A 57671-nucleotide genomic window follows, 5' to 3' on the forward strand; every position below is an offset into this window, starting at 1 on the left:
AACTGCTGCCTAGCCAAAAGTATGAGTCGTGTGGTGTGTTACTTTGTTCTTGTAGCATCACAATGACTGTGCCGCCATAACTCAGAGCAATGGCAAGTAAACTCAGCCAGCTGAGTTTTTGTTTATAGATCAGGCTAGACGCCAATACAGTCAGAGTTGGATATAAAAAAAGAATAATCCGTTCTAATGATGCGCTAATGAACATCAACCCTAAAAAGTCTAACCAGCTAGAAAAGTAATAGCCGATCAAACCTGAAAAAATCAGCAGTAGCCAATTGCCTTTGGAAATGTTGCGGCTGTGCTGACGGTTGAACCAGCAAATCAACAGAAAAAACGGCAAGGCACTGGCCATACGTAAAGCCATGAGCACAGTGGCATCGACCAATGGCGAAAGTGCATAAGCCTGTTTAATAAAAATCGCTTTGGTGCTGAACAAAAATGCAGCGAATAGCGCAAAGATGGAACCCCATTGCGTGGCATTAAGTTTGATCATGGCAAAAGCTAAAGTGAGGGATGAATGTAAAGTACGATAAAAAGAGTTGAGTGATCCTGCATAGGATTTAAAACGGCAAGTGTGGCAGGAAAAATCAACAACTAAGCATAGCGGATTTTGTGTAAAGGGTCTGCTTTAAAACATCGAAATTAAGTGAAAAGTAAAATAGATTGTGGTTGCACGATAATAGTGCAAAAACTTTTAAAATATTACAAAACACACAAAATCCATCATCAGACAAAATGATGTTTAAAAAAATTCAAAAAAATAATAGCGGTCAACTTAGACATACACTGAATAAATTTACAGAGGGTTTAAAAGTTTTGCTGCTGCCACTTTTAGATTTTATTGATAAGGCAAAGGTTGGTATTTGTAAGGTTTTAATGGGGAGGTATAGGCTCTAAATTAGTACGTATAGCGAGCGATAAAATTTGTCAGAAAAGTCAATTTGGCATTGAAGTTTTAAGTTTTAGCGGTCAAATGTATAGATATATGATCTTTTGGGTCTAAGTCGGATTTTCCCAATTTAGCCAAATGCATGTCAGAATGATCAATGCAAAATTCATTTAAATGTGATGAACTGCTAACTCAAAACTGCTGTGCTGTCGTTTTGATCCTGCCAAATATGGTTGTTGCTGAATAATTAGACTTATATTAAAGAAGCAAAACCTATCAATTATATCTCGCAACAATATTTTTATGAATCATCAGTTCAAAATATGGGTATTTATTAAATAAATATTGGGTGGTAATTTAAAAATGTTGCATTAGAATCCAAAAATTCAACAAAACTTATCCTGAGGGGAAAGCATCGTTATCCACGATGTTGACTTAAGAAAAACTAGCTTGAGGGACGCTCATGCAGATCGGAATTCCAACCGAAACTGTTGTCGGTGAAAATCGTGTCGCTGCGACGCCAGAAACAGTAAAGAAGTTGATTAGCGCGGGTCATAGCGTAGTCATTGAACGTGGTGCGGGTGTTAAAGCCGCTTATATCGACAGTGCTTATGAACAAGTGGGTGCAAGCCTGACAGATGATGCTTATCGTGGCAGTCAAATGATTTTGAAAGTTCGTGCCCCGAAGGGTGATGAAATTCAGAAATTGGCACCGAATAGCACTGTCGTGGCGATGTTTGATCCTTACCGCAATACTGAATTAGATCAGTTTGCTGCGGCTCAGGTGTCTGCATTTGCGTTAGAGCTTTTGCCGCGTACTTTGTCACGTGCACAAAATATGGATGTGTTGTCATCACAAGCCAACTTGGCAGGCTATAAGTCAGTGTTGTTGGCTGCAGCAGAATACCAACGCATGTTCCCAATGTTAATGACGGCTGCGGGTACTGTAAAACCTGCACGTGTTGTGATCATGGGTGTGGGCGTTGCAGGTCTGCAAGCCATTGCAACGGCAAAACGTCTAGGTGCGGTAGTAGAAGCAACTGACTTGCGTCCAACTGCGAAAGATCAGGTAGAGTCTTTAGGCGGTAAATGGCTAGACGTGCCAATGTCTGAAGAAGAACAGCAAAAAGCTGCAGATGCTGCCAAAAATGGCTACGGCTGGATGCCAGGTGAACAATACATTAAAGATCAAGCTGTTATTGTAGATAAAGCTGTTTCTAATGCTGATATTGTGATTACCACGGCATTATTGCCTGGTCGTGATGCACCACGTTTAATCAAAGCTGAAACTGTTGCGAAGATGAAACCGGGTTCAGTCATTTTAGATATGGCAGTAGAAACAGGCGGTAACGTCGAAGGTTCACAATGTGGTGAAACTGTTGTGACTGCCAATGGTGTGAAAATTTTGGGTATCCCAAACATTCCATCTACAGTGTCGACTGAAGCCTCTGCACTTTATGCACGTAATGTATTGAATTTTATTGAAACATTATTTGATAACGACAAGAACTTTGCACTGAATCCTGAAGAAGAAATTCAGAAAGCATTGCTGGTGACCCATAACGGTCAAGTACTGTTAAAGCGTGGTTAAGGAGAACTCTCATGGTTGAAACAATTACGATTTTTGTCCTTGCCATTTTCGTAGGTTACTACGTGGTTTGGGGCGTAACGCCTGCATTGCATACGCCTCTTATGGCGGTAACCAATGCGCTGTCTTCGATCATTATCGTGGGTGCGATGATTCAAACTGTTGGCTTACCAATGGTGGGTGTAGAGGGTAGTGTAGATTTTCAAACTATTAACGTGGTGAGTGTGCTGGGTGCTATTGCTGTGTTCTTGGCAAGTATCAATATTTTTGGTGGTTTCGCAGTAACGGCACGTATGCTGGAAATGTTCAAACCAAAAGCAAAGAAAAAAGAGGGCTAATGCATGGAATTTATTCGTGAATATGCAGACTGGTTCTATTTAATCGGGGCTGTACTTTTTATCTTAACGCTTCGTGGTTTGTCTGGTCCAAAAACAGCAATTGCAGGTAACCGCTACGGCATGATCGCCATGGCAATTGCCGTATTGACCACATTCTTTGTGGCAGATAATCCAGTGGTTTGGATGATCGTAGGTGCTATGGTTTTAGGTGCAATTGTTGGTATTGCTCGCGCACGTACTGTTCCTATGACTCAAATGCCTGAAACAGTTGCACTGATGCACTCTTTGGTGGGTTTAGCAGCAGTTTTAATTGCCATTGCTGCAATTATTCATAACAACAAGTTGGTGGAATTAGGTCCAGACCTATTGGCTGCAAATGGTATTAATTTCCATGAAATGAGCAAAGTTCATTTATTTGAATTGTTTGTGGGGTGTTTCGTGGGTGCAATTACCTTTACTGCATCTGTATTTGCGTACGGCAAACTGGCTGCAAAGAAATGGGCAAAAACCATTTCAGGTGCATGGGTTAAACCTGTTCAAGCATTGATTTTCATTGCTATGTTAGGCTTTGGTATCCACTTCTTCTTGACTGGAAACATGACATCATTCTGGGCAATGACTGGTCTTGCACTTGCATTTGGTTGGGTATGGATTGCACCTGTAGGTGGTGGTGATATGCCAGTGGTGGTATCACTTCTCAACTCATTCTCAGGTTGGGCTGCAGCAGGGATTGGTTTCACACTTGAAAACAACATGCTGATTGTTGCGGGTTCACTTGTAGGTTCATCGGGTGCGATTCTGTCGTACATTATGTGTAAAGCGATGAATCGTTCAATCATCAACGTATTGTTTGGTGGTGCGATGGGTGGTGCAGCAGCACCGACTGCTGGCGCTGGTGAGCAAGTACAACGTAACTACCGCTCAGGTTCTGCAGATGATGCTGGCTTCTTGATGTCAAATGCTGACAGCGTAGTGATTGTACCAGGTTATGGTATGGCGCAAGGTCGTGCACAAAATGCAGTTAAAGAATTGGCTAACTTGCTGAAAGAACAAGGTGTAACTGTTCGCTTTGCGATTCACCCTGTGGCAGGTCGTATGCCAGGTCACATGAACGTATTACTTGCAGAAGCAGACGTACCATACGAAGACATCTTAGAAATGGATGAGATCAACTCAGATTTCCCAGCAACAGATGTAGTACTTGTTATTGGTGCGAATGACGTTGTGAACCCAGCAGCAAAAGACGATCCGAACTCGCCAATTTACGGTATGCCAATTCTTGAAGCGCATAAAGCACGTACCATTATGGTGATCAAGCGCTCAATGGCAACGGGTTATGCCGGTTTGGACAACGACTTGTTCTATAACGACAAGACCATGATGATCTTTGGTGATGCTAAGAAAGTTGTGGAAGATATGACGAAGTCAATCAACGGTACAGGTCACTAAGTGAACTGACTGATAAGAACCGCCTTCGGGCGGTTTTTTTGTTCGTTGTATAAGAGATCGTAAAAGAAAGCTAAAGATCATGCTTCGGAAAATTATCAGCGCACGGAGACCATCGTCAGTGGGTTAAGGTGGGACTTGTGTGGTGCAAATACGTAAGTTGGTTTGCATATGATTTTTTAAACACTGCACATAAAAAAGCGACTTATTTAAAGTCGCTTTTGCATATTTTCTTGGGTCTGTTTTGAAGCTTTAAAGATTAGGCAACCGATTCAGGTGTGGTACGCCATAAGCTTTCAAGGTCATAGAATTTACGTGCAGTTGGTAACATAAGATGTACCACAACAATGCCAAGATCAACCAAGATCCATTCAGCATCGCGTTCGCCTTCAATGCCGATTGGGCGGAAACCCGCTTTACGTGCTTCTTCAGCAACATTATCGGCAAGGGATTTAACATGACGCGTTGATGTGCCGCTGGCAATGACAATCGCATCTGCAACATTGCTGATGCTGCTGACATCAAGCTCAACAATTTCTTTGGCTTTTACATCGAGTAGTGCTTCATGTACAACTTGAAGGCAAGTTTGTACGTCATGCTTTGCGGTGTTCATTGCAAGATCGTGAGAATTAGAAGCGCCGGGCGATGGTTCTAAATTCATGGGGTGTATAATTTCCTAAAATTATTCATCGTCTAATATAGCCGTTTTGGCCTAAAAATTCAAATCGCACCGATTTTAACCATTTTGTTGTGCCGGAAAAAACTTGTCTTTCCACGCAAATGATTGATTTGATGTTAAACGTGGGCGATATTCGGCAGCGACATAACCTGCGTAATTACTTTGCGCTAACCATGCAAATAATGCGGTATAGTCCAAATGGCCTGTGTCAGGTTCATGGCGTCCTGGGTAGTCAGCAAATTGAATATGACCAATATCTTGCAAGTTTTCCTGTAGTGCGCTGAGCACATCTTCACCCATCATGGCCATGTGATAACAATCGAATTGCATTTTGAGTGCAGGGTGTTTGACAGCTTCTAACATTTCCTGAGCTTGGGCAATGTTCTGTACCAGAAAACGTGGCATATCTGTGCCATTGATCATTTCAAATACAGGTTGAATCTGGTGCTCAGTGAGCATGGAGCAAGCCAGTTTTAGATTTTCTGCCAGTGTGTTTAAGCAAGGTAACAAGTCTGCATCGGCAGGTTGTTTGCCTGCCAAAATATTCACACTCGGCACGTTTAGGGCTTTGGCATAGGTAATGGCTTGTTCTAAGCCACGATGAAATTCAAGTTCTTTACCGGGTACCCCCGCTAAGCCATCACCCCCTTGCATGAGGTCACCCGCAGGCACATTAATCAGACACAGGCTAAGCGCATGCAGCTGAAGTTGAGTTTGAATTTGTTCGATACTGAGCTCGTAGGGAAACTGAATTTCAACGTGCTGAAAACCATGTTGGCGAGCAAGGGCAAAGCGTTCAATTAATGGGACTTCGGTAAATATCATTGACAGATTAACCGCAAGTTTAGACATGCATAAGCTCCTTGCTCAGGAATGGTAATGAAAAAATTTAAGCTTCAACTTGGTAAATAATGCTGGCTAAATCTGCTTCGGCAAAACCTTTAGCCTGATGGGCTTGAAGCTGAGATAGAGCTTTTTGGGCAACAGGAATCTGCAGCTGAAACGCTGCGGCAAGTTGCACTGCATTATTTAAATCTTTAGACAGGGTTTGTACTTTCCATTGCACAGGTTCAAAACTGTGGGTGGCCATACGTGGGGTTAAAATCTGAAACGGTTTTGAATCGGCAAAACCACCTGCCAAAGCTGGGGCAAGTAGCTGTGTATCTACACCTGCTTGAGCAGCAAGGGCAACGGCTTCTGCAATTAAGGTACTATTTGCGGCAACAATCAATTGATTGCAAATTTTGGTGGCTTGTCCTGTTGCGGTTTCGCCCATGCGGGTCACACGTTGTGACAGCACCGCATAAATTGGGCTTAATTTTTCAATAGTGTTGGCATCGCCACCTGCAAAAATTACTAGCGTACCTTGTTCTGCTCCCGCGGTGCCACCAGATACAGGTGAGTCAATCCAAGTCACGTGTTTTTGCTTGGCTTGTTGTGCAAGGGCTTTGGTTTGTGCAACCGATAAGCTGGAAAAATCAACAATGACTTGTTGGGCAGTTAAGTACGGTTCAATTTGATCAAATACACTTTGAACTGCATGATCATCTGCTAAACAGGTCAAAATGACAGGGTATTGCCCGATCTCTTGCAGCTGAAGCAGTTTAGCACCTGCATTGATTAATGGTTCGCATGCAGCAGGACTGCGGTTCCATACTGCAACCTTATAACCTGCCTGAATTAAGCGGGTCGCCATGCGCGTGCCCATGAGTCCCATACCTAAAAAAGCGATTTGTGTGTCATGGTCAAAGTGCATAGCGAGTTCTCCTTTTTGCCTACATTACAAGCCCTTGATGAAATGTCAATCTCGCCTTTGGTCAAAGTAGGCAGCAGATTTTGCGATTAAAATTGACGTGGGGCAAAGCGTACTTCTGGATTTTTGTCCTTTTTACGCGCCAATTGGCTATTTTTACCCAATAATAATTTTAATTGCCAAATTTTTTCTAAGCGTAAAGATTTTGCAGGCGTGTGTTCCATGGCATCCAATACTTGTTTGGCTGCTGCCAAAGCATCGGGAGAGCGCTGTGCAATTTCTTCGGCAAGCACTTGTGCTTGTTGTAATGGGCTATCGGCAAGATGTGTCACTAAACCAATTTCTTTGGCATAGTTGGCATCAAAAATACGTGCGGTGAGGGTTAATTCTTTGGCAAGGTCTAAACCAATTAAACCTTTTAAAGAGCGGCTGAGTCCCATGTCTGGCACTAAGCCCCAGCGACTTTCCATGATCGACATTTGTGTATCGGGATGCGCAATACGAATGTCTGCAGCCAACGCCAGTTGCATGCCTGCGCCAAAACAGTAACCTTGCATTGATGCAATGACAGGTACAGGTAACTCCTGCCAAACCAAAAATGCTTTTTGGAATAGACTTTGCCCTGGTTTAATCAGTTCCCAAGCTGCGAAAGCACGGTTTTGTGGATTGTTGAGGTCGGCTAAATCAATGCCAGCGCTAAAAACTTGTGCTTCGCCTGTTAAAATTACACAACGTAAGCTACGGTCTTTTTTCAGTTTTTCTGCGGTACGTACCAATTCCTTGAGCAGGGCAAAGCTCATCGCATTGCGCTTGTCTGGACGGTTTAAGGAAACGATTGCAATGCCATTATTTTTTTCAATACGAAGTAAGGTCATGTTGTGAACTCTTGTTTTGACTGGGCAAAGCATAGCATGCACAGCCCCAAGATAAATGACAGCAGAGTCACGGCCAAAACGGTGGACTCTGCCTGAAATGATTCCTAAAAATCATGTGATGCTTTTTGTGAAACGTGTATTTAAAACGCTATTTTTGCTTTGACGAAATGCTATTCATCCCAGATTCACTACGAACCAGTTGCTGTGTGTTGAGCAAAAATATGTTCTGCTGCATGTTCCACTTGTTGGATGCAGGCTTTTAGCTCCTGATAACGATTCAGCACTTCCTGCACAAAGAGTTCGTCGGCTTTACGACGTTCCTTGCGCAAGGTCGATACAAACTGTTCAAATGAGCCCGTGACATCCTGCAGGTTTGGTGTGCCAACATAACGGGTTGCACCATATAGTCGATGCAATACGTGCTCGAGTTGCGGAAAATCTTCCAGTTCAATCAGTTGTTCCATTTCATTTAATTCGGTGGCAAAACTGTCGACCAGCATTTTTAGTAAATCTACTGCAAGGTCTTCTTTGTTGGCAGCGAGCATCAGACTTTGTTGCCAGTTCAGCACGTCTGGATCAAGTGCTTCAATTACAATGGCTTTATCAACCGCAGGCGGTTTATTAAAACTTTGCGTGGTCCAGTGGGTGAGAATCTGAATGATCTGCTCAATCTGAATCGGTTTGGTGACATAGTCATCCATGCCCACTTTCAGCAGTTTTTGTTTTTCATCGGCAAGTGCGTGTGCAGTCAGGGCAATAATTGGCAGACGTTTGTGATTTTCCAGTGTCGATTCTAAAGAACGGATCGCCCGGGTGGTGTCTACCCCAGACATAACAGGCATTTGAATGTCCATGAAAATCAAATCGAAAGGCTGTAATCCTTGCTCAATACGTTGTTGCAGAATATCTAAAGCCTCCTGACCACTTTGTGCTTTGGTGGTGGTGACGTTGAGTTCGCCCAATAAAGCTTCTAGAACAATCAGGTTTGGCAAGTGATCATCTACTGCCAAAATGTGCAAGCCTTTACCATCAAATGAAGTTGCATCAGGTTCGACAAAGTTGTGTTCATTGTTGAGTAATTGAATCAGCGCAGAACGACTGAGCGGTTGATACAAGGCGCGTGCACGGTACTCATTCAACACACTTGGGTCAATTGACATTTGATAGCCATAAACAGCCAAATTTCCCTGATAACGTGTGCGAATTTCTTTCAATAGCGCTTCGGTGTCACTGCTGTGATCCACAATTAACCAGGTATTGTCTTGCGTATTTGCTACATCTTTTAAGCGGCTGAATAAATCTAAAATAGAAGCTGTTTCAATGTGTTGTACTGCATAATTTTCTAGATAATGACGCAAAACATTGGCAGTGGCAGGGTGTGCCAAATATGACACCACTTGCACATCTTTAAAGCTCGGATGCTGTTGCTCATGTGCCTCATCTACAGCAAACATGGCGGTAAACCAGAAGGTTGAGCCTTTTTCTGTTGGGGCACGCTCTTGATTGTCTTCAAAGCCAATTTGACCTTGCATTAAATGCACTAATTGCTTGGAGATCGCAAGGCCTAAGCCTGTACCACCAAACTGGCGCGTGACTGAAGTATCGCCCTGAGAGAAAGATTCGAACAGCTTTTTGCGGTCTGTGCCGCTTAAACCAATGCCACTATCCTGTACGCTAAAGTGAATCAGGCATTGTCCAATATCGTCATGTTCCACGCGCGCACGTACAATAATTTCACCATCGGGTGTGAATTTAATCGCATTGGAAATCAGGTTGGTTAAAATTTGTTTAAAGCGTAAAGCATCACCCAACACATGCTGTGGTACGTTGTCGGCAAAGTAAAAAACCATGTTGATGTGCTTTTGCGCGGCCAACGGCGAGAGCATATCCATCACATCAAAAATAGCTTCTTCTAAATCAAAAGGCGCAGTATCCAGTTCCAGTTTACCGGCATCAATTTTGGAAAAATCCAAAACATCATTAATTAAAGCCAAAAGGTGCGCAGACGATTTACGAATGGTTTGTAAATACAAATTCTGCTCATTACTCAGGTTTTCCTGACGCAATAACAGGTGAATAAAGCCATCTATACTGTTCAGCGGGGTTCTGAGTTCGTGACTGATATTGGCCAAAAATACCGATTTGGATTGGTTGGCAGAAATCGCTTGGTCACGTGCTTGACGGTAGGTGATGTTCTGCACTTCTAAGGTGTCGAGGGTACGACGCAAGTCATCTTCAGTTTGTTCGGTATGTTCTTTGAGTTCCAAAAAGCTGAAATGCAGGCGTTTGACTACATTGGCAATATCACGCTGTAATAAACGCAGTTCACCCGTACTGTTAATCACCATGTGTTGATCAAGCGTATCGGCATTCAGACGTTGCAACTGCATGCGAATTTCATACATCGGTGCAATCCAGCGACGTGAATAGAAATTCAGACACAGCAATAACAGTAATAAGGTCAGTAAACCTGTGGCAATCAAGACAATCATGACCCGATAGCGGGCAATTTGTAGCGGTTGATTGTCTAGCTCAATCAATAACCATGCAGGTTGGTTGATGTCTTGCTGCACTTGCATGCCATAAACATGATTATTGTTATATAGAATTGGGCCAAAAAACTCGGCATTTTTTGGAAATTTTGGCCAGCCCGCTTGGTCTTGAAAGCCCATGCTTAAGCGTCGTGTACCTGTGGCATCAATCAGTGCAGTACGAATCAAATGCTTTTCGTTCATCATATTTTGCATATAAGAACGTGCTTCTTCGTACTTCCATGGAAAGCTAGATAATTGATGTAGGGCTGCTTCAGACGGTAATTCAAATCGGGTCAAAATCGCAATTGCCATTTGCCGCTGTTGTGCTTTGGCTGCATTAGAGGTTTCAGATAGAACCAACATGGTTCCAACACATGCCAAAATCATAATTGGCACAAAAATGAGCGCAATCAGCTGTCCATAAGCATGATTTAAGTGCAAGCGCTTAAATAACTTTTTGTTGATATTTGACATGGTTCATGCAGTTTAATCCTTATGCAAGGCAGTTTAGCATGCTTTATTTCGGCTGACTGTGTTTTCATCTGCTTCTGTGCTAGAGATGTCGATTTTCATGGATGCGTAGGTCATTTATAGAAGTTAAGTCGTGTGGATTTAAACGGTATTTGATGTGGTTGAAGCGATAAAAAATGAGTCAAAGCAATGAGGGGCCGCAACGATGTAAAGGAATGCATAAATTCTCGGCAGACTCTTGTAGATTTGATAAAAAGCCAGTGAAAAACGTGCAGGAAGGTGCATTTTTTCATACAATAAGCCCACCTTGATATTGGTACAGAGCATGCGTGATACCCAACCAGATTTCCAAAGTGATGAGTTTTTACTAGACCATTATGTGGGCAAAACCCCATTGGTGCGTTTGCAGCGTTTGGCTCAACATACGCAGGCAACGGTTTTGGCAAAACTGGAAGGGAATAACCCTGCGGGTTCGGTCAAAGACCGTCCTGCCTATAACATGATTATGCAGGCAGAAAAACGCGGTGAAATTCGACCAGGTGATACTTTAATTGAAGCAACCAGTGGTAACACAGGCATTGCTTTGGCAATGGTAGCAGCCATGCGTGGTTATAAAATGCAGCTGATCATGCCTGATAATATGAGTCAGGAGCGTAAAGATGCTATGCGGGCTTATGGGGCTGAACTGATTGAAGTGACCAAAGCACAAGGCATGGAAGGTGCACGTGATTTGGCTTTGCAAATGCAACGTGAAGGCAAAGGCTTGGTGCTGAATCAATTTGGTAATCCTGACAATGTGCAGGCACACTATCTGACCACGGGCCCTGAAATTTGGCAGCAAACGGGTGGAAAAATCACTCACTTTGTCAGTTCTATGGGTACCACAGGTACCATTATGGGCGTGTCTAAATATTTAAAAGAACAAAACCCAGATATTCAAATTATTGGTTTACAGCCTTCCGACGGTTCAAGCATTGCAGGTATCCGTCGCTGGCCTGAAGCCTATTTACCGACTATTTTTGACCGTAGCCGTGTCGATCGTATTATTGATATTCCGCAAATTGAAGCTGAAAAAACCATGCGCAAACTGGCGCAAAAAGAAGGCATCAGTGCGGGAACATCTTCAGGTGGTGCGGTTTGGGCGGCATTAAAAATTGCTGAAGAAAATCCAGATGCAGTCATCGTGTGTATTATTTGTGACCGTGGTGACCGTTATTTATCGACAGGGTTATTCTCTGTTCAAGACCCTGAATAGCCGAAAAGCATTCATTTCTTTGTAGCTGACTGAGTAAAATCGTATGCGTTTACCTGTGCTGATTTTCGATATTGAAACCGTTACCGATTTGAAATCAGGCGCGCATTTATATCAGCTGAATTTACCTGAGGCTGAACTTGAACACGCGTTGATGAAACTGCGTCGGCAAGAAGCGGGCACCGATTTTCAGCGTCTGCCTTTGCATGAAATAGTCTGCATTTCAGGCTTGTGGATTGATGAACACGGCATGAAACTGTTTTCATTTAGCCGCGAACAAGACAGTGAAGCAGCAATGCTGAAAAAGTTCTTGTCTATTTTTGATAAGCGTCATCCGACTTTGGTGAGCTGGAATGGTTCGCAGTTCGATCTGCCTGTAATTTTATTCCGTGCCATGTATCATGGGCTGTCTGCGCCGAGTTTGTTTGATCAGGGCGAGATTGATCAGCAAAAACGTTATAACAATTATCAAAACCGTTACCATCAACGTCATGTCGATTTAATGGATGTGATGGCCATGTTCAATGGTCGCCATTTTCAGAAACTGGATGATATGGCCTATTTGTTGGGCTTCCCGGGTAAGCGGGTAGACGCGGGTTATCGTGTCCCTGAATTTATGCAAACAGGTGAATGGCTCAGACTGACACGCTACTGTGAAGGCGATGTACTGAATACTTGGCTAATTTATCTGCGCTGGCTGTTGCTGAAAGGGCAGTTATTGCCTGAAGATCATACTTTATGGGTACAGCACACCATTCAATATTTGCATACTCAACCGCAACATGAAGATTTTTTGAAAGTGTGGCAGCAGAGTTCACAGCAAACTGAATTTACCCGTGCAGACTTCCCTGAGCAGGCTTCATCTACAGCACTGAATCAGGCGAGCGAAAGTTCGGCATGGTCTGCTCCTTCACCTTCTTCTGACGCCTAGGTACACATGAAACATCGCAGCAAACAACGAACGACTCAGCAGGCTGTGCATTGCTTTCAGGTCGAGTCTTTATCGCATGAAGGGCGTGGTATTGCACATTATGGTCATCAGGCAGAGCATCCTGCTGAAAAGCACGGTAAAACGGTGTTTATTGAAGGAGCTTTGCCCGGTGAAACTGTACGCGCCAAAATTACTCAAAGTAACAAGCGTTTAGAACAAGCCGAATGTTTAGAAGTACTAGGTGAGCCGTCAGCTTTGCGGGTAGCTCCGCCATGTCCGCATTATCAACAATGTGGTGGTTGCAGCATGCAGCATATTCAGGTGGATGAGCAGATTCGTTTAAAGCAACAAGTGTTGCAGTCACACTTGCAGCACTTTGCGCAGGTGCAGCCTGAAGAGTGGCTTGCGCCATTACGTTCAAAACGTGAAGATTATCGTCGTAAAGCACGTGTTGGTGTGCGTTATTTGCCCAATCAAGATAAATTGGTGGTCGGTTTTCGTGAGCGCAACAGCAACAAACTGACCAGCATTGATCGTTGCTTGGTGCTTGATCAGGCTTTTGGTTCTTTGACTCGTCTTAAGCAGCTACTCCAAAGTCTAACAGGCAAAGCCCATATTGGTCATATAGAATTGGCCATGGGAGATCAAGAGATTGCTTTGGTGGTACGGCATACAGAAAAATTATCTGCAGCCGATGTCAACCAATTACAACAATTTGCGTTACAGAAACATTGGCAATTGTATTTGCAACCTGAAGGCCCAGACAGTTTACATCGGGTTGATGATCCACACGCACCGATGCGTTTGCATTATCGTTTAGATGATTTTGATGTGGATTTTGGCTTTCATCCGCAAGACTTTACTCAGGTCAATTCAACCATTAACCCACAGATGGTGAAGCTGGCATGCGATTTGCTTGAGTTAAAATCAGGTGATCGGGTGCTTGATCTGTTTTGTGGATTGGGCAACTTTTCTTTACCACTGGCGCGCTGCGTTGGTACGACAGGATCAGTGGTTGCAGTTGAGGGTTCTGAGCAGATGGTGCAGCGTGGTGCAGAAAATGCACAGCTCAATGATTTAGATCATGTTAGGTTTTATTCACAAGATTTAACAAAAGATTTTTCGCATCATTCTTGGGCAAATCAAGGATTTGAGGCATTATTAATTGACCCTCCGCGCTCAGGTGCAGAGGAGGTGATGCATTATGTGCCCAAATTTGGTGCAGATAGAATCGTTTATGTGTCGTGTAATCCAGCCACACTCGCAAGGGATGCAGGTGTATTGGTCAAGCAGGGCTATCAATTGAAAAAAGCAGGTGTGATGGATATGTTTACCCATACGGGTCACGTTGAATCCATTGCCTTGTTTCAGAAAGAAAAGCAAATAAACGATTTATAATATGAAGTACATAGAGGTAGGAGAAGGGTATGGTCACAGTACGTGAACAACTTCCTGGACGTTTAAATGAACTGTCTGAGGAAACGACTGTAGAACATGCCGAACAAGCACGACAAGATTTGGCAGAATGGCTAGATCGAGTACGTGATATTTATGATGGGGCGGCACTTGAACAATTAGAACACGTAGCCAATTACACCCTGAAAAAAGAGTTGGAAACTACAGTCAGTCATCGTTCTAATACCTTATATACCGGTATTGAGATGGCAGATATTTTGGCGCACTTGCATGTCGATGAAGACACCTTGTCGGCAGCTATGCTGTACCGTGGTGTGCGTGAAAATGTGATTCATTTAGATGAAGTACGTGAAGAATTTGGTGAAGCGGTATATGGCTTGATCAAAGGCACTTTATCTATGGGTAAACTGTCTGAACTGATTGAAAAAAATAAACGTCTGGAAGATCACTTTAATAACAATCAGCGTGAGCATTTAACAGGCATTTATAAAATGCTGATTTCCATGACGGAAGATGTACGTGTTGTGCTGATCAAACTGGCAGAGCGTACCTATTCTTTACGTGAGTTGGCCACCGCATCAAAAGAACGTCAGGAACGTGTTGCACGTGAAATTCTAACCATCTATTCACCATTGGCACACCGTTTGGGTATTGCTCAACTGAAATGGGAACTTGAAGATTTAGCTTTCCGTTATTTAGCACCAGACCGTTATAAAGAAATTGCCACACTGCTCAATGAAAAGCGTTTAGAGCGTGAAAATTATATTCAAAGCGTGATTTCACAATTGCGTACAGAATTGGGCAACAACGGTATTCATGCAGAAATTAGTGGTCGGGTGAAACACATTTATTCGATTTATCGAAAAATGAAAAGTAAGAACCTGAGCTTTGATCAGTTATATGACATTCGTGCTGTACGGGTCTTGGTCAAAACCATTCCTGAGTGCTATCACTCATTGGGTATTGTGCATCAATTGTGGCGACATATTCCGCATCAGTTTGATGACTACATTACCAATCCGAAAGCCAATGGTTATCGCTCTTTACATACCGCAGTGATTGCAGAAAACAAATCACTGGAAGTGCAAATTCGTACCATGGATATGCACGAAGAAGCTGAGTTGGGGGTGTGTTCACACTTCAATTATAAAGAAGGCTCTAAGGCGACGGACCATTCGTTTAATCATCGTCTACATTCTTTACGTTCAGTGTTGGAACATTATCAGGAACGTAATGATGCCAGCGCACATAAAGATGATGATTCTGAAAACTTTGAGCAAATCCAAGAGTTTGAAGATTTTGAAAAAATTTATGTGTTCAGCCGTGATGGTGACATTAAAGAGTTACCACGTGGCTCGACCGTACTGGATTTTGCTTACCATGTGCATACCGAAGTGGGTAACAAATGTTATGCCGCACGGGTGAACCAGCGTTATGTGCCGCTGACCTATACCCTAAAAACAGGTGAGCAGGTCGAAATTCTGACCAAAAAAGACCGTGAGCCAAACCGTGATTGGTTGGTACACTCTTTGGGTTATATCAAAACAGCACGTGCACGAGATAAGTTACGCCACTGGTTTAGACAGCAAGACCGCAGTAAAAATCTGGAAGTTGGGCGTGAAGTACTGAATAAAGAATTATCACGTTTGGCAATTCACCCGAAAAGTATTGATTTGAATGATTACTGTAATCATTTCAATGTCAAAACAGGTGAAGACATTTTGATTGGTTTGGTGAATGGCGATATTGGTCTGCATGCCTTAATCAATCAGGTTAACCGCCATATGCACTTGGATCAGGATGAGCCTGAGCTAGTGCTGAAACCAACGTTGAATCCACGCGCCAGCCACACACTTTCTGCACATGGTATTTTGATTGATGGTTTGGATAACGTCGAGTTGCACATTGCACAATGTTGTCAGCCTGTACATGGCGAGGCCATTGCGGGATATATCACCCTGAACCGTGGCGTGAGTATTCATAAAGTGGCGTGTTCAGACTATATTCGCATGATTGGTAACGAGCCTGAGCGTGCAGTTGAAGCTGACTGGGAAATGCAGCCGACCCGTGGTCAGAGTGTGCAGATTGTGGTGGAAGCTTATGACCGCCGTGGCTTGCTCAAAGATTTAACTCAAGTGATTTTTGCCGATCAAATTAACATTCGTCAGGTCAATACCATTTCTGAAAATGATGGAATTGCCAATATGAAATTGTTGATTGAGGTGAAAGGTCTGGCACAGCTTTCTCGTTTGTTGGCACGTTTGGAGCAGCAACCGGGTATTATCAGTGCACGCCGTTTGGTGCAGGGTAGTTAATCTGAATCACTTCTAAAAAACCAGCATTGTGCTGGTTTTTTTCTATACGGCTTGGGTTGGTAATTTCAATTTGCTGTAGGTTAAAGCCAAAGGAATAGGAAGATTAAGGATGAGTCAAACAGCTAAAAAAATTCATGTAGATGTGAGCCCTATTCATAAAATTTTTGTTCCTACTACAACAGATTCACGAACAGAACAGATTCAACAGCAAAAGCAGGCGATTTACCGCTATCGGAATCAATTACTCTCAAAGTATTTAGCACAGGATATTCAAAATAGCGATATTCAGCGCAATGTACATGGCAAACCTTTTTTAAGTGAATTTCCAGAGTGGCATTTTAACCACAGCCACAGTCGTCAACATTATGCATTGGCCACTAGCAAACAAGTTCAAGATTTAGGTATTGATGTAGAGGATTTAGACCGTCATGTACGTTTCGATGCTTTGGCGCAGCATGCCTTTCATCCAAATGAATTAAGCTACTGGGCAGAATTAGAGCATGCACCTGAATATTGGTTTCGGGTTTGGACGACCAAAGAAGCTGTGCTGAAAGCTTCAGGTTTGGGTATTCGTTTAAGTCTAAATGAACTAGATACAGGGATGCACCCTGAAGCACAGGGGGGAATGTGTCATCATCCTCAAATTGGGCATTTTGCTTATCAAAACTTTAATTTGGCCAGCTGTATGTTGACTGTAGCATGGCGATCTGCACCTTCATGTGCAGGATTTCAGTTTCCTCAAATTCAAATTATTCAGCATTAACTTTTTGTTGGCACATTAAAAAAGCCTATCCGAAGATAGGCTTTTGAGTGATCTAGCTGAATTCACAATTAAGGAATTTCTTGCTCTTCACCTTCAAATTCAGGCTTCACTTGTACAATAAAGTCCTGACGGTTCAGACCACGCCAAAGGGCAAAAGCGGTACCAATATAAATGGACGAATAAGTACCTACAAATACACCTACAAACATGGCAATCGAGAACCATTTCAGGCCATCACCACCCATGACCATCATTGCTACAACAACTAAGAGTAGGGTCATAGAGGTATGAATGGTACGACGTAAGGTTTCAGTTAACGCAATGTTAATTACTTCCAGTGGAGTTGCACCACGAATTTTACGGAAGTTTTCACGAATACGGTCAGATACCACAATGTTATCGTTCAGTGAGAAACCGATAATGGCCAAAAGTGCTGCCAAGACAGTCAGGTCAAATGGCCATTGCATCATGGCAAAAATACCCAGTGTCACTACAATATCGTGGAATAAAGACAGCACTGCACCCATCGCCAGTTTAAATTCAAAGCGAATGGTCACGTAAACCAACATTAATAACAAAGCCAATGCTACAGCACCTGCTGAACGGACGTATAGCTCGTTACCGACTTGACCACCCACCACATCAACTTTAGGTACGGCAGCTGCGTTATTTGGCAACTGTACCGCAGCGGTAATCGCTTTGGTTAGGTCCTCGGCTTCTACATCTTCCTGTACAGGCATACGCACCATTAGGTCGCGGTCAGAGCCAAGGGTTTGCACCACAGGGTCATTGAAGCCAGCTTTGATTAAAGCACTTGATACATCAGTCGCTTTAACAGGGTTGCTATAGTTTAGTTCTGCCGCAATACCGCCAGTGAAGTCCAAACCTAAATTTAAACCTTTGGTGGCAATAAAGAAGATACTGGCAACCGTAAGTAGAATAGAAAGCAATGCCGCAGGCAAAGCAATCTTCATAAACGGAATCACGCGCTCATCTTCAGGGCGACCGTATTTTTTTGAAGGTAGTTGAGTATTCTCAGTCATCAGTGATCTCCTTAAATGCTCAACTTTTTCAAGTTACGTTTCTTGCCATAAATGATTTGTACAATTGCACGGGTTACTGTAATTGCAGTAAACATTGAGCAGACAATACCAATCATTAGGGTTACGGCAAAGCCTTTAATTGGGCCTGTACCAATTGCGAACAGAATGAAGGCCACCAAGAAAGTGGTCAAGTTCGAGTCGAAAATGGTGTTATAAGCTCGGTCATAACCTGCCACAATGGCTTGTTTAGGCGAGGCTCCCCACTTAATTTCTTCCCGTATTCGCTCACAAATCAGAACGTTGGCATCTACCGCCATACCAATGGTGATAACGATACCAGCAATACCTGGCAAAGTGAGTGAAGCACCAATCCAAGACATGACAGTTAAAATTATGGCAAGGTTGAAGACCAGTGCAAAGTTGGCAATCAAACCGAATAAACGGAAGAACACCACCATCCAGATTGCGACTAAAATGAAGCCGATCTGCGTGGACAATACACCTTTATCGATGTTTTCTTGACCTAAGCTTGGACCAATGACACGTTCTTCAACAAAGTACATTGGCGCAGCCAAGGCACCTGCACGGAGCATCAAGGCCAATTCTGCAGCTTCTTGCGGAGAATCCAGACCCGTAATACGGAACTGTGAACCTAAAACAGCTTGAATGGTTGCCGCATTAATAATCACAGATTCGGTATACGGGGTACGTACTTCGGTTTGTGTACCTGTTTCATCTGCCACATAGCTAATACGCTGTTTGTTCTCAATGAACAACACCGCCATACGTTTGCCAACCGCATTACGGGTAGCATCCGACATGAGTTTACCGCCAGCAGCATCTAGGGTGATGTTTACTTCAGCACCGCCTGTGTCTTGGCTAAAGCCACTAGAGGCATTCTGAACACGCTCACCTGTTAAAATACGGCTACGATTGAGAAGTAACTGACGACCGCTGTCTAAGGATTCAAAAGCAAAAGCTTCTGTGCCTGGTGGCACTGTACCTGTGGTTTGACCTGTATATGGGTCAATGTATTGATCATTCAGATCAGACACCAAGCGGAATTCGAGGTTTGCAGTACGACCAAGGACACGTTTTGCCTCGGCAGTATCTTGAACACCTGGCAATTCCACCACAATACGGTTGCTGCCTTGAGTTTGCACCAAGGCTTCGGCTACACCTAGTTCGTTAATACGGTTACGCAGTGTGGTCAAGTTTTGATTGACTGCATAAGACTGAATTTCCTGTTTGCGTACATCGGTATACGTTAGGCGTAAGCTCGAACCTTCAGTTGTCGCTACCGCTTGTTGAGTGTACTCATTGCCGTTACGGCGCAAGAAATCCATTACAGCATCACGGTCTGCATTGTTAGCAAACTGCAAGCTAATGGTGTTGTTGTTCAGTGACAGACTATTGAACTTCAGCTTGTTGTCACGTAACTGACGACGTAAATCTGTAGCTGAGGTTTCCATACGCTGGCTGATGGCCTTGTCCATATCCACTTCTAACAGGAAGTGAACACCGCCACGTAAGTCCAGACCTAACTTCATTGGTTTTGCACCAATTTTTTGTAGCCATTCTGGGGTGGTTGGTGCAAGGTTAAGCGCCACAACGTAGTCATCGCCCAAACCACGGCGCAAAGCTTCTTTGGCTTTGAGCTGTGCTTCTGAGGTGTCTAAACGCAACAATGCAGCATTGTTGGTAAAGCTGTTGTCATGACTGGCAATATTTTCTGATTGTAAAATTTGCTCTGCTTTTTGTACGATGCTTTGATCAATTTGGGTACCAGCTTTGGCACCTGAAATTTGAACAGCAGGTTCATCTGGATACAAGCTAGGCAGGGCATATAATGTACTCACCACAAGAACTACGAGGATGAGTAGATATTTCCATGCTGGGTAACGCATTTATTTTCTTCTTAAAATGAAAAAGTCGTGCGTGAGCACGACCCTTTTTTGATTAAAGATTGTTTAATGTGCCTTCAGGAAGAACTGAAATGACACTCGCGCGTTGAACTTTAACTTCTACACCACGGCTTAATTCAACTACTGCAAAATCACCTTCAATTTTCGTGATTTTACCCATCAAACCGCCTGCAAACACCACTTCACTACCAACGCCCAAGCTTTCAATCAGTGCACGGTGTTCTTTGGCACGTTTTGATTGTGGACGCCAAATCAAGAAGTAAAAGATTGCAATAAAAACAGCAATCATTAAAAGGTTGGCTACAAGGCTTGGTTGTTGTGCAGCTTCACCTGCTGCGTGAGCAGTCGAAATAAAAAGGCTCATTTCATTTTCCTAAACTAAAAACTGGCGATCAGTGATCTGATAATAAATTGGGTTTGTTCTGCAATTTACCTTGTCTTTTTACTCAGCGCAAATACTGAAAAGACTAATCTTCAGGACAAGGTGGAACTTCTAGACCACGGCGGGTATAAAAGTCCTGTACAAAATCATCAAAAGTACCGTTATCCAAGGCATTACGGATGTCTTGGGTGAAACGTTGGTAATAACGTAAATTGTGGATGGTACCCAACATAGAGCCGAGCATTTCGCCACATTTTTCTAAATGGAACAAATAGGCGCGAGTAAAGTTTTTACAGGTATAACAATCGCAATGTGGGTCGAGCGGGCGTTGATCATGGCGATATTTACTGTTGCGAATACGCACCAAGCCATCGGTCACAAAGTAATGTCCATTACGTGCATTACGGGTTGGCATCACACAGTCGAACATATCTACACCACGACGAATGGCTTCAACAATATCTTCTGGTTTGCCCACGCCCATCAAATAACGTGGTTTATCTTCTGGCATTTTCGCTGGCAAATAATCCAGCACTTTGATCATTTCTTCTTTCGGTTCACCTACCGAAAGACCACCAATGGCATAACCATCAAAACCGATATCAAGCAAGCCATTTAGAGATTCATCACGTAAATCTTCATACATGCCGCCCTGAATAATACCGAACAGGGCATTGCTGTTGTTGAGTTCATCGTGGTGATGGGTTTTACAGCGTTTGGCCCAACGTAAAGATAATTGCAGTGATTTTTGTGCTTCTTCATGTGTTGCAGGGTAAGGCGTACATTCATCAAAAATCATGACGATGTCGGAATTCAAGGTTTTCTGAATTTCCATTGAAATTTCAGGGGATAAAAATACCTTTGAGCCATCAATGGGGGAACGGAAGGTTACGCCTTCTTCTTTAATTTTACGCATAGCGCCTAGGCTGAATACCTGAAAACCGCCTGAGTCAGTCAAAATAGGCTTATCCCATTTAATAAACTCGTGTAGACCGCCGTGTTCCTGAATCACTTCTAGTCCCGGACGTAAATATAAATGGAAGGTGTTGCCTAAAATAATTTGTGCCTGAATTTCTTCAATATCACGTGGTAACATGCCTTTGACCGTACCATAGGTCCCTACAGGCATAAACACAGGGGTTTCTACAACACCATGTGCAAGGGTTAAGCGGCCACGACGGGCACGTCCCGACTGACCTAATTTTTCAAACTTCATATAAGTTCCAAATCAAGGCGAAAAAACAGTTCGCTGATTGCTAGCGCTAAAAGTGCACTATTTTCCTAGATTCTGCAGGGAATTGCCAGTTGAGATACGTTTTCATTGTTAAAAATTACGTGCAAAAAAATTCAGTCACTTTATTGGAGACTACGTGGCGTAAAATTGCTGAATCCGTTGGGTAATTTCTTCTTTATGCAAGGCAAATTCCCCCTGTTCATGGCTGTCCATCGCTGCAACATGTTGAATCAGGCGTTGTACGTACAGATTGCTGTCAATAAAACTTGGCTCTAGCGTGAGCAAATAGGCTTCATGAGCAATGCTTAAATAATCATAAGGCTCAATTTCTAAAAGCTGTGCCAAATCGGTAAGTAAATCTTTATCGACCTGTTGCAGTTTGAGTTTGTTGTGCTGTGTATTGGTGGTTTGCACAGTATGCTGCACATGATGAGCAAGTAAAAATTCATCCAGTAATGCGCTGGGTGCATTTAGAAATTGTGCAGAATAAATTTCAAAATCATGCTGTTTTGGAATATGAATCAAAAATACAATCTGACTCAAATCTAGGCCATAAGCATTGGAGAGTGCTTGTTTGGCTTGTTGGAAAATATCCAATAACAGTTCTAGATGGTTGTATTGTGGGGTGTCGGGGCTATTGAGTAGGGGGTTGCCATATATACCGCTGTTTGAAATAATCTGCAAAAATATTTTTAAATTGATGCAACCCCTGAGCACTATGCGTTTGGGTGCGATAACGCCATTTTTCCACGTTCCATTTGTCTGCTTCAGATAAGTACTCAGCAGAATCTTCCTGTTCACTAAACAGACTGCGTGTGCTTGAAACTGCCAGATAATCGATGCCTAGATATTCATTTAAAACTAATGCGCAGGCATAGAGTTGATCGGGTTCATACTGCTCATAGAGTTGAAAAAACTCTTGAATTAGGCTGTCTTTTAAATTTTGGAGATGATTTAGCATGGTGATATCGCGACTTTTTTTATTGTAGGAATGCTCATTTTTATTGAACAGTAGTTGTTTGTATTTTGTTCAGGTTTTGATTGTCTCAAAGCTGAAAAAAATGTCAAGAATGCTCAATAATTTGTAGTCAAAGTGCAGCTAAGTTGTTAAGTTGTCCTTAGAGCCAATTCATAGAGGTGGGTTATGAGTGCGTTAAAAGAAGAACGGTTTTATCAGACTTTATTAGAAAGAACCAATGCAATTCCTTGGCAAATAGATTGGAAAACCAAAGAATTTAGCTACATTGGTCCACAAATTGAAGCTTTATTGGGTTGGACACAAAAAAGTTGGCAGACTGCGCAGGATTGGATTGATCGGATGCACCCAGATGATCGGAAAAAACCGTGAATATGTGTGTCAGTTTGTCCGATCAGGGCACTGACCATGAGGCCGATTATCGAGCTTTAACGTCTACGGGTGACTATGTTTGGATTCGCGATGTGGTGCATGTGATACGCGAAAATAATGAAACTGTGGCAATTATTGGTTTCATGTTTGATATTTCTGAACGTAAGCGGATGGAGTTGGAGCTTGAAGCGCTGTATCGGAAAAATCAAGAGTTGCTACTGCAAGACCCTTTAACGCTGGTTGCGAATCGTAAAGCCTTAAGTGAGCGCATTGAAAATGAATTTAAACGCGCAACACGAAAGCAGCGTGCTTTGTCGCTTTTATTCATCGATATTGACCATTTTAAAAAATATAACGATGAACATGGTCATTTGCAGGGGGATCACTGCTTAATTAGCGTGGCGCAATTGTTGAAGCAGCATTTTTCTCGTGCATCTGATTTTGTCGCACGCTTTGGTGGTGAAGAGTTTGTGGTGCTTTTACCTGAAACCAGTTTAGAAGATGCTGTACGGCTTGCCGAAGAGTTTAGATGTGCCGTGTGTGATTTGGAAATTCCGAATTTGGCGACAGGGAAGAACACGCAAGTCACAGTCAGCATTGGCGTAAATTGTTATGCTGCTCAGCAGCAATATCACAATGTGGTCGACTTTTTAAATTCAGCCGATGAGTTGCTGTATTTAGCTAAACATAAGGGGCGAAATCAGGTGCAATATAGTGTGGAATCTTGCATTTAAAGGGCAGTGATCTAATTTTTGTACATCTTCATTGAGCGTAAAAGCAGCAGGGTTAAATCTGCTGCTTTTTTATTTGAGTTGCTTTAAATACTGCTAAGCATAGATGTATTAAAAATTTGGACGATAATCGAAACTTTGAGCTGCACTATTGTCACGAAACGCACGAACAGGTTTTTTAGCAGTAGTGGCGGTATTAATGATGTTGTTTGGAAAGACCTGAATATAATTATTAAATAATTCTACATTGCGGTTATAAATGGTAATTGCAGCGCCCACATTTTCATTTTGCTCGTCAATTTCATGCATCATTTTTAAATACAGTTGATCGGCTTTGAGTTCAGGGTAATTTTCTACCACAACATTTAAGCTGCGCATTAACTCTTTGCTTAAGGCTTCAACACGTTGTAACTGACCAACATCGGCATTATTGATATTTAAGTTCATGATGTTCTGGCGCAGTTCGGTCACTTTTTCTAAAGTTCCTTTTTCCATGCCTGCATATTGCTCAACCACAGGTGCAAGTTCTTCCAAAGTTTTTAATTTTTGACGCTCAAAACTGGTGACATCTGCCCATGCACGAATGGTGGCATTGAAATGGCGCACGATGTTGTTGCGAATCGTTATAACAATCAAGATGATAGCAATAACGACCAAAAGAAAAATTGCGATGCCCATAGTGTTGCCCCAAGACCATTTTCTTATTCAAGAAAATCAACTAAATCGGTTTGTAATTGTTCCAAATAAGGTAATTTAAAAGTGCGTAAGTGTCCACGTAATGCTGAAATATCTTGAATATTTTTTGCTTTACTGGAAATTTCAAACAGATTTTTGCTGCCTAAAAAACATAAGGTGTGTCGTTCAGGGTGAAACAATAAATCCCCTTGCTGATGCTGGAAAAAATCATCCAGTTTTAACACCAGAGCGGGGCTGAGTGTGCGCGCCATTTGAATCGCATCACTACCAAAGAAATTGAGTTTTTGATTCAGTCGGATGTCACTGGTATGCCATGGTACATGGTAGGGCGCACCAAAAGTTTTTTTATTGGTGCTAATGGCTAAACCTTGAATTTTCACATCAAAGACAAAGACACCCGATAAATAGCGCACCACTTCTTTGACTTTATAATCATTGCCATTTTTGTCTTTAATACGTATTTCACTGACATAGCGGTATTCAAAAAGCAAAACCTGATGTTGTTTGCCCTGTTGATCAAGCCAAACGGTACTGGCATAGCGGGTAATGTCATTGGAAAGATTACCCAAATGAAATAAGGGGAACATCGCTTTTAAATGGGCGATAAAGTAAATGGGTTGCAAGGTTTTGGCGAGGTGCTGCGGTGGTTGTTGCCATGCCAGTTGGTAGCGTTGAGCAATGCTTTCCTGTTCTAAAAAAGCAATGACTTCTTTAATGGGATCATCTTGTTCATAGGTAATAAATGCCCAAAAAATACAGACTACACCAATCAGCAAACAAAATTGCAGCCAAATATTACTCGGTTGAATCAAGAGTAATAAACAGAATAGCACACCTATAATGCCCAGCAGTATCGGCAAAACATTTTCAAATTTTAAGGTAATGTCATCTTGCCAAGGGTGCAAACCATCCAAAATTTCTTGATGGCTTTGGGCTTTTTTTCCAATATCCCAAAGCCGCGCGATATTGCGAAATACTCGCTTATTCTTCTTACGTCGAATGTGAATGGAGTGTTGGACAGTATCGAGCGGCATGGAGGTTCTTCACAAAGGCTTAGGCTTGCGCTTGGTCAATCAGCATGGCATCGCCATAACTAAAGAAGCGATAGTGTTCTGACACGGCATGTTGATAAGCACGCATCACGTTCTCACGACTTGATAAGGCAGAAACTAGCATCAATAGTGTCGATTCAGGCAAGTGGAAATTGGTAATAAGGCGATCTACCACTTTAAACTGATAACCAGGATAGATAAAAATTTGTGTATCGCCCGTCCATGCAGCCAATTCGCCGCCGTGAGCTTGTGCTGCACTTTCTACAGCACGGGTAGCGGTGGTACCCACTGAAATGACTTTATTGCCACGTGCTTTGGTGGCACGAATTAAATCTACAGCAGCGTCTGAGACCTCACACCATTCACTGTGCATAACATGATTGGCAATGTCATCGGTACGTACAGGTAAGAAAGTACCTGCACCTACATGTAAGGTCACGAAGGTTTTTTGAATACCTTTATCTGCTAATTGTTGCAGCAAAGCTTCATCAAAGTGCAGGCTTGCTGTAGGCGCTGCCACACTGGCAAGTTTGCTCGGGTCATTAAATACGGTCTGATAGCGTTCGGTATCAATCGCTTCTGCTTCACGGTTAAAGTAGGGGGGAATAGGCAGCTGCCCATAAGCATCTAACACGTCTAAAATGGGTTGTGAAAACTCAACAATAAACAAGTTTTCATGGCGTCCCTGCACGGTTACTTTTACCGCATCTGGCCCGATAAACAGTTCAGCCCCAGCTTTGGGTGAATTGCTGGCTTTAATATGACAATGCGCAATAAAACGATCTTGCAGGCGCTCTACCAAGACTTCTACTGCACCGCCTGTTGCGCGTTTACCCTTAAGGCGTGCTTTCATAACTTTGGTATCATTCAGTACCAATAAATCGCCCGCTTCGAGTAAATTCAGTAAATCGGTAAATTGATGGTCATGGTATTGACCTTGTGCATCAAGATGCAATAGGCGAGAAGCACTACGGCTTGCAAGTGGATAACGTGCAATAAGTTCATCGGGGAGATCAAAACTAAAGTCAGAAAGCTGCATGATAAAACAAGTCAGAAAACTAGAAAAAACTGCGCTTAGTATATGCTTTTTTAAGTTTTATAGATGAAATTGGTCGATTATAAATCAAAAAAATGACAGCTGATTTAATTTTAAACAATTGCAAAAAACTTGCGTTGACAAGCTGTCAAAAAAGTTTATTATACCCATCAACACCTACCCGAGGTGGTGAAATTGGTAGACGCGGCGGACTCAAAATCCGCTGTCAGAGATGACGTGTCGGTTCGAGTCCGACCCTCGGGACCATATAAATGAAAAGCCCTCAAGCATATTCAGACTTGGGGGCTTTTTTATTGTCTGGAAATCGGCTAATCATATTGAATATTCTCAAATTTTGAAAAGGAGGCTGTCGTTTACTTTAATTTAACTTTCTTCGTTCATGAGTCAGAATGAGCAGACAGAATAAGAAATAAAGATATATTTGAGGATATAGCTCACTTTTTTAGTCTTTATTTATTTATTTACTTACAACAAAAAAACCAGTGTTTACACACTGGTTTTTTGTAGAACAAGCACTGAATAGAATCAGTGCTGGGTCATAGCATTAAACAGTTTCAAGTGCTGCGTTGAATGTTGCGCTTGGACGCATAACAGCATTCACTTTAGCTTGGTCAACTGCATAGTAACCACCGATATCAACCGATTTGCCTTGAACTTCTGCAAGTTCCGCCACGATTTTTTCTTCGTTATCAGCTAAAGCTTTTGCAAGTGGTGCAAACTTAGCTTTTAACTCAGCATCTTGGTCTTGGTTTGCAAGTGCTTCTGCCCAGAATTTTGCAAGGTAGAAGTGGCTGCCACGGTTGTCTAGCTCGCCAGTACGACGTGATGGAGATTTATCGTTGTCTAGAAGCTTACCAGTTGCTGCATCTAAAGTCTGAGCAAGAAGTTTTGCTTTTGCATTGTCTTCTTTAATGCCCATTTCTTCTAAAGAAACAGCCAGTGCAAGGAACTCACCTAATGAATCCCAACGTAAGTGGTTTTCTTCAACCAACTGTTGTACGTGTTTCGGCGCTGAACCACCCGCACCTGTTTCGTACATACCGCCGCCTGCCATTAATGGAACAATAGAAAGCATCTTCGCAGATGTACCTAGCTCCATAATTGGGAATAAGTCAGTTAAGTAGTCACGTAAAATGTTACCAGTCACAGAAATGGTGTCTAGACCACGCGCAACACGTTCAAGCGTATAACGCATTGCACGAACTTGCGACATAATTTGAATATCTAGGCCTGTGGTGTCGTGATCTTTCAAGTATTTTTGTACTTTCTTGATCAATTCATTTTCGTGTGGACGGTATGGGTCAAGCCAGAAAATTGCAGGCATGCCTGAGTTGCGTGCACGTGTAACTGCAAGTTTAACCCAGTCGCGGATTGGTGCATCTTTCACCTGACACATACGCCAGATATCACCTTCTTCCACATTTTGTGTCATCAACACTTCACCTGTTTCTAGGTCAGTGATGTTGGCAATACCAGCTTCAGGAATTTCGAATGTCTTGTCGTGAGAACCGTATTCTTCAGCTTTTTGCGCCATCAAACCAACGTTTGGCACAGTACCCATGGTACGTGGGTCAAAGTTGCCGTTCCACTTACAGAAATTGATCATTTCTTGGTAAATACGTGCGAACGTAGATTCTGGCATTACTGCTTTACAGTCATACTGCTTACCATCAGCACCCCACATTTTACCGCCACCACGAATCATTGCAGGCATAGATGCGTCAACAATTACGTCGTTTGGTGAGTGGAAGTTGGTGATGCCTTTCGCTGAATCTACCATTGCAAGCGCAGGGCGGTGTTCTTGGCAAGCGTGTAAATCTTCAATGATTTCTTCGCGTAAAGAAGTTGGTAAGGTTGCAATCTTTTCATAAAGACCAGCCATACCGTTGTTTACGTTAATGCCAAGCTCTTCAAACAATTTACCATGTTTTTCAAACGCTTCTTTATAGTAAATTTTTACACAGTGACCAAATACGATTGGGTGAGATACCTTCATCATGGTCGCTTTTACGTGTAAAGAGAACAAAATGCCTGCTTCTTTACAATCATCTAATTCTTTTTCATAGAAGTCGCAAAGTGCTTTTTTGCTCATGAACATTGAATCGATGATTTCACCGTCAAGTAACGCAACTTTTTCTTTCAGTACAATGGCTTCACCAGACTGAGTGATGAGTTCCATTTTTACGTTACGTGCACGGTCTAAAGTCATAGATTTTTCACCGTGGTAGAAGTCGCCTTCATCCATGTGTGAAACGTGCGTTTGAGACCATTGCTTCCACTCGCTCATAGAGTGCGGGTGTTTTTTCGCATAGTTTTTCACAGCAGCAGGTGCACGACGGTCTGAGTTACCTTCACGTAATACAGGGTTTACTGCAGAACCTAAGCATTTGCCAAAACGTGCGCGAAGTGCTTGCTCTTCTTCAGTGCTTGGGTTTTCAGGATAGTCAGGAATCGCAAAACCTTTTGCCTGTAATTCTTTAATACATGCAACCAATTGCGCAACTGAAGCACTGATATTTGGGAGTTTGATGATGTTTGTATCTGGATCTTGCGTGAGACGTCCGAGCTCTGCGAGGTTGTCGGCAACCTTTTGTTCTTCGCTAAGGTAATCTGAAAATTCAGCGAGTACGCGTGCAGCAACAGAAATGTCAGTTTTGACAATTTCAACGCCCGCAGGTTTGGTAAAGGTCTCAATGATCGGCAGCAACGAGTAAGTCGCCAGTAGCGGCGCCTCATCGGTCAGTGTATAAATGATTTTTGACTTTCCACCAGCCATATATAGCCCCTTGCTTTGATTAAGTTTTTAGGAGCCAGATTTAGACTCAGCTCCTGCGAACCGATTTGCTTAATTTAACCTTGAGAGTATCGACTCTCCGTGTATTTCAGTCAACGTAGATCCTGTGATAACGACATTTCGCTACGAAATGATGTGTCGCATTTGTGCTGAGCATGTGCCGAATCTTATGCAAAGTTTGCTCAATGCCGAACATAAAACCCGTCTTCGGTATTTACGATGGAAATACGAGCCAAATCGTATAAATGATGATCAGGTCATCAAAATTAGTTGTTATTTTATTATAAATTAATAAGATGATTGTTCGACTTAAGTCGTATGTTTGAAAAATAACCGATAGAAAGAGCCTTGTTACATATTTACACAGCTTATTTTGTAAAATTATCAAGCATTTATAAGTTAAGTTTAATATTGGTGATGACGTAAAATCTTGTAACTTTGCAAAGGTGTATGAAGTTGCTATAGCTTATACACACATTAAAGGTCAGACTTATATGTAAAAAGTTTATAAAAGTTAATAAATTATGACTGTTTTATTGGAGTTGGCTCTATCTATAATCACGCACAGTCAGTTTTTAGAACACAAATACAGCACATGAACAGACTTTAAATTGTCTGAACAATAACGAAAACATTAACAACTAAATGTCTAAACTGCTTTTGTTCAATAAAATGATTTTAATACTTGTACTTTGTGTTAAAGTTTGTTAATGAAAAAAGTTAGATTGGTGATTTTTTATTTCTTTATTTCAAAATCGAATGCCTATCTTTAAGGATAATCATGCACGAGGCAAAAATGAAAATACAGCTGCTTGAAATTGGTCCTGAAACGGAACAGCTGAGTGCTTGCACACTGTCATTATTATTGGGGGTGCATACGCCAGCCAACCAAATTGATGGCTTTATGAAATTTGCCCGTCAAATGTTGCAGGTTGAGCATGCTATTTTAACCTTTCGCAATGAACCTTATATTTGGTATTCCAGTCACGAAACTTTTAAAGCTTTTCATTCCAATCCAAATGCACAGCTAGGTGCATTCTTTCAGGGTCAGCAATTGATTGAACCCAAGCATCCGCAATATGCTAACTTTGTGCAGCATATTGCAAGTTTGGGTATAGAGGCCGAACGCTTAATTGCCTTGGACTTGCTTAAAACCGATGGTGAATCGATTGGTCAGCTGTTGTTGTTTGATCATCATCATGAAGAATTCAGTTTGGGCGCAGTACCTACGGTTGCCGAGTTTGCAGCAGGTTTGGTGCGTTATATTGAATTAAAAGTTGATTATGTCGGGTTAAAAGAACTGTACGAGCAGCAGTCGGCTTTAAATTTTAGTAAAACTAAGTTTTTCCAGATTATTGCACATGACCTGCGTGCACCCTTTCATGGTTTATTGGGTTTTTCTGAAGTTTTGGCGCAAGAGCGTGAAACTTTGGATGATTCGAGTATTCAAAATATTGCGGACTATTTATTCGATACCGCGCAATCGACCTACAATTTATTGGAAAGTCTGTTGAATTGGGCAATGGCTGAGGGCGGACGGTTTGTCTACCATCCAATCAATTTTGAGTTGAAGCAGTCGACTAAAATTGTCTGTGATGTTTTAAGAAGTCTAGCCATTAAAAAGAATATTGAGCTAATTGATCAGGTGGATGAAGGCATAAAAGTCTATGCAGACATCAACATGATTACTTCGGTGATTCAAAACTTGGTGTCTAATGCATTGAAATTTACTAGTACAGATGGTACTGGCAAAGTCATTTTAAGCGTGCAGGCGACTGAAACGAGTGTAGATATTTATATTCGTGATACGGGCTTGGGTATGACCCCACAGCAGTTGGAAAACTTGTTCGAACAAAAACTCACTGTAAGCTTTAAAGGTACTGCAGGTGAAAAAGGTACAGGCTTGGGTTTAGTCTTGTGTAAGCGCTTTGTTGATTTAAACCACGGGCAAATTGTGGCGGAATCTAAAGAAGGCGAGGGTACAACCTTTAAAGTGAGTTTACCCGTGGCGACCAGTATGCATCAGGTTTTAAGCAAAGAAGCGATACTTTCAGAGAAAATTTAAGTCACAATCTATATTTGCTGAACATATTTTAAAAAGCCTGTCGGTGGCATTATACACTGATAGGCTTTTTGGTTTTTAAAGCGATGCTAAAGAATGTTTATGGCTGTTGTGGCAATTGGTGCAATGGACTGCCACCCAAGGCCTGCAACAAGGTTACATAAGCATTGTATTGATTTTGCTTAGTTTGCAATAGGTTTAAACGCGCATTCCGTGTTGTGGCTTGAGCATCCAAAAGGTTTTTTAAAGCAATCGCACCGTGGCGATAACGGACTTCAGTCAGACGTTCCGTTTTCTCTGCCAACAGTAAATTCTGCATTTGTAAATTGACCTGACGATCTAATTCAGAGCGTGCAGACAAGGCATTTTCAACATCAGCAAAGGCTTGGTACAAGGTTTGTCGATATTGCACAATGGCTTTTTCATATTCCAGCGCATTGACTTTTAAATCACGCTGCATATCGTTCCATTGTAAAAACGGCAGTGTTAGCCCTGCACCTAGAGTAGCAATTGGATTCTTGAGCGCATCACTTAAAGAAGTGTGTGCACCAGTACCAACACCTGTACTGAGTGTGCCAGTTAGGCTAATAGATGGATAGTAACTGGCTTTATTGGCATCTTTGTTGGCCAGTGCTTTGCGTAAACGAAGCTCCGCAGCGTTTAAATCTGGGCGGCGGGATAAAAGCTCCGCAGGTAATCCTGCATGAATTTTAGGTAGGCTAATGGCACCTAAGCGTTTCGGTTCTGCAATGTTCAGCATTTGCACAGTTTGATGGAGCAAGACTGCCAAAGCAGTACGTGTTGCTACTTTTTGCTGTGCTATTTGGCTGAGTGTGGCTTTTTGGCTTTGTAAGGCCTGTTCAGCCTGGGTTAAATCTAAACCAGAGACAGCGCCTGCACGGTATTGTGCATTGACCAATTGATAGGTTTTTTCAGTGCTGGCCAGATTTTGCTGTGCGACAGTTAAATGTTCATTTAAATAGCCCAATTGCCAATATAAATTGGCAGTGGTTGCAATCAAACCTTGAGCAGTCGCCTGTAAATCTTGTTCGGTCGCGAGTGCTTCCCAACGTGCTGCTTCAGTCTGATTAGCCAGTTTGCCAAACAAATCCAATTCATAGCTTAGCCCTGGGTAGTTCAATGAGATTCCACGGGTACGATCACCATCGCCGTCTAGGCTAATTTCATGCCCTGTGGAAATTCCTGCAGTGCCAATTCGGACGCCTTGCTGACTCTGGCTTTGTTTTGCTTGTAATCTCGCTTGCTGTAAATTCAGCCCTGCAACAGCGAGGTCACTGTTTTGTGCGAGTACTTGCTCAACAAGTTGATTTAAGGCGGCATCATTAAACAACGTCCACCAGCGGTCAGTGTTTAGTTGGCTATGAATTTGCTGATTACTGAGGCGTTGTTGTTCAAATTGGCTTGGAATTTCAACGGCAGGGGCTTGGTAAGGGGTTTTGACCACTGCGGCACACCCCACCAAGCTGCTGCCTAAAAGTAGTGCGGTTGCCAGTTGGCTGAATGTTCGTGCTTTGGAATTTAATTTCATGAGAGTTCCTTATTCTAAGACCGCATCATTCTCTAGAGAGTGCATCGACAGGGTTGAGTTGTGCGGCGTTACGTGCAGGAATAAAACCAAACACAATACCAATCAGGCTTGAGCAGACAAAGGCTGCAACAATAGAGGTGGTTGAATACGCCATTTGAAAAGTACCGCCTGCAAAATGGCTAATCACTTGCCCAATGCCTAAAGCCAGTAATACCCCTAAAACGCCCCCTAAAATGCAGACTAAAATTGCTTCAATTAAAAATTGCTGCAAAATATCGCTTTGTCGTGCACCTACGGCCATACGCACCCCAATCTCTTGTGTACGCTCTGTGACAGAAACCAACATAATATTCATTACACCAATTCCTCCGACCACTAAGGAAATCACAGCAATTGCAGAAACCAGCAGGGTCATGGTGGCGGTGGTTTGCTGAATGGTTTCTCTAATACTGTCAGAGTTTTGCGTAAAGACATCTTGTGCGCCATGTCGCTGAACCAATAGACTTAAAATGGCATTTTCTGCTGCAGCGCTAGGGTATTCATCTTTTACTCGTACAATAATGCTGCGTACATGGCTTTGACCTAGCATGCGGCTCATCACGGTTGAGTAGGGTAAATACACATTTAAGCTGTCAGAGCTGCCCATCATGCTTTTTTGTTCTTCTACCACCCCAATAATACGGCTTGGCACACTGCCCAATAAAATCACTTGCCCGACAGGGTTGCTGCCATCACTAAAAAATGTATTTTTTGTGTTGTGATCAATCACCACATCTTGAGCTTGTTCAATTACGCTGTGTTTATCAAACGGTTGCCCAGACTGAAAATTCATGCCACGTACATAGAAAAAGTCTTCACTTACCCCATTGACTGTGGCTGAAGCTTCCGTGTCTTTAAAACGGACTGTGACATTGCTGTTGACTGAAGGGCTGACACCATCGACATAAGGTTGTTTTGCTAAAGCATCGGCATCGGCAGGAACCAGTGTTCTGACTTGAGAGGAGCGAGAGGTGTCCCCAAAACCTCGCCCCTGAAATACGGTGATGGTATTGGTGCCTAAACTGCTGATATTTTCTAAAATCTGTTTTTGTGAACCATTGCCCAGTGCCACCACTGACACGACCGAGGCAATCCCAATAATAATGCCAAGCATGGTTAAAAAAGTACGCATGCGATGTGCATTCATGGCCAGTAATGCCATGCGGAAAGCTTCGCCTAAGCGGTCTAGTGCAGAACGCCAAGCTGAGGTCTTTTTTTGTGGTGGATGTTCCAGCGTTTGTTGAGCAATCTGTTCCTGATCGGTAGGTATGTTCGGTTGATCGGAAACGATAAGACCATCACTGATTTCAATAATCCGTGTGGCATTTTTGGCGACATTGTGGTCATGGGTGACTAAAATAATGGTGTGACCTTTAGCATTTAGTTCACGCAAAATACGCATGACTTCAATACCACTATTCTTGTCGAGTGCACCTGTTGGCTCATCGGCTAGAATCACATCACCGCCATTCATCAGGGCACGAGCAATGGACACACGTTGCTGCTGCCCGCCTGAAAGTTGACTTGGTCTGTTCTGGGTTTTATCTGCCAAGCCTAAATCACTCAGCAATGCGGTAGCACGTGCTTGGCGTTCTGCGGCATCGGCACCTGCATAAATTGCGGGAACTTCGACATTACCCGCAGCGCTTAAATCACCCAATAAATGGTAGCGCTGGAAAATAAAGCCAAAATACTCACGCCGTAGTTGTGCCAATTCATCAGCTTCGAGTTGTCGGGTTTCGCGTCCTTTAACTTTGTAGCTGCCTGTAGTGGGTTGGTCAAGGCAGCCTAGAATATTCATAAGCGTGGATTTACCAGAACCCGATTGCCCCACAATAGCAACCAATTCACCTGGGTAAATTTCCAGATCAATGCCTTTGAGAATTTGTACGGTCGATTCACCCGCAGGAAATTCTCGGGTCAGGTCTTTAACCGCTAAGAGTGGCTGTGTTTGATGCTGCGGCATGCTCATATTACATTCTCACCGAAGGGCCAACACGTCCACTACGTTTCGCTGCATCGTTCGATGTATCAGAACCATCGGCAATAATCACTTGATCACCCAGTTTTAAGCCGCGAATAACTTGTACGGTTGCGCGGTTGTTCAGCCCGAGCAATACAGGTTGCGGTTGGGCTGAACCATCGGCCTGTAAAACACGTACTGTGCCTAAAGACGCTTTGCCTTGATCTATAAGTGCTTTTTCATTGGCCGTGAGTTCTAAGCGGGCAGGGCGATTTGGCAATTTTTCATCCGTTTTGTTGCGTTCAGTACGTGCAGATGTGTCTGCATTGTTGCTACGACCACGTGAGCGATTGGAGCCTTGCACGGCAGCCGCTGGAATTGTGAGTACGTTACGTGCTTCGGCCAATACAATCGATACTTGTGCTGTCATGTTAATGCGCAGCTTGCCATCTTCATTGGGTACATCAAATAAGGCGTTGTAATACACCGCATTGCTAGATGATGAAGAGCTACTATTACTGGTTTCGGTATTAATGGATTTTGGTGCAGGTTCAACTTGGCGCAAGGCTGCGTAATGCTTTTTCTCACTGTTGCCCAAAGTGGTGAAATAAACGGTTTGACCTTCTTCGACCTTCATCACATCTGCTTCAGAAATTTCTGCTTTTACAGTCATGGTGTCTAATTTAGCCAGTTTGACAATGGTGGGTGCACTTTGGTTAGCGTTTACGGTTTGACCTTCTTCGGTCACAATCGCCACCACGGTACCATCCATTGGCGCAAGAATTTGGGTATAGCCTAAATTTTCTTTAGAAGTGTCTAAGGTTAGACGGGACTGTTCAATTTGAGCGTTAATTGCAGCAATCTCGGCTTGTGCCGTTTTATAGTTGGCTAAAGCACTTTCCAGTTCAGCGCGTGAAGTGGCGTCTTGCGCATACATGGCTTGTTGACGTTGATATTCTGCTGCGACTTTGGAGAGATTGGCCTGTCTGACAGCCAATTGCGCCTGTTGATTTTTAATACTGGCTTGAGCAGTTTTAAATTCATTTTCTTGACGTACCGAATCAATTTGGGCAATCAATTGGCCTTGTTTGACCTGATCACCCAATTCGACATACATTTTTTTGACCTGACCTGAAACCTGCGCACCGACACTGACCATTTTGGTGGCTTCAAGTACGCCTGTTGCCAAAACCGCACTTTCAATATCGCCACGGCTGACTTCAGCGGTGATGTATTGCGGCTGCTCTGTTTTTGGTTTGAAAAAATACCATGCTGCAAGTGCAACTAAACAGGCAATCACAATTCCCAGAATAAGTTTGGTCGATTTTATTTTTGGCATGAGTCAAAAAAAGCAGAAAAAGAAATTAAGGGAATTATAGAAGCGAAATAAGGATAAATCGTGAATTTTTTAAAGAAATTGCAAATGAGAATTATCATCTGATTTAGGGGGAATTAAAGTGCTTTTTAATTGCACCACATAGTGACATAAATTTGCCCTAATTTAGGTCAATTTACCCCTGCACTATTTTAGTTCATCTCTATGATATTTTTATGAATTTTAATTAAAATTTAGTTGAAACTACAACTATGGTCTAAGATGATTAAAAAACCTTATTTTCTATATGGATTTAAAAATTAAAAGCAGCTAGTATCGAATTCCATAAAATAGTTATGGCTTTAATCATTAGGATAATACGGCATCGGGATGATGCGATAAAACACGACTTTAATCAAAAAATCTGAGGGGTAAATCATGGAATGGAGTGAAAAGTTTAATATTGGAATTGATGTGATTGACAATCAGCATCGTCAAATTTTGGACTATATTAATGCGCTAGAAAAAATTCGGGCCACGGGTGCGCGTGAACAAATTAAAGAAGTTTTAGATGATTTGATTGATTACACACAATCGCATTTTAGTTTTGAAGAAAACTTATTGGCGCAGGTGAATTATCAATATTTGCCTTCGCACCGCGGTATTCATGAATTGTTTGTGAAACGTCTGAATGATTGCCGTCAGCGTTTTGCTAATGGCGAATCGGTAGAAAATGATTTGTATCGTTTATTGTCTAAATGGCTAATTAACCATATTCAGCATGATGATCAGGACTATGTCGATGCTGTGCGTGACAATATGCTGCATTATTTGCGTTCGCAAGAACAAAAGAAAGGTAAAAGTTGGTTTGCGCGTTTCTTTAGCTAGGTTTTAGTTTTCACCAACCGCCTAAATCAAAAATTGACTTAAGATATTAGGCAGGTGATGTCGCAAACAGGGTTTTACCGCACAGTTCAGTGATCGCTTGAAGCACCAGATGTTCAGGGTTTTCCTTGGACATCCCTTTAATTGCAGCATCAATGCGTAATAATAAAGCTGGCCAGTGCAAAAAACAGTTTGGGTTTAAACGCCGTAAGGCCTGTTGATAAACACTGACTCTATTTTTCCAAATCCCGAGTTGCAGGGCATTTTGCGGTTGCTCAAATAGTTGCATCAGTAGACGCATTTCTTTGCTGATGCTCCATAAAATCAAACTCATGGCTTCGCCCGAAGCGATTAAGTATTGAAAAATTTTCATGGACTGCGCCAGATTGCCTGCCAGTAAAGCATCATTTAAATCATACGTACTGTAACGGGACTGATCTTGCAGGCAAGCATGTAAATGTTCAATTTGAATCTGTTGAATTTCAGGAAAGGTATCACTCACCCGCATCAAGCTATTTTTTGCAGCCAAAAGGTTGTGTTCATGGTGCTGCTCTAACCATTGCCATGCATCATGCCCTAATTGGATACCTAATTTTTCTGCTTCTAAGGCTAAAATTTGCAGTCGATCTTTGGGGTAATTGGCGGTCAGCGCAACATTGACTCCGTTGGCATCAATTAACTGGAAAAAACTGGATTTTAAGCTGTTGCTGTCCTGTTTGGGCATGACCACCAACAGCAAATTCTGTTCATTATGCTGAATATAGCTTTTCAGTTGTTTTAGGGTGGTGGCATCGGGCTTGATGTTGCCATGTACTTCTACGGCCAGTTGACTAGAAAACAAGGACAAGCTATTTAAAGCATTAAATACATTTTTCCAGTCGCTAACGCTATTTAAATCATAGCGTTGGCGTTCGATCTCTTGTTTTTGCCAACTTGCACGAAAAGCATCCAGCAAGTTTTGCTCGAGTAAAGGTTCTTGACCATGCAAAATCCATGCGCCACGTGCTTCATCAACACGTTTTAGGGCTTGTAGATAGTCAAGTTTCATAGATTAATCTGAACTCAGTTGCTTATTTATTAGGCGTGTAAACTGGTGGGTTGACCAAAGGTAAGCGGTTAGATGAAATTTGACGCACAATTTGCTGCGCAACATCATCAATAATCACTTCTCTTAAAAATTTTTGTTCCTGATCATCAGTGTTTACAGTTGCCACATCATACTGGTAACTACGACTTGCCATGACGGTACGGGGCTCAGTCACAGGGTTGCCTTGCGCATCTTCAATGCGGAACGTCACGCTTAAACGTAATAAAGTTTCGACCAGTTTGCCGTTCAATCTTAGGCGTTGTGGGGTATATTCCAATACACGCAACACGTAGGCATTAGGGTCATTACTGAGTTGGACACCTGCTGTGCCCATGTGAATAGATAGCTTTTCTTCTAATTCTTCAGCATTGCTAGGGAGTGCCAGACTCATTTTTGAATAGGCCACAGGTGCAATGCTTGGATTGGTGCCTTTTAAATGAAAACCACAGCCGACTAAGCCAGCACTGAGTCCGCAAGTTAAAACAATGACTGCTAAACGTTGGCTAAAGTGCATGTGCTGTCCTCTGTAATATTCTTGAAGGTTTAAAAGCGGAAGTTGAGAATATCTTGATTGTAGGTGGAAAGCCCGTTGACTGACAACGGGCTTTGTTTGGAAATTGTGAAATCCTTCAGAAAGTTCCTTCTCCCTCTGGGATCAGGGATATATTCCGCAAGAGGATGAGGGGGTATATATTTACCTCTCTCTAGCCCTCTCCTAAAAGGAGATGGAACTTAAGGATTTAAACCACCAAATTCACTAACTTATTTGGTACTACAATTTCTTTCTTGGTTGGGCCAGTCAAGAAAGGTTGTACTTCTGGTAAAGCTTTGGCCAGTGCAAGGATGTCCTCTTTAGAAGCGTCCACAGCCACATCTAGCTTGCCACGTAATTTACCATTGACTTGCACCACAATCGTTTGTGTGTTGCGGGTTAAGGCAGACTCATCTACGGTTGGGAAGAGGGTTGAAGTTAACTCAATTCCGAACTGTGCCAATAGGGTTTGGCTTAAGTGTGGTGCAAAAGGTGCAAGCAAGGTTAATAAAGTCACAATCGCTTCACGCTCAACGGCAAGGTCTTGTTCATCTTGTGCTTCAAACTTGTTGCACGCATTCAAGAGTTCCATCAAGGCTGCAATTGCAGTGTTGAATGCATGACGACGCTCAATATCATCTCCCACTTTTTGAATGGTTTCATGGGTTTTGCGACGTAAGTCCTGCGCTGCTGTGGCAAGTTTGCTGCTTTCAATAGTCGTTGCATTGCTGCCTTTTTCAAGGAAGCCTGCCGCCAAACGCCATACACGTTTTAAGAAGCGGTTAGCACCTTCTACACCTGCATCTGACCATTCTAAAGACTGATCAGGTGGTGCTGCGAACATCATAAACACACGTGCAGTATCTGCACCGTATTGGTCAATAATCGCTTGCGGGTCGATACCGTTGTTTTTCGATTTCGACATTTTTTCCTGACCGCCAACAATGACCGCTTGACCATCGCCCATATATTTTGCAGAAAGCACACGGCCTTTTTCGTCTTTTTCAAGTTCGATGTCGGCAGGGTTAAACCAAGTTTTCTTACCGCTTTCTGCTTCACGGTAGAAGGTATCTGCCAGTACCATGCCTTGAGTCAGCAAGTTGGTGAATGGTTCATTGCCTTGAACTACGCCTTCATCACGCATAAGTTTGTGGAAGAAACGTGCATACAATAAGTGAAGGATCGCATGTTCTACACCACCAATATATTGGTTTACAGGCAACCAAGTTTGCGCAGCTTCTGGTTTGACCATACCGCCAGTAAAGTCTGGAGATGCATAGCGTGCGTAATACCAAGATGATTCTACAAAGGTATCTAGCGTATCGGTTTCACGACGTGCTTCGCCGCCACAGCAAGGGCAGGTGGTTTGGTAGAATTCAGGCATTTTATTCAGTGGGTTGCCTGAACCATCTGGTACAACATCAGTTGGTAAAATCACAGGCAGTTGATCTTCTGGAACTGGAACTTGGCCACATTTTTCACAGTTAATCATTGGAATTGGGCAACCCCAGTAACGTTGGCGTGAAACACCCCAGTCACGTAAGCGGAATTGTACTTTTACATTGGCTAAACCTTGTGGTTCTAATTTTGCCAATAGTGCATCAAATGCTGCTTGGAAATCTAAACCATCAAATTCGCCTGAATTGACCAATTTACCTTCTTTAGAGCCGTACCATTCTTGCCACTGAGTTGCGTCAAAGTCTGCATCTTCAGCGCCTTTGGCATCAATCACCTGAATAATTGGCAATTGGAATTTATTGGCAAATTCAAAGTCGCGTTCATCGTGTGAAGGCACGGCCATTACTGCGCCAGAACCGTAAGACATCAACACATAGTTGGCAATCCAAACTGGTAACTCTTTACCTGTCACAGGATGCTTCACAAATAAACCTGTTGCCATGCCTTTTTTCTCGGCAGTCGCAAGGTCAGCTTCTGCAACAGAACCCATACGGCATTCTTCAATAAACGCTTTCAATTGCTCATTATTTTCTGCGGCTTTTAACGCCATTGGGTGTTCTGCGGCAACAGCCACATAAGTTGCACCCATTAAGGTATCGGCACGCGTGGTAAATACAGTTAAACCATCTGCATAAATTTCAGGATTTGCCGAAGGAAAGGTAATTTCCATCCCTTGAGAGCGGCCAATCCAGTTACGCTGCATGGTCAAGACTTGTTGCGGCCAACCATCTTTTAAAGTTTCTAAATCGTCGAGTAACTCTTGGGCATAATCGGTAATGCGGAAGTAGTACATTGGAATATCACGTTTTTCTACCAATGCACCTGAACGCCAGCCACGACCATTTTCGACCTGTTCATTGGCTAAAACAGTCTGATCGACAGGATCCCAGTTTACTGTCGAGAGTTTGCGATAAATTAACCCTTTTTTATACAGTTGCACGAATAACCATTGTTCCCAGTGATAATACTCTGGGGTACAGGTGGCAAATTCACGATCCCAATCTACTGCCAAACCCAATTTTTTCAATTGGTCACGCATGTAGGCGATATTTTCAAAGGTCCATTTAGCAGGTGCAACCTGATGGGCAATAGCCGCGTTTTCAGCAGGTAAGCCAAACGCATCCCAACCCATAGGTTGTAATACGGTTTCGCCTTTTAAACGGTGGAAACGACTAATCACATCACCAATGGTGTAGTTACGCACGTGACCCATGTGCAGTTTGCCGCTTGGGTAAGGGAACATCGAGAGAATATAACGATGTGGACCTTCGACAGTGTCGGCAACTTTAAAGGCTTTGCGAGATTCCCAGTCATTCTGGACTTGAGGTTCAATCGCACTGGCTTGATATTCAGGGTCAATGTGAGTAGTCATAAGGTTAAAATCAGGAATAAACGGTTAAAAAAAGTGTGTTGCACAGCATAGCGCAAAATGCAGCAAAAAGTGAATTTTGCGCGCTGGATTGTGCAGGAAAATTTAAGTAGCCAATACTTTGCAGGCTAAAAATTAGAAAACGGCTGGATTGGCACGTTCTTGTTGTGCTTTATTCAAAGCATCATTGGCTTCACGTTGCTGCTGATCCATTACGGGAGTGGGAGCCGTATTGTTAGCATTTGCAGGCGTTGTGCTATTTGCGGGTGCTGTCGTGGCATTGGTAGTTTGATTTGGAATGTTCGGCGCAGAATTTCTCCAGCCATAGGTATCGACCTTTCCTTGTTTTTTTGCAGTTTTAGGTGGAGGTGTGGTGGTGTAATGCGTCGAACCTTTTGCATCGACCCATTTATAGTATTGTTTTGCAGATACCGCACTGGTGCCTAAAATTAACATCAAGCTTGCAGAAAGATAACTCAAGCGACGAACGTGGTTTTTCATTGTAAATGTCCTGAGTAAAGGTGCAAAAGCAGACCTGAAAAAACTAAAGATGAAATTGTCTAAATTTTAGCAAGGATGTGTCAGGATGACAGCACTTTTAGGGGCTTTTTTACACGATAACCTGCGCTATTTGATGAAGAGCGAAACGGCTTTAAAAATAGACGATGCTCAGGGTGCTGTGTTCATTAAAAATGACGTCAAATTTAAAGCCAATTCATAAATAAACAATGTCTATTTTTTTTGACTTATTCTTTATTTTTATGGTTTTGATATGAAAAATTTATAGAAAATAAGGCAAGTGTCTGAAATTATATGTTTTATATGGGAATGTTGGATTTGAGTGAAAATTGTGAAGTACAGCACAAAGCTTAAAAAATGCACTGTTTATGAATAAAGCAGAAAAACCCGATTTTTAAACTTGACTTTAGTCGATGAAACTACAAAAATGCACACTTTAGTTTTATGTGCCTTAGATCGATCACCCTTCGAATAAGTGTCATGTCATGCAATGGGCAACTTCTCTAGCCGAGAAGCTGAACAAAGCTTATAAAATGTGTTTACCCCAACACGTTTTAGATCTCATATTGCTTATACGGTAATCAGATCGGAAATTTTTCCTATTGCTATGAAAACTATGAAATATGTGTGCTATAACAGTGCAGGAATTAATGAACAAAACACTGCAGGTGTCTCCCATTTTGCAGTGATAAGACTAGGGTGAATCACGTTGGAACTTTTATCTGGTGGTGAAATGCTCGTTCGCGCATTGGCGGACGAAGGCGTTGAGCATGTTTTTGGATACCCAGGCGGCGCAGTACTTCATATTTACGATGCGTTCTTTCAACAAGACAAAATTAATCATTACCTCGTGCGTCATGAGCAAGCTGCTGGTCATATGGCAGATGCCTACTCGCGCGTAACAGGTAAAACTGGTGTGGTGCTAGTGACTTCAGGTCCTGGTGCAACCAACACAGTAACTCCAATTGCAACTGCGTATATGGACTCAATCCCAATGGTGATTTTGTCTGGTCAGGTTGCAACACACTTAATTGGTGAAGATGCCTTCCAAGAAACCGATATGGTGGGTATTTCACGTCCGATTGTAAAACACAGTTTCCAAGTGCGTCATGCAAGTGAAATTCCTTCAGTGATTAAGAAGGCTTTCTATATTGCATCTTCAGGCCGTCCAGGTCCTGTTGTGGTTGATATTCCAAAGGATGCAACCAACCCAGCGGAAAAATTTGCTTACGAATATCCTGAAAAAGTGAAGATGCGTTCTTATCAGCCACCGCATCGTGGTCACTCAGGTCAAATTCGTAAAGCAATTGATGAATTGTTGAATGCAAAACGCCCTGTGATTTATTCAGGCGGTGGTGTGGTTCAAGGTAATGCATCGGAGCAATTGACTGAACTTGCACACATTTTAGGTTTCCCTGTAACCAATACATTGATGGGCTTGGGCGCGTTCCCGGGCAATGATCCACAATTTATTGGTATGTTGGGGATGCATGGTACGTATGAAGCCAATATGACCATGCACAATGCCGATGTGATTTTGTGTATTGGTGCGCGTTTTGATGACCGTGTAACTAATAACCCTGCGAAATTCTGTCCAAATGCCAAAGTAATTCATATTGATATCGACCCTGCGACGATTTCAAAAACCATCATGGCACATATTCCAATTGTGGGTGCAGTTGAACCTGTACTTCAGGAAATGCTAGTGCAGTTGAAACAGTTAAATGTTTCTAAGCCAAACCCAGAAGCAATTGCTGCGTGGTGGAATCAGATCAATGAATGGCGCAAAGTTCATGGTCTGAAATATGACAAGCCAACTGATGGCAGCATGAAGCCACAACAAGTAGTTGAAGCATTGGATAAAGTGACCAATGGTGATGCGATCATTACTTCTGACGTAGGTCAGCACCAAATGTTTGGCGCGAACTACTACAAGTACAAGCGTCCACGTCAATGGTTGAACTCTGGTGGTTTGGGTACGATGGGCGTAGGTTTGCCATATGCAATGGCGGCTAAACTAGCTTATCCAGATCAACAAGTTGTTTGTATTACAGGTGAAGCATCAATTCAGATGTGTATCCAAGAGCTTTCAACTTGTAAGCAATATGGCTTGAACGTAAAAATCTTGTGCTTAAATAACCAAGCTTTAGGTATGGTTAAACAATGGCAAGACATGAACTATGAAGGTCGTCACTCTAGTTCTTATGTTGACTCATTGCCAGACTTCCCTAAATTGATGGAAGCTTATGGTCATGTGGGTATTCAGATTAACCATGCCGATGAGCTTGAGTCTAAGCTTACAGAAGCAATGGCGATTAATGATAAATGTGTATTCATTAACGTAATGGTTGACCGTACAGAGCACGTTTATCCGATGCAAATTGCGGGTCAATCTATGAAAGATATGTGGTTAGGTAAAGGGGAGCGTACAGAATGAGACACATTATTTCCGTTCTCGTTGAAAACGAATCAGGTGCGCTTTCTCGTTTAGTCGGTTTATTTTCTCAGCGTGGTTATAACATTGAGACTTTAAACGTTGCACCAACCGAAGACCCAACGCTTTCACGTTTAACACTGACCACGTATGGTGATGATCATAAAATTGAGCAGATCACCAAGCAATTAAACAAATTGGTTGAAGTGGTAAAAGTGGTCGACTTGTCAGAAGGTCCACATATTGAGCGTGAATTAATGCTGATTAAAGTAAAAGCATCGGGCGCTGCACGTGCTGAAATTAAACGCACAGCAGACATCTTCCGTGGACAAATTGTAGATGTAACACCGACCACTTATACTGTACAGCTTGCGGGTACAACTGAAAAACTTGACGGTTTTATTGATGCGATTGCAGAAAATACGATCTTAGAAGTTGTGCGTTCAGGTGTGTCTGGTATTGCACGTGGCGAAAAAGTTTTAACCATTTAACTGAATTTAGTTAATTTTATTCATCGAATTCATTCCATCTCAAAGGATGGAGAGCTTGCTCAAATGCTGAATAGACCTGCATTTGAGCAAGATAGGAATCCAAAGCATTTTAGCGGAGACAGCAATGCAAATTTTTTACGATAAAGACTGCGACTTATCTATCATCCAGTCTAAGAAAGTAGCAATCATTGGTTACGGTTCACAAGGTCACGCACACGCGCTTAACCTTAAAGATTCTGGTGTAGACGTAACTGTAGGTTTACGTGCTGGTTCTACTTCTTGGAAAAAAGCTGAGAATTCGGGTCTTAAAGTTGCTGAAGTTCCTGCTGCTGTAGCTCAAGCTGACGTTGTTATGATCTTGACTCCAGATGAGTTTCAATCACAACTTTATCGCGACGTAATCGAGCCAAACATCAAACAAGGCGCGACACTTGCATTTGCACACGGTTTCTCGGTTCTTTACAACCAAGTTGTTCCACGTGCTGACTTAGACGTAATCATGGTTGCACCTAAAGCACCTGGTCACACAGTACGTTCAGAATACCAACGTGGTTCAGGTGTTCCAGACCTGATCGCGATTCACCAAGATGCTTCTGGTAACGCGCGTAATGTTGCACTTTCTTACGCTTCAGGCGTGGGTGGTGGTCGTACTGGTATCATCGAAACTTCTTTCCGTGAAGAAACTGAAACTGACTTATTTGGTGAGCAAGCAGTTCTTTGTGGTGGTGCTGTTGAATTGGTTAAAATGGGCTTCGAAACTTTGGTTGAAGCTGGTTATGCACCAGAAATGGCTTACTTCGAGTGCTTACACGAACTTAAATTGATCGTTGACTTGATGTTCGAAGGCGGTATCGCTGACATGAACTATTCAGTATCTAACAATGCTGAATACGGTGAATATGTAACAGGTACTGAAGTAATTAACGAACAGTCTCGTGAAGCAATGCGTAATGCACTTAAACGTATTCAATCTGGTGAATATGCGAAGATGTTCATCCAAGAAGGTGCGTTAAACTACCCATCTATGACTGCACGTCGTCGTCAAAACGCTGCACATGGTATTGAAGTAACTGGTAACAAGTTACGTGCAATGATGCCTTGGATTCAAGCAAACAAAATCGTAGACAAAGAGAAAAACTAATTTCTCGAATCAGTTGATTTGAATGTGAAAGCCCACTCAATTTGAGTGGGTTTTTTATATTTGTAGTTACGTGCCTTGAGAAAAGTAAAGCAGTGCTTTGCTATTCTTTCGTACCTTGGATTCAAGCAAACAAAATCGTAGACAAAGAGAAAAACTAATTTCTCGAATCAGTTGATTTAAATGTGAAAGCCCACTCAATTTGAGTGGTTTTTTTATATTTGTTGTTACGTGCCTTAAGAAAAGTAAAGCAGTGCTTTCACTCCTTGCACTTCATTCAAAGCAGTGCCTTGAATTCGCTTATACATTGGATTCAAGCAAACAAGATTGTAGACAAAGAGAAAAAACTAAGTTTTAGTTTAATCTTTATCTTGAAAAGCCCTTATTTTATATAAGGGCTTTTTATGGGAGAAATAATAGCTGGAGCGTACCTTATATTGAAAATTGGTGTGCTGATGGATGAGTTGTATGCGTGTTTTAATCATCCATTCCAAATACATCACGCGTATAAACCTTATTTTGTACATCTTGCAGCAATGAACATTTACGGTTGCAGACAATTAAATCGGCACGTTGTTTAAATTCGGCTAAATCATGAATGATTTTAGAGTTGAGAAATTTTTTCTGCTGTAGCCCCGGTTCATAAATAATCACTTTAATCCCGTAGGCTTTGAGATATTGCATTACGCCTTGTATTGCCGAGGCGCGAAAATTATCTGAACCGCTTTTCATGGTAAGTCTATAAATTCCAACTACTTTAGGTTCACGCTTACGAATGGATTCTGCAATAAATTCTTGACGGGTTTGGTTGGCATCTACTACGGCTTTAATCAAGTTGCTCGGAACTTGCGCATAGTTTGCGAGTAGTTGTTTGGTGTCTTTAGGGAGGCAGTATCCGCCATAACCAAAGGATGGATTGTTGTAAAACTGACCAATACGTGAGTCTAAACATACACCATCAATAATTTGTCGCGTGTCTAGATTATAAATTTGGGCATAAGTGTCTAATTCATTGAAGTAGGCAACACGCATGGCTAGAAATGTGTTGGCAAATAACTTAATGGCTTCGGCTTCAGTGGAGTCTGTAAAAAGTACAGGACAGTCCTTTTTGATGGCGCCTTCTATAAGCATATTGGCAAATTGTTTTGCACGTTCGGATTTTTCACCTACGATAATACGTGATGGGTAGAGATTGTCATGTAGGGCTTTGCCTTCACGTAAGAATTCAGGCGAAAAAATAATATTTCCAGTGTGATATTTTTTCTTAATCTGCTGGGTAAAGCCTACAGGTACAGTGGATTTGATCACCATGGTTGCCAAAGGATTAATAGCCAATACATCCTGAATGACTGCTTCAACACTTTGCGTATTGAAGTAATTGGTATCTGGGTCGTAGTCAGTAGGCGTAGCGATAATCACAAAATCTGCATGCTGATAGGCATCGACTTTGCAATGTGTGGCTTGAAAATTTAATTCTGATTTTGTTAAAAACTCAGAAATTTCAGGATCACGAATAGGAGATATTTTTTGATTAAGTAATTTAACTTTTTCTTCTAAGAGATCATAAGCCACGACCTGATGATGTTGGGCAAAAATCATGGCATTGGATAAACCGACGTAACCTGTACCTGCAATTGCGATTTTCATATTCAAGCAAATTTCTTATTATTTATATGTGTTTAATGTGGTGAAAAATTATTCAAGCTCGATGACGGTTTGGTGAAGCTTATATTTCTATGAAAGATTTGCGTTAAACTGTGCAGAAATGAAAAGCAAGCATCTCAGTTATGCCGTGTTAATGGTATGATATTGAAATTGCACGGGTGGATAATGGATGCATGAACATGAATCAAAATGACCTAAAGGCTCAGGCAGATAATTTGACTGAGCAGAATGTTGTGATCTGTATGAAATGGGGCACAAAATACGGGTCTGAGTATGTGAATCGTCTTTATAATATGGTGAAGCGACATACCACAGTCGATTTTAAAATGGTGTGTTTGACGGATCGTACTGAAGGTATTGATTCAAATGTAGAATGTTTCCCGATTCCGCCACTTGCATTGCCTGAAGGTGCACCTGAACGTGGTTGGAACAAGCTTTCGACCTTTGAGCCAGATTTATATGGTTTAACAGGTAATGCTCTGTTTTTAGACCTAGATGTGGTGATTGTTGATAATATTGATGGTTTTTTTACCCATCCAGGTGATTTTTTGATTATTCATGACTGGAAGCGTCCGTGGCGTATTACGGGTAACAGTTCAGTATATCGTTTTAAGTTAGGTGCATTTCCTGGTTTATTGCCATATTTTCGTGAACATTTTGATGAAATTCGTCAAAAGTTCCGTAATGAGCAAGCATATTTATCTTGGTATGTGGATCAAGAGAAAAAGTTAACTTACTGGCCAGACAGTTGGTGCAAAAGTTATAAATATCATTGTTTGCAAAAAATTCCGATGGCTTATTTTAAGCCACCTGTAAAGCCAGATGGTGTAAAAATTATTATCTTTCATGGTGAAATTAACCCGCCTGATGCAATTCATGGTGGTGGGGGTAAGTGGTATCGTTATGTATTACCATCGGATTGGATTAAAGAGGCTTGGCAGTAATTGAATCAGCATCCTGCGTTAAATCATGACACCCGATTGCATCGTTTAAGTGTGGTCATGATTGTAAAAAATGAAGCAAAAAATCTTGAGTTGTCTTTGCCTGCACTGCATGGTTGGATTGATGAGTTGATTGTACTTGATTCAGGAAGTACAGATCATGGACGACAGTTGGTAGAAGACGCTGGCGGTCAGTGGTATGAAAATCTTAACTGGCCAGGTTTTGGCAAACAACGCCAAATAGCCCAATCTTTTGCAACGGGTGAGTGGATTTTAGCTTTAGATGCTGATGAAGTTGTTACAGAAGAATTAAAACATAGTATTTTAGCTGCGATTCAGCAACCGCCCGCACAAACTGTTTTTGGTATAAAGCGTTTAGATTGTATATTTGAACATCAAATTGACAATGCATTTTGGCCTGTAAAAGCGCATTGGCGCTTATATCCGAAGAGTTATCAGTACAATGATAATTTGGTGCATGAGTCGGTCGTGCTGACTGATGCAATCACAAAAACATTATCGGGTTTCTTATTACACCAAACTGCGCCTACTCCTAAATTTTGGTTAGAGAAACGTTTAGATTATGCCAAGGCCTGGGCGATAGACCGTGATCAGCGAGGAAAAACGGTTGGAATTTTTGGCGTGTTTTTTCATACGTTTTGGGCCTTCATAAAACAGTATTTTATAGATGGTCGTTTTTTAATGGGTAAATATGGGTTTGTATATGCCTTATTATTTACCCAATATACATTTAATAAATACGCTATTTTGTACGATTTAAAGCATAATCGGGCAGAACAGACTTTTCAGGATTCCTTAAAGTTAACACATACTTTAAAGCCAGTAGACCAAACCGAAAAAAAATCTACTGTGTCACTTGTTATGATTGCGAAGAATGAATCTAAGCATTTAGCTGCATGTTTAGATACAGTACATGATTTGGTCGATGAAATTATAATTTTAGATTCGGGCAGCACAGATAATACTCGCACGATTGCAGAACAATATGGTGCTAAGTGGTATGTAAATACAGATTGGCAAGGTTTTGGCCTTCAGCGACAATTAGCACAAAGTTATGCCACAAAAGAATATGTGATTGTATTGGATCCAGATGAGCGCTTAGATCAATCACTGAGAGAGTCGATTGTTAATGTGCTAAAACAGCCTGTACAACATGACAAAGTTTTCACGTTTGCTCGTGTGAATCAATTTTGTGGTGTTGAGGTACAAAAAAGATTTTGGTATTCAGATAAGCTTGCTCGTTTGTATGCAAATGAGAGTTTTAAATACTCATCATTAGAAGTACATGAGTCTTTAGATCAAAAAAATGTGCCTAGTGTGCGACTAGCAGGATATTTAGCACATTTAACTAATGATGATTTACATCACTTTTTGGTTAAAAATATTCGTTATAGCCATGATTGGGCATCTGACAAATATAAACATGGCAAGAAGGTTGGTTTTTTTTCTAGTATTTTAAGAGCAATATTTTCATTTATTCGTGAGTATATTATTCGGGGTGACTTTATAGGTGGGGCTTATGGTTATTTGCTAGCTATGGCTTCAATGGGATATACATTAGATAAATATTTAATGTTATGGCAGATGAATAAAGAGAAGAAATAATAATGAATATTTTAATTGCCAATATGTCTCCCATTCCGGTTTATGCGTATGGTGGGACAGAGCGTGTGATTTGGGATTTAGCGAAAGAGTTAGTTAAACTAGGTCATCAGGTTACTTTTTTAGTTCCTAAAGGGTCACATTGTGATTTTGCTAAAGTAATAGAGATGAATCCTGCACTGACAATTGCTCAACAGATTCCTGATTATATTGATGTGGCTCACTTACAATTCCAGCCTAAAAATTGTGATATTAAAATACCTTATGTTGTTACAGAGCATGGTAATGCTCAACTTAATGAGTATCTAGATAAAAATACCATTTTTGTTTCACGTGATCATGCAAAGAGACATAACTCTGATGCTTATGTATTAAATGGATTGGATTGGTCAAATTATGGTGAGGTAGATTGGGCGAAGGAGCGAGGTTATTATCACTTTTTGGGTAAAGCTGCTTGGCGTTTGAAAAATGTTAAAGGGGCGATTCATATTGCAAAAAAGGCTAATCAGCAGTTACATGTTTTAGGTGGTGATCGTTTTAATTTTAAACGTGGTCTGCGCTTAACTTTCTCTTCTCAAATTAAGTTTCATGGCATGGTGGGTGGTCAAGAGAAGCTTTCACTGTTAAATGGTTCGAAAGGATTGATTTTTCCTGTTCGTTGGCATGAGCCTTTTGGGCTCGCTATTATTGAAAGTATGTATTTTGGTAGTCCTGTCTTTTCAACGCCTTATGGTGCAATTCCTGAACTGGTACCAAGTGAATGTGGCGTTTTATCAAATAATGCTGAAGAGTTAATTGATGCTATTAATACTCAAAAATTTGATCCCTTATATTGTCAGCAACATGTTGTAGACCAATTTAATGCTGAAAAAATGGCCCAAGGATATTTGAAAAAATATGAGCAGGTTATAAAAGGGTTCACACTGAATCAGCATCAACCCTATTTAATGAGTGAATGTCAAAACTTGGAATGGTATCAATAACTGATTTCATATTTAGAAGAATAGTCGAGTTATTCTTCTAAGCCAAGAGAAATATCTAAATTACCCGGACAATATGGAGGCTCACTATGTAAAGGATAGCCATTCAGAACTTGTTCATAATATTCAAGGTATTTTTTACTCATTACAAGATGATTAAATTTATCTCGGGCATATTCGTGACAAGCTTTACGGCTGAATTGGTCAATATTTTTGAGTGCCTCAACCATTTCATTTTTGCTGGAAGTACTTAGTCCAACTTCAGGAATGATGAGTTCAGGTACAGAACCATGATGGCTTCCAATAACAGGGCAGCCTAAATACAGGCTTTCAATCATTGCTAGACCAAAAGCTTCATGGATTAAAACAGGGAATATTAAGGCTTGTGAATCTCTAATCACAGCATTTTTTTTCTCACCACCAATCATGCCGTGGAAAGTAAGGTCTTTACCAGCATAGAAATAGGGTTGATATTTACCATTGCGCTTCCATTTTAAGCTGAATCGATTGCTACCAAGTATATGTAATGCTTTATTTGCTTTACGTGCAATTTCAACACTATCTTTTAAATTCTTATCACGATACTTTGCATTGGCCAAAAAATGGATATAGTTTTGGGATTTATCTAGATTAGGTTGTCCGTAATCATCCCAAAATAATCCATTATAGACAAAGGCTTGGGCACCACTACGCTCAGCGTGTCTTTTTCCTAAGAAAATAGTATTTTGCGGGAATGTTTTTGGTGTTAATTGCTGATTATGTGTTGTACATACATAAGGAGTTTGAATATCACCTTCAAATAAAAAATGAAAATGAATGATATCAGCCCAGCCTTCAACTTGCGCTTCTAATTTTTTTGAAGGATCGAATGTCAGTGCATCTGGATGAGTATTTGAGCTTTTGGTCATAAATTTTACTTCATGTCCAAGTTGCTTTTGTCCTAAATATAAAGCCCATAGGACGCGTTCAGTTCCTCCGTATTTTGGTGGAGGAACAGGCATACGTGTTAATAAAACGTGTAGGATTTTCATTAATGGATTAATTTAATTTAAATTTATAAAATCATAAAGGAAAAATTATTTTTTTCCAATTTTAATTGTCTATTTTTGATATAATTAGTCGCTAATAAGCAAGTTTATTTGGTGTTAGTTTTGAAAAATTTTGTTATTAGCCTTTCTTCAGCGATTGAGCGTAGACAACACATTGAGCAGGTTTTTAATAAACAAAGCATTGACTTTGAATTTTTTGATGCGATAACTCCAGAGAAAGCTTTTGAATTAAAACAAAAATATTTTCCAGAATGCAGTGCAGATCAAATTAGTCCAGCAGAATTAGCATGTGCGATGAGTCATATAGCAGTTTGGTTACGTGCCAAAGAGCTAGGTTTGAAATATGTAGCAATATTCGAAGATGATGTATATTTAGGGGAAAATGCAACTTTATTTCTAAATAGTAGTAATTGGATTCCTAAAAATATAGATGTTATTAAATTAGAGACATTTCTTACTAAAATTTTTTTAGGTGATTCTGCAGGTAATATACATAATAGAAGTTTATATCAATTAAAGCACTTTCATTTTGGCGGAGCGGGATATATTTTATCTTTAAAAGCTATTGATTGTTTACTTGCTGAAATAAAAATGAAGAAAAATATTTTGCCTATTGATTGGGTGTTATTTCATAATCCTATTTATGATAACTGTATTAAAGTTTATCAACTAAGCCCAGCTTTATGTATTCAAGATAAAGTAAAAAATAAGGAAATAACTTTTGAGAGTTCCTTGGAGGAGGGGCGGGTTCAGTTTGAAAGTCCAAAAGTTAAGCTAAAAATTTTAAATAAAATAAAAAGAGAAATATTTCGTTTAATCAATCAGGTAAGAACTTTAATCTTTTCAAGAGTTGTTGATTTTAAATAATGGCACAGGAAAATTTTAATTAAAAGTTAGTATTGAACTAAAGCATATTATATAAATTCCTATCTCCCTCAATCTTCCTAAACCGCTTATACCCCCACAAATACTGCTCTGGAGCGTAATTAATCATGCGCTCCATTTCTTTGTTTAAGGTATCTACAGACAGTTGTAAATTTTTAGATAAAATATCACTAGATAATTCGGTTACATAAATATCATAACCCGATAAATCATCACGTCTTAAACAACTTAACCCGATCACGGAACATTGGGTTTTTGCGGCTAGTTTAGAAAGCAAAGTGGAGGATAAAGCATTTTGACCATAAAAAGGAGAGTAAATCCCCCCAGATTCTTTAGGTACATGGTCGGGTAAAATCGCAGAAAAACCACCTTGCTTTAAATGTTTAAACAGCGCGCGTACACCTGTATCGTCGGTTGGTACTAAAGTCGCATTCAAACGCTGACGAGCTTCTAGCATAAACCGATCTAAATCTTTATTTTTGCTAGGTTTATACATAATGACAGGTGCAGTGTGTTGATTTACCCAAACATTTAGTAATTCCCAAGTTCCAAAATGAGGAACAACAGCCAAAGTGCCATTTGGGTTTTCTAAAGCTTTTAAAAATAAATCAGCACCATGAATTTCTTGAATCAACGAGAGGGCATATTCTGTAGATGAGCCCCAAATTTTTACAGATTCCGCATACGTCATGCACTGACTTTTAAGACTTTTTTTAGTTAGGCTTTGTCTTTCCGCATCTGTAAGTTCAGGATAAGCTGATTTTAAATTGATTTCGGTTGTGGTTCTTGCGGAAGAGTTTGAATAATACAGCAGGGAACCTACAGCTTTTGCCATAGATTGAATGATTCTTAACGGAAGACGAGAAAAATTCTTCAGCAAAGCATACATAAATAGAAATCTGAGAGTGATATATAGAAATTATTGTTTATCCGCATTCCCCGCCAACACCATATAAATCAGCCCCACAAAAATCACAAATGCACCGCCAATAGAACTTAAGCTAAAGTACAAAATACGGTCATTGGTGTCTAAGGCAAATAGGTTATTGGCCAAAATGTAACGCATGAATAACCATTGAGCGACAGCAAATACAATTAGCATAATGCCACGATTACGAACTGCAGGACGCATAGCCATAGTAACGCTCAACTAAAAATTCAAAACGAAGCGCTATTATGCCACTAGCTTGGCTTTATCTCAATTCATAAAAAAACCCTGCATTTGCAGGGTTTTTCTTGCAGTTTCAAAAATTATTCTTGAGGTTCTGCTTTCGGTTTTTCACGTAAGCGAATACCCAAATCACGCAATTGAGTGGCTTCAACTGGTGCAGGTGCTTGAGTCAATGGACATTCAGCTGTCTTGGTTTTCGGGAAGGCAATCACATCACGAATAGACGATGCACCTGTCATTAACATCACCAAACGGTCTAAACCAAATGCTAAACCACCATGCGGAGGTGCACCATAACGTAACGCATTGAGTAAGAAGCTGAATTTCTCTTCGGCTTCTTCTTCTTCAATGCCTAAAGCTTCAAAAATCGCTTTTTGCATTTCTAAAGTATAAATACGCAGTGAGCCACCACCAATTTCAGTACCGTTCAAGACCATGTCATAGGCAACAGATAATGCTTCGCCTGGATTACTCTTCACATCTTCAACGCTTGATTTTGGCAAGGTGAATGGGTGATGCACAGAAGTCCATTTACCATCATCTGTTTCTTCAAACATTGGGAAGTCAACTACCCAAAGCGGTGCCCATTCGCAAGTTGCAAGGTTCAAATCGTGACCAATTTTCACACGAAGTGCACCCATCGCATCGTTTACCACTTTGGCTTTATCTGCACCAAAGAACACGATATCGCCATTTTCAGCGCCTACACGTTTTAATAGATCAAGCACGATTGGCTCAATAAATTTCACGATTGGAGATTGTAAGCCTTCAATGCCTTTTTCAAGTTCATTGACTTTAATGTAAGCCAAACCTTTTGCACCGTAGATGCCAACATATTTGGTGTACTCATCAATCGCGCTACGTGGTAATGAACCCGCGCCAGGCACGCGAAGCGCAACAATACGACCTTTAGGGTCTTTCGCAGGGCCAGCAAATACTTTGAACTCAACGTCTTGCATTAAGTCTGCAACGTCTACCAGTTTCAGTGGAATACGTAAGTCTGGTTTGTCAGATGCGTAATCACGCATTGCTTCTGAATACGGCATACGTTGGAATTTGTCGAATTTCACGCCTAGAAGTTCATCGAACATCTTCACGGTCATGCCTTCCATCAAATCCATAATGTCATCGTCACTCATGAACGATGTTTCGATGTCGATTTGAGTGAATTCAGGCTGACGGTCTGCACGCAAGTCTTCATCACGGAAACATTTTGCGATTTGGTAATAACGGTCAATACCACCCACCATCAACAATTGTTTAAATAATTGTGGTGATTGTGGCAGCGCATAGAAGCTACCGTTAGATACACGGCTTGGCACTAAGTAGTCACGTGCGCCTTCAGGGGTAGCACGTGTCAAAATTGGGGTTTCAACATCCAAGAAACCATGATCGTCTAAATAGTTACGAATCAGGTTGGTCACTTTAGAACGGAAACGTAAGCGATCTAACATTTCTGGACGACGGATGTCCAAGAAACGGTATTTCAAACGAATTTCTTCTGAAATGTTGGTATTTTCATCGTTCAATGGGAACGGAGGCGTTTCAGATGCTGCAAGAACTTCAATTTCCTTGCCTAAAACTTCAATTTGTCCACTGACCATATTGGCATTTTCTGTGCCTGCATAGCGACGACGTACACGACCTGTAATTTTTAATACAAATTCTGAACGTGCTTTGTCTGCAGTTGCAAATGCTTCTGGAGTGTCTGGGTCAATCACGACTTGCACAAGACCATCACGGTCACGCATATCTAGGAAGATTACACCACCGTGGTCACGACGACGATGTACCCAGCCACACAGGGTAACAGTTTGATCAATTTGAGCTTCGGTTAAAGAACCGCAATAATGAGTTCGCATCATAGCGTTAAAAATCCAACTATATGGGTTAAGGAAGCGAATACGTAAACAGCGCACCGCCTTTAGCAAAGGTAGGATTATGCCTCTTTGGGCATGTGGCTACAAGAACCTGCTTTAAGAAATAAAGATAAATAGACGTTTTTTTGATTAAGTTTAAAAAAAATGTGGAATAATTATATGCTTTATTTTTTAGGGGGTTAAGGTGGAGTTTTTTTTAAAAAATAAATTGGTGTATTTTGTTCCATTAATTTTGCTAGCTTTATCTATCCAAGCTGTCTTCGATAAAGGTGCTGATGTTTACTATTACTCTGTCATAATATTTGTATTAGGTTTGATTTCACTTAAGTATCATAAATTTAAAGTTGATAGAAGCTTAATAATTTTTTGTTGTTCTGGTTTTGTTTTTATTACATTAAGTTATTGGTTGATGGGGAGATTTGATCAGATTCCCAATAAGTTGGTGGAAACGTATACAAATATATCAAATCAGTATTTCTGGGTTGTGCCTCTAGCTTTTGTCCCTTATTTAGTGGTTTTTTTCAATAAAAGCGAACAGTATATTTTTGAGCCTGTTTTTGTATTTATATTTTTCTTATTTGCTTACGTATTTTATAATAGTTATATTTTGGAATTTAATAGAGGCTTGCTGAGTTTTTTCTTTAATCCAATTATTATTTTTGATATAACTTTTATATCGTTGTCTTTTTTTGCACTCTTTTATGCTTTTCTTAAAAAAGGATGGATTAGTTATATATATCTATGTTTAAGTTTGGTACTTATATTTGTTCTTATTTTACATGGATCTAGGGGGACATGGTTAGGTTTGCCAATCGTTTTAATAGCATATTTTCTTCATTTTTATAAATTTAATTTAAAAAAATCACTTTTGATGGTCTTGTTGAGTGTTTTTTTTGTTATTTCAAATATTGTATGGGACGAATCTCCGATAAAAAAAAGAATTAAACAATTAGCAGAAGATAAATCACAATTGATTCAAGAAAATTATCAGACAAGTAGTGGTGTTAGAGTGTTTTTATGGCAAGAGTCATGGGAGATTTTTAAGGAAAATAAACTAATAGGTGTCAGTTCATATGGGGTCGAGAAGCATAATTGTGAATTAAAGGAGAGCGGTAAACTGCCTG

At 41.3% G+C, this 57671-nt stretch carries 47 protein-coding genes, 1 tRNA gene and 1 pseudogene (2 of these 49 cut by a window edge); 21 read left to right on the forward strand and 28 right to left on the reverse strand.

All coding sequences use genetic code 11. The features are described 5' to 3' along the window. Window positions 1-493, reverse strand: partial view of a DMT family transporter gene (locus HHA41_RS00555; protein ID WP_168419153.1) — the 5' portion only. It extends 431 nt beyond the left edge of the window; the window shows 493 of its 924 coding nt (coding positions 1-493); its start codon is at window positions 491-493; the stop codon falls past the left edge of the window. 859 nt (window positions 494-1352) lie between these two features. Between HHA41_RS00555 and HHA41_RS00560 the strand changes: the two genes are divergently transcribed. The 3 genes from HHA41_RS00560 to HHA41_RS00570 are packed head-to-tail and all read left to right on the forward strand — an operon-like array spanning window position 1353 to window position 4264. Beyond that, window positions 1353-2480: a Re/Si-specific NAD(P)(+) transhydrogenase subunit alpha gene (locus HHA41_RS00560; RefSeq protein WP_168460012.1), complete on the forward strand. Its 1128-nt coding sequence runs from the start codon at window positions 1353-1355 to the stop codon at window positions 2478-2480. A gap of 11 nt (window positions 2481-2491) precedes the next feature. Beyond that, complete coding sequence (locus tag HHA41_RS00565; protein ID WP_168419150.1) at window positions 2492-2815, forward strand: proton-translocating transhydrogenase family protein; 324 nt, start codon at window positions 2492-2494, stop codon at window positions 2813-2815. A 3-nt stretch (window positions 2816-2818) separates the two neighbouring features. After that, window positions 2819-4264: an NAD(P)(+) transhydrogenase (Re/Si-specific) subunit beta gene (locus HHA41_RS00570; protein WP_168419149.1), complete on the forward strand. Its 1446-nt coding sequence runs from the start codon at window positions 2819-2821 to the stop codon at window positions 4262-4264. 256 nt (window positions 4265-4520) lie between these two features. Here HHA41_RS00570 and rsfS read toward each other — a convergent pair whose 3' ends face one another. The 5 genes from rsfS to HHA41_RS00595 all read right to left on the reverse strand — a co-directional run bounded on the left by rsfS (window position 4521) and on the right by HHA41_RS00595 (window position 10576). After that, entirely contained in the window at window positions 4521-4922 is a 402-nt protein-coding gene (gene rsfS, locus HHA41_RS00575) for a ribosome silencing factor (RefSeq protein WP_168419147.1), read from the reverse strand. A 75-nt stretch (window positions 4923-4997) separates the two neighbouring features. Beyond that, on the reverse strand, window positions 4998-5792 hold the full coding sequence (locus HHA41_RS00580) for a TIM barrel protein (RefSeq protein ID WP_168460014.1): 795 nt from the start codon (window positions 5790-5792) through the stop codon (window positions 4998-5000). Window positions 5793-5829: 37 nt separating this feature from the next. Beyond that, on the reverse strand, window positions 5830-6696 hold the full coding sequence (locus HHA41_RS00585; RefSeq protein ID WP_168419145.1) for an NAD(P)-dependent oxidoreductase: 867 nt from the start codon (window positions 6694-6696) through the stop codon (window positions 5830-5832). Between the two features lie 86 nt (window positions 6697-6782). Then, window positions 6783-7568, reverse strand: coding sequence for a crotonase/enoyl-CoA hydratase family protein (locus tag HHA41_RS00590; protein WP_168460015.1), 786 nt, complete (start codon window positions 7566-7568; stop codon window positions 6783-6785). A gap of 188 nt (window positions 7569-7756) precedes the next feature. Further along, window positions 7757-10576, reverse strand: coding sequence for an ATP-binding protein (locus HHA41_RS00595; protein WP_168460016.1), 2820 nt, complete (start codon window positions 10574-10576; stop codon window positions 7757-7759). Between the two features lie 322 nt (window positions 10577-10898). Here HHA41_RS00595 and cysM point away from each other — a divergent pair, with 322 nt between their 5' ends. The 5 genes from cysM to HHA41_RS00620 all read left to right on the forward strand — a co-directional run bounded on the left by cysM (window position 10899) and on the right by HHA41_RS00620 (window position 17250). After that, window positions 10899-11828, forward strand: a complete 930-nt coding sequence (cysM, locus tag HHA41_RS00600) for a cysteine synthase CysM (protein WP_168419141.1) — start codon at window positions 10899-10901, stop codon at window positions 11826-11828. Between the two features lie 43 nt (window positions 11829-11871). Further along, entirely contained in the window at window positions 11872-12756 is an 885-nt protein-coding gene (locus HHA41_RS00605; protein WP_168460018.1) for a 3'-5' exonuclease, read from the forward strand. A 6-nt stretch (window positions 12757-12762) separates the two neighbouring features. Next, window positions 12763-14154, forward strand: a complete 1392-nt coding sequence (gene rlmD / locus HHA41_RS00610; RefSeq protein ID WP_168460019.1) for a 23S rRNA (uracil(1939)-C(5))-methyltransferase RlmD — start codon at window positions 12763-12765, stop codon at window positions 14152-14154. Window positions 14155-14183: 29 nt separating this feature from the next. Next, entirely contained in the window at window positions 14184-16487 is a 2304-nt protein-coding gene (locus tag HHA41_RS00615; protein ID WP_168419135.1) for a bifunctional (p)ppGpp synthetase/guanosine-3',5'-bis(diphosphate) 3'-pyrophosphohydrolase, read from the forward strand. 109 nt (window positions 16488-16596) lie between these two features. Continuing rightward, complete coding sequence (locus HHA41_RS00620) at window positions 16597-17250, forward strand: 4'-phosphopantetheinyl transferase superfamily protein (RefSeq protein WP_168419133.1); 654 nt, start codon at window positions 16597-16599, stop codon at window positions 17248-17250. 68 nt (window positions 17251-17318) lie between these two features. Here HHA41_RS00620 and secF read toward each other — a convergent pair whose 3' ends face one another. The 6 genes from secF to HHA41_RS13220 all read right to left on the reverse strand — a co-directional run bounded on the left by secF (window position 17319) and on the right by HHA41_RS13220 (window position 22795). Beyond that, window positions 17319-18296 carry a protein translocase subunit SecF gene (secF, locus tag HHA41_RS00625; RefSeq protein WP_171525195.1) on the reverse strand — a complete coding sequence of 326 codons (978 nt, stop codon included), beginning with the start codon at window positions 18294-18296 and terminating at the stop codon, window positions 17319-17321. An 8-nt stretch (window positions 18297-18304) separates the two neighbouring features. Further along, complete coding sequence (gene secD, locus HHA41_RS00630; RefSeq protein WP_168460021.1) at window positions 18305-20200, reverse strand: protein translocase subunit SecD; 1896 nt, start codon at window positions 20198-20200, stop codon at window positions 18305-18307. A 52-nt stretch (window positions 20201-20252) separates the two neighbouring features. After that, window positions 20253-20582 (reverse strand): preprotein translocase subunit YajC, encoded by a 330-nt coding sequence (gene yajC / locus HHA41_RS00635; RefSeq protein ID WP_070152813.1) that lies wholly within the window; start codon window positions 20580-20582, stop codon window positions 20253-20255. A 103-nt stretch (window positions 20583-20685) separates the two neighbouring features. Beyond that, a complete protein-coding gene (gene tgt, locus HHA41_RS00640) occupies window positions 20686-21816 on the reverse strand; it encodes a tRNA guanosine(34) transglycosylase Tgt (protein ID WP_168460023.1) in 1131 nt (376 codons plus the stop codon). A gap of 150 nt (window positions 21817-21966) precedes the next feature. Next, the gene (locus HHA41_RS13215; RefSeq protein WP_354667264.1) at window positions 21967-22431 is read right to left on the reverse strand and encodes a hypothetical protein; all 465 of its coding nucleotides are present in this window, start codon (window positions 22429-22431) and stop codon (window positions 21967-21969) included. 37 nt (window positions 22432-22468) lie between these two features. Continuing rightward, window positions 22469-22795, reverse strand: coding sequence for a DUF4303 domain-containing protein (locus HHA41_RS13220; RefSeq protein WP_354667265.1), 327 nt, complete (start codon window positions 22793-22795; stop codon window positions 22469-22471). Between the two features lie 183 nt (window positions 22796-22978). On the opposite strand from HHA41_RS13220, the pseudogene HHA41_RS00650 reads away from it, so the two are divergent. Further along, window positions 22979-23916, forward strand: a pseudogene (locus HHA41_RS00650) (sensor domain-containing diguanylate cyclase). A 108-nt stretch (window positions 23917-24024) separates the two neighbouring features. On the opposite strand, the gene HHA41_RS00655 reads toward HHA41_RS00650, so the two are convergent. The 3 genes from HHA41_RS00655 to queA are packed head-to-tail and all read right to left on the reverse strand — an operon-like array spanning window position 24025 to window position 26700. Then, window positions 24025-24591 (reverse strand): LemA family protein, encoded by a 567-nt coding sequence (locus tag HHA41_RS00655; RefSeq protein WP_168419079.1) that lies wholly within the window; start codon window positions 24589-24591, stop codon window positions 24025-24027. Window positions 24592-24614: 23 nt separating this feature from the next. Then, window positions 24615-25643: a hypothetical protein gene (locus HHA41_RS00660; RefSeq protein WP_168460024.1), complete on the reverse strand. Its 1029-nt coding sequence runs from the start codon at window positions 25641-25643 to the stop codon at window positions 24615-24617. Between the two features lie 19 nt (window positions 25644-25662). Then, window positions 25663-26700 (reverse strand): tRNA preQ1(34) S-adenosylmethionine ribosyltransferase-isomerase QueA, encoded by a 1038-nt coding sequence (queA, locus tag HHA41_RS00665; protein ID WP_168460025.1) that lies wholly within the window; start codon window positions 26698-26700, stop codon window positions 25663-25665. A gap of 177 nt (window positions 26701-26877) precedes the next feature. On the opposite strand from queA, the gene HHA41_RS00670 reads away from it, so the two are divergent. Then, a tRNA-Leu gene (locus HHA41_RS00670) sits at window positions 26878-26964 on the forward strand. A gap of 298 nt (window positions 26965-27262) precedes the next feature. Here HHA41_RS00670 and HHA41_RS00675 read toward each other — a convergent pair. Next, on the reverse strand, window positions 27263-29494 hold the full coding sequence (locus HHA41_RS00675; RefSeq protein ID WP_168419082.1) for an NADP-dependent isocitrate dehydrogenase: 2232 nt from the start codon (window positions 29492-29494) through the stop codon (window positions 27263-27265). An 814-nt stretch (window positions 29495-30308) separates the two neighbouring features. On the opposite strand from HHA41_RS00675, the gene HHA41_RS00680 reads away from it, so the two are divergent. After that, window positions 30309-31577, forward strand: a complete 1269-nt coding sequence (locus HHA41_RS00680; protein WP_168460046.1) for a HAMP domain-containing sensor histidine kinase — start codon at window positions 30309-30311, stop codon at window positions 31575-31577. A gap of 97 nt (window positions 31578-31674) precedes the next feature. Here the strand turns inward: HHA41_RS00680 and HHA41_RS00685 are convergent, their stop codons facing one another. Genes HHA41_RS00685 through HHA41_RS00695 form a run of 3 tightly spaced genes read right to left on the reverse strand, consistent with a single transcriptional unit; the run spans window position 31675 to window position 36464 of the window. Next, window positions 31675-33123 (reverse strand): efflux transporter outer membrane subunit, encoded by a 1449-nt coding sequence (locus HHA41_RS00685; protein WP_168460026.1) that lies wholly within the window; start codon window positions 33121-33123, stop codon window positions 31675-31677. 25 nt (window positions 33124-33148) lie between these two features. Continuing rightward, entirely contained in the window at window positions 33149-35134 is a 1986-nt protein-coding gene (locus tag HHA41_RS00690; RefSeq protein WP_171525189.1) for a MacB family efflux pump subunit, read from the reverse strand. Window position 35135: 1 nt separating this feature from the next. Continuing rightward, entirely contained in the window at window positions 35136-36464 is a 1329-nt protein-coding gene (locus tag HHA41_RS00695; protein WP_168460027.1) for an efflux RND transporter periplasmic adaptor subunit, read from the reverse strand. Window positions 36465-36878: 414 nt separating this feature from the next. Between HHA41_RS00695 and HHA41_RS00700 the strand changes: the two genes are divergently transcribed. Beyond that, window positions 36879-37328, forward strand: a complete 450-nt coding sequence (locus tag HHA41_RS00700) for a bacteriohemerythrin (RefSeq protein ID WP_160243533.1) — start codon at window positions 36879-36881, stop codon at window positions 37326-37328. A 46-nt stretch (window positions 37329-37374) separates the two neighbouring features. On the opposite strand, the gene holA is transcribed toward HHA41_RS00700, so the two are convergent. From holA to HHA41_RS00720, 4 genes are all read right to left on the reverse strand, one after another. Further along, window positions 37375-38373, reverse strand: a complete 999-nt coding sequence (gene holA / locus HHA41_RS00705) for a DNA polymerase III subunit delta (protein ID WP_168460028.1) — start codon at window positions 38371-38373, stop codon at window positions 37375-37377. Between the two features lie 22 nt (window positions 38374-38395). Further along, window positions 38396-38926: an LPS assembly lipoprotein LptE gene (gene lptE, locus HHA41_RS00710; protein ID WP_168460029.1), complete on the reverse strand. Its 531-nt coding sequence runs from the start codon at window positions 38924-38926 to the stop codon at window positions 38396-38398. Window positions 38927-39152: 226 nt separating this feature from the next. Then, window positions 39153-41774, reverse strand: a complete 2622-nt coding sequence (gene leuS / locus HHA41_RS00715) for a leucine--tRNA ligase (protein WP_168460030.1) — start codon at window positions 41772-41774, stop codon at window positions 39153-39155. 132 nt (window positions 41775-41906) lie between these two features. Continuing rightward, on the reverse strand, window positions 41907-42272 hold the full coding sequence (locus tag HHA41_RS00720) for a DUF4124 domain-containing protein (protein ID WP_168419089.1): 366 nt from the start codon (window positions 42270-42272) through the stop codon (window positions 41907-41909). Window positions 42273-42357: 85 nt separating this feature from the next. Here HHA41_RS00720 and HHA41_RS13170 point away from each other — a divergent pair, with 85 nt between their 5' ends. The 4 genes from HHA41_RS13170 (at window position 42358) to ilvC (ending at window position 46356) form a co-directional block, all read left to right on the forward strand. Next, a complete protein-coding gene (locus HHA41_RS13170; RefSeq protein WP_257222823.1) occupies window positions 42358-42492 on the forward strand; it encodes a hypothetical protein in 135 nt (44 codons plus the stop codon). A gap of 507 nt (window positions 42493-42999) precedes the next feature. Continuing rightward, window positions 43000-44727 carry an acetolactate synthase 3 large subunit gene (locus tag HHA41_RS00725; RefSeq protein ID WP_019836444.1) on the forward strand — a complete coding sequence of 576 codons (1728 nt, stop codon included), beginning with the start codon at window positions 43000-43002 and terminating at the stop codon, window positions 44725-44727. Further along, the gene (gene ilvN / locus HHA41_RS00730) at window positions 44724-45215 is read left to right on the forward strand and encodes an acetolactate synthase small subunit (RefSeq protein ID WP_004974986.1); all 492 of its coding nucleotides are present in this window, start codon (window positions 44724-44726) and stop codon (window positions 45213-45215) included. The genes HHA41_RS00725 and ilvN overlap by 4 nt, the downstream gene beginning before the upstream one ends. 124 nt (window positions 45216-45339) lie before the next feature. Continuing rightward, on the forward strand, window positions 45340-46356 hold the full coding sequence (ilvC, locus tag HHA41_RS00735; RefSeq protein ID WP_168419090.1) for a ketol-acid reductoisomerase: 1017 nt from the start codon (window positions 45340-45342) through the stop codon (window positions 46354-46356). Between the two features lie 474 nt (window positions 46357-46830). Here ilvC and HHA41_RS00740 read toward each other — a convergent pair whose 3' ends face one another. Continuing rightward, window positions 46831-48000, reverse strand: coding sequence for a nucleotide sugar dehydrogenase (locus HHA41_RS00740; protein WP_168460031.1), 1170 nt, complete (start codon window positions 47998-48000; stop codon window positions 46831-46833). A 191-nt stretch (window positions 48001-48191) separates the two neighbouring features. On the opposite strand from HHA41_RS00740, the gene HHA41_RS00745 reads away from it, so the two are divergent. From HHA41_RS00745 to HHA41_RS00755, 3 genes are read left to right on the forward strand one after another with little or no spacing between them, the layout of a single operon-like run. Then, window positions 48192-48962, forward strand: a complete 771-nt coding sequence (locus tag HHA41_RS00745; RefSeq protein ID WP_171525190.1) for a glycosyltransferase — start codon at window positions 48192-48194, stop codon at window positions 48960-48962. 57 nt (window positions 48963-49019) lie between these two features. Further along, complete coding sequence (locus HHA41_RS00750) at window positions 49020-50585, forward strand: glycosyltransferase family 2 protein (protein WP_168460032.1); 1566 nt, start codon at window positions 49020-49022, stop codon at window positions 50583-50585. A 2-nt stretch (window positions 50586-50587) separates the two neighbouring features. After that, entirely contained in the window at window positions 50588-51565 is a 978-nt protein-coding gene (locus tag HHA41_RS00755; protein WP_168460033.1) for a glycosyltransferase, read from the forward strand. A 29-nt stretch (window positions 51566-51594) separates the two neighbouring features. Here the strand turns inward: HHA41_RS00755 and HHA41_RS00760 are convergent, their stop codons facing one another. After that, on the reverse strand, window positions 51595-52593 hold the full coding sequence (locus HHA41_RS00760) for a glycosyltransferase family 4 protein (protein ID WP_168460035.1): 999 nt from the start codon (window positions 52591-52593) through the stop codon (window positions 51595-51597). Between the two features lie 120 nt (window positions 52594-52713). Here HHA41_RS00760 and HHA41_RS00765 point away from each other — a divergent pair, with 120 nt between their 5' ends. After that, window positions 52714-53478 (forward strand): glycosyltransferase family 25 protein, encoded by a 765-nt coding sequence (locus HHA41_RS00765; protein ID WP_168460036.1) that lies wholly within the window; start codon window positions 52714-52716, stop codon window positions 53476-53478. 37 nt (window positions 53479-53515) lie between these two features. On the opposite strand, the gene HHA41_RS00770 is transcribed toward HHA41_RS00765, so the two are convergent. From HHA41_RS00770 to aspS, 3 genes are all read right to left on the reverse strand, one after another. Beyond that, window positions 53516-54385, reverse strand: coding sequence for a lysophospholipid acyltransferase family protein (locus tag HHA41_RS00770; protein WP_168460038.1), 870 nt, complete (start codon window positions 54383-54385; stop codon window positions 53516-53518). A gap of 30 nt (window positions 54386-54415) precedes the next feature. Continuing rightward, the gene (locus HHA41_RS00775) at window positions 54416-54634 is read right to left on the reverse strand and encodes a hypothetical protein (protein WP_034686420.1); all 219 of its coding nucleotides are present in this window, start codon (window positions 54632-54634) and stop codon (window positions 54416-54418) included. Between the two features lie 113 nt (window positions 54635-54747). After that, window positions 54748-56532 carry an aspartate--tRNA ligase gene (gene aspS, locus HHA41_RS00780; protein ID WP_168460039.1) on the reverse strand — a complete coding sequence of 595 codons (1785 nt, stop codon included), beginning with the start codon at window positions 56530-56532 and terminating at the stop codon, window positions 54748-54750. Between the two features lie 199 nt (window positions 56533-56731). On the opposite strand from aspS, the gene HHA41_RS00785 reads away from it, so the two are divergent. After that, window positions 56732-57671 carry the 5' portion of an O-antigen ligase family protein gene (locus tag HHA41_RS00785; RefSeq protein WP_168460042.1) on the forward strand. The gene runs 308 nt beyond the window's last position, so the window shows 940 of its 1248 coding nt (coding positions 1-940); the start codon lies at window positions 56732-56734; its stop codon lies beyond the right edge, outside the window.

The sequence above is a fragment of the Acinetobacter sp. A1 genome, assembly GCF_012371315.1.
In the GTDB taxonomy this organism is placed as follows: domain Bacteria; phylum Pseudomonadota; class Gammaproteobacteria; order Pseudomonadales; family Moraxellaceae; genus Acinetobacter.

Coding starts and splice junctions, on each gene's coding strand:
- rsfS (WP_168419147.1), bottom strand. CDS start 4,922: ATGAATTTAGAACCATCGCCCGGCGCTTCTAATTCTCACGATCTTGCA.
- HHA41_RS00620 (WP_168419133.1), top strand. CDS start 16,597: ATGAGTCAAACAGCTAAAAAAATTCATGTAGATGTGAGCCCTATTCAT.
- queA (WP_168460025.1), bottom strand. CDS start 26,700: ATGCAGCTTTCTGACTTTAGTTTTGATCTCCCCGATGAACTTATTGCA.
- ilvC (WP_168419090.1), top strand. CDS start 45,340: ATGCAAATTTTTTACGATAAAGACTGCGACTTATCTATCATCCAGTCT.
- HHA41_RS00685 (WP_168460026.1), bottom strand. CDS start 33,123: ATGAAATTAAATTCCAAAGCACGAACATTCAGCCAACTGGCAACCGCA.
- HHA41_RS00745 (WP_171525190.1), top strand. CDS start 48,192: ATGAACATGAATCAAAATGACCTAAAGGCTCAGGCAGATAATTTGACT.
- HHA41_RS00675 (WP_168419082.1), bottom strand. CDS start 29,494: ATGGCTGGTGGAAAGTCAAAAATCATTTATACACTGACCGATGAGGCG.
- HHA41_RS00755 (WP_168460033.1), top strand. CDS start 50,588: ATGAATATTTTAATTGCCAATATGTCTCCCATTCCGGTTTATGCGTAT.
- cysM (WP_168419141.1), top strand. CDS start 10,899: ATGCGTGATACCCAACCAGATTTCCAAAGTGATGAGTTTTTACTAGAC.
- HHA41_RS00680 (WP_168460046.1), top strand. CDS start 30,309: ATGAAAATACAGCTGCTTGAAATTGGTCCTGAAACGGAACAGCTGAGT.
- HHA41_RS00580 (WP_168460014.1), bottom strand. CDS start 5,792: ATGTCTAAACTTGCGGTTAATCTGTCAATGATATTTACCGAAGTCCCA.
- HHA41_RS00605 (WP_168460018.1), top strand. CDS start 11,872: ATGCGTTTACCTGTGCTGATTTTCGATATTGAAACCGTTACCGATTTG.
- lptE (WP_168460029.1), bottom strand. CDS start 38,926: ATGCACTTTAGCCAACGTTTAGCAGTCATTGTTTTAACTTGCGGACTC.
- HHA41_RS00570 (WP_168419149.1), top strand. CDS start 2,819: ATGGAATTTATTCGTGAATATGCAGACTGGTTCTATTTAATCGGGGCT.
- HHA41_RS00615 (WP_168419135.1), top strand. CDS start 14,184: ATGGTCACAGTACGTGAACAACTTCCTGGACGTTTAAATGAACTGTCT.
- HHA41_RS00655 (WP_168419079.1), bottom strand. CDS start 24,591: ATGGGCATCGCAATTTTTCTTTTGGTCGTTATTGCTATCATCTTGATT.
- HHA41_RS00590 (WP_168460015.1), bottom strand. CDS start 7,568: ATGACCTTACTTCGTATTGAAAAAAATAATGGCATTGCAATCGTTTCC.
- HHA41_RS13220 (WP_354667265.1), bottom strand. CDS start 22,795: ATGCTAAATCATCTCCAAAATTTAAAAGACAGCCTAATTCAAGAGTTT.
- HHA41_RS00595 (WP_168460016.1), bottom strand. CDS start 10,576: ATGTCAAATATCAACAAAAAGTTATTTAAGCGCTTGCACTTAAATCAT.
- HHA41_RS00695 (WP_168460027.1), bottom strand. CDS start 36,464: ATGCCAAAAATAAAATCGACCAAACTTATTCTGGGAATTGTGATTGCC.
- HHA41_RS00720 (WP_168419089.1), bottom strand. CDS start 42,272: ATGAAAAACCACGTTCGTCGCTTGAGTTATCTTTCTGCAAGCTTGATG.
- aspS (WP_168460039.1), bottom strand. CDS start 56,532: ATGATGCGAACTCATTATTGCGGTTCTTTAACCGAAGCTCAAATTGAT.
- HHA41_RS00775 (WP_034686420.1), bottom strand. CDS start 54,634: ATGGCTATGCGTCCTGCAGTTCGTAATCGTGGCATTATGCTAATTGTA.
- HHA41_RS00560 (WP_168460012.1), top strand. CDS start 1,353: ATGCAGATCGGAATTCCAACCGAAACTGTTGTCGGTGAAAATCGTGTC.
- HHA41_RS00750 (WP_168460032.1), top strand. CDS start 49,020: ATGATTGTAAAAAATGAAGCAAAAAATCTTGAGTTGTCTTTGCCTGCA.
- HHA41_RS00760 (WP_168460035.1), bottom strand. CDS start 52,593: ATGAAAATCCTACACGTTTTATTAACACGTATGCCTGTTCCTCCACCA.
- yajC (WP_070152813.1), bottom strand. CDS start 20,582: ATGAGCCTTTTTATTTCGACTGCTCACGCAGCAGGTGAAGCTGCACAA.
- HHA41_RS00740 (WP_168460031.1), bottom strand. CDS start 48,000: ATGAAAATCGCAATTGCAGGTACAGGTTACGTCGGTTTATCCAATGCC.
- HHA41_RS00565 (WP_168419150.1), top strand. CDS start 2,492: ATGGTTGAAACAATTACGATTTTTGTCCTTGCCATTTTCGTAGGTTAC.
- holA (WP_168460028.1), bottom strand. CDS start 38,373: ATGAAACTTGACTATCTACAAGCCCTAAAACGTGTTGATGAAGCACGT.
- HHA41_RS00700 (WP_160243533.1), top strand. CDS start 36,879: ATGGAATGGAGTGAAAAGTTTAATATTGGAATTGATGTGATTGACAAT.
- tgt (WP_168460023.1), bottom strand. CDS start 21,816: ATGAAGTTTGAAAAATTAGGTCAGTCGGGACGTGCCCGTCGTGGCCGC.
- HHA41_RS00660 (WP_168460024.1), bottom strand. CDS start 25,643: ATGCCGCTCGATACTGTCCAACACTCCATTCACATTCGACGTAAGAAG.
- rlmD (WP_168460019.1), top strand. CDS start 12,763: ATGAAACATCGCAGCAAACAACGAACGACTCAGCAGGCTGTGCATTGC.
- HHA41_RS00585 (WP_168419145.1), bottom strand. CDS start 6,696: ATGCACTTTGACCATGACACACAAATCGCTTTTTTAGGTATGGGACTC.
- HHA41_RS00770 (WP_168460038.1), bottom strand. CDS start 54,385: ATGTATGCTTTGCTGAAGAATTTTTCTCGTCTTCCGTTAAGAATCATT.
- secD (WP_168460021.1), bottom strand. CDS start 20,200: ATGCGTTACCCAGCATGGAAATATCTACTCATCCTCGTAGTTCTTGTG.
- leuS (WP_168460030.1), bottom strand. CDS start 41,774: ATGACTACTCACATTGACCCTGAATATCAAGCCAGTGCGATTGAACCT.
- HHA41_RS13170 (WP_257222823.1), top strand. CDS start 42,358: ATGACAGCACTTTTAGGGGCTTTTTTACACGATAACCTGCGCTATTTG.
- HHA41_RS00690 (WP_171525189.1), bottom strand. CDS start 35,134: ATGAGCATGCCGCAGCATCAAACACAGCCACTCTTAGCGGTTAAAGAC.
- ilvN (WP_004974986.1), top strand. CDS start 44,724: ATGAGACACATTATTTCCGTTCTCGTTGAAAACGAATCAGGTGCGCTT.